Source organism: Sphingobium sp. RSMS, from assembly GCF_005406185.4.
GTDB lineage: Bacteria > Pseudomonadota > Alphaproteobacteria > Sphingomonadales > Sphingomonadaceae > Sphingobium > Sphingobium fuliginis.
On record NZ_CM191257.1, the window covers coordinates 2147558 to 2203135 of the forward strand.

Genomic DNA, 55578 nt, shown 5'->3' on the forward strand with positions numbered 1-55578 from the left:
CGGCGCGAAGCGTTGGTGACGCGCGACCATGACGCGCTGACCCGGCTTCTGTCGCCCACCTTGTCCCACACGCATACGCCAGGACATAGCGAGACACTGGAAGAGTATCTGCGCTTCGTCAGGGAAGATGTCTTCTTCCTCGACATAAGGCGGGACAAGCTGGCCGTTCGGCTCTTCGGCACGGTCGCGGTCATGACGGGTTCGATGGACAGTGTGATTCAGATACGGGCGAACGACCAGACCGTCTCGTTGCGCGCCCAGGTCCTGCAGGTCTGGGTCCAGCAGGACGGACAGTGGCGGCTAGAGGCGTTTCAAGCGACCGCGATCTCCTGACGCGGCAGCGCCTGGCGTTTCCCGCTGCCTCGCTTCTCGCCTGCTGCGGATGTCCGCGCTGATTTCCTGGAGCAGCCCCCGCAACCAGACATGGCCCGGATCGCTGTTGTTGCGAGCATGCCAGAATGCCGCCTCCGTGATCGGATCGACGGCGAATGGCGGCTCCATGATGCGCAGATGGAGCATCGGCGCGAGCATCGCCGCCAATTCATAGGGCGCGATGGCGATCATGTCGGTTCCGGGGAGCTGGAAAAGCTGGCTGGTGAAGCTGCCGATCATGACGCGGTCATGGGTGGCGACCCCCGCGAGCCGATGAGCGACATCGGGCACGGTGGGAATGTCATGGTTGGAGCTTGCATGGGGAAAGCGCGTATATTCGGCCAGCGTCAACGGCGACGACACCGGATGATCGGCGGAGACGACGCAGACGAAACGGTCCTCGATCAGCGGCATCCGGTTCATCGCCTGAAACTGGTCATCATCGGCGAAGACCCTCTGATCGTCGAGGGTGATCTGCATGTCGAGGTCGCCAAGTTGAAGCGGATCGAAATCCTTGGTGAACCGCTCAGCCACCGCAATCCTGACATTGGGCGCCTCGATGCTGATCCGCTGCATCAGGCCCGGCAGGATCGTATGGGTGCAATAATCCGACATGGCGAAGCGGAACGTGCGCTGCGACGTCCGTGGATGGAAGCTGGGGCCGACCTGCAGCAGCCGCTCAATGACCAGGATCGCCTCATGGACCGGATCGACCAACGCCTGCCCCTGCGGCGTCAGTTCCATCCCACGGCCGACGCGAATAAGCAGCGGATCCTGGAAAATCTCCCGCAGCCGCTGCAGGGACCCGCTCGCCGCCGGCTGGGTCACGAAGAGCCTGCGGGCCGCCCGCGTCACGCTTTTCTCCTGCAACAGCACATCCAGGGCGCGTAGCAGGTTGATGTCGAACTGGGTCAGCTCCATCCTATCCCCTCCAGCCGGAATCCTGTTGCTGGCGGTTCAGGTCCCGATCGAAATCCCTTCAGCGCACCCCGCCGCGATTCCCATGCTGGAAGGCCTGGGCGCGAACGGTGGGCCGCCGAATAGGCATTCGATCATGGCGCGCGCGCCGAAAGGGTGCAAGCGTGGTTTTGGCCGTGAGCCGACGCCCCAACCCAGAGGTCGGAAGCCCGGAAGGATGCCAACTGAGAAGCCGTTTGCGCGGATGCGTGACGACTACTTCCGCGCTTCCAGGATGCTGACATAGTTGACGACCGCCGAGCCGCCCATGTTGAACAGCCCGACGAGGTCGGCGCCGGGAAGCTGGAAATCGCCCGCCTCGCCCTGCAACTGCATGGCCGCCAGGACATGCATGGATACGCCCGTCGCGCCGATCGGGTGGCCCTTGGCCTTCAGGCCGCCTGAGGGATTGACGGGCAGCTTGCCGTCCTTTTCGGTCCAGCCTTCCAGGATCGCCCGCTCGCCCTGTCCCTGGGGAGTGAGCCCCATGGCCTCATAGGCGAGCAGTTCGGCCGTGGTGAAGCAATCATGCGTCTCGACCAGGCTGAGATCGTCAAGGCCGACGCCCGCATCGGCCAGCGCCTGCCGCCAGGCACGGCTCGGTCCGGGCATGGCGATGATGTCCCGTCTGGACACGGGCAGGAAATCGCTGACGTGCACGGCGCTCCGAAACGCGATCGCCTTCGCCGCGGCGGCGGCCGTATCGGCGTCGGCCAGCACCAGCGCGGCGGCTCCGTCGGAGATCATGGAGCAATCGGTCCGCCGCAGACGGCCCGCAACGAGCGGGTTCTTGTCGTTGCCGCGACAGAATTCATAGCCAAGATCCTTCCGCACATGGGCGTAGGGATTGGCGACGCCGTTGCGGTGGTTCTTGGCGGCGATGCGGGCAAGCACGTCCGACTTGTCGCCGTAGCGCTGGAAATAGGCGTCCGTGATGCCCGCGAACACACCGGCGAAGCCGCCCTGCGTTTCGCCTTCCTCCGGCAGATAGGATGCCTTGATCAGGCAATCGCCGACCGCCGCGCTGCCGAGCTCTGTCATCTTTTCCGCCCCGATCACCAGCACGCGCCGCGCCGCGCCTGCCGCGATCGCATTCCGGGCCTGATAGACCGCGGCGCTGCCGGTCGCGCAGGCATTCTCGACCCGCGTCGCAGGCTTGAAGCGGAGATCGTCGCTGATGGCCAGTGGCAGCGAGGATACGAACTCCTGCCGCGTCATGCCGGCATTCATGGTCCCGACGAAAATCGCGTCGATGTCGCCGGGCTCCAGACCTGCATCGGCGATCGCGCTGGCCCCAGCCTCGACAATCAGACTCTCGATCGTCTCATTGGCAAGATTTCCGAATTTCGAGTGCGACCAGCCGATGATATATGCGGTCATGCTTAGTCCTTTATAGCTGTTGAGCGAACATAGCGGCTTGGCCATATCCCGTGAAATCACTGAGGCTGATACCGTCCATAAGCCTGGATGACCTTCGCGGGGCCATGTCAGAAGTTCCATTCCAGCGATCCGCCGAATATACGCGGCGGATTGGTATAGTCGCCGATGTAGGAAATCCCGGCGACGGTCGAAAACTGGCTGACGACGGCTTTGTTCAATATGTTGTTGATGTAGAGACGCGCCGTGAACGCCTTGCTGGGCGACGTCCAGGCGATGGAGGCGTTCAGGAAATGGTAGCTGTCCTGCCGCAACCGGTTGTCCGCTTCCGCCATGAAACCGCTATTGTAGCTGTCCGTCGCATTGAGCGCGAATTCGCCGACCGAACTGGGGATCGTGTAGGTTGCGCCGAAGGTATAGGTGAGCTTGGGCGAATAGGGAATGGTGTTCCCGCTCGCGTCGCCGGGGAAGCCGGAGTTCGGCTGGCCGTTCGGCAGAGGCGTCGTGAACGTCGCCCCCGGAAAGGACTTGAACCTGGCATGCAGCAGGTTGGCGCCGGCGTTCAACGTCAGATTGTCGCCCACCTTCGCCGTGAGTTCGGCATCGAGGCCGTAAAGCTCCGCCGATGCGCCATTGACGATGATCAGGACGGTCGAGAACGCCGGAACCTGGATATTCTTGTAATTATAGTAGAAGCCGGAAACATTCAGCCGAACCCGGCGCTGGAACAATTCGCTTTTCAGGCCCCCTTCGTAGGAGTCGAGCTGTTCCGGCAGGTACACGGGATTGATCGGCGTACTGATATTGTACCCGCCGCTCTTCACGCCGCGATTATAGGACACGAAGCCCGTGACGTTCGGCGCGAAATCATGATCGAGCGCCAGACGCCAGGTCGGCTTCCTGAAGCTGCTCTTCTCGCCGGCAATATCCGCCACCGTCACCGCGCCTCCGCCCGGCAGCGTAAAGACATCGGTGCCATGGAATTTCGTCCACTGCCAGGTGTAGCGGAAGCCGGCCGTGAACCGCGTCGAATCCGTGATCCTGTAGGTCGCCTGCGCATAGGCCGCAGCCGAATCCACCCGCTGCGTTCCATCGACATTCTCTCCGTCGAAGGGAAAGATCATCGGTCCGACAGCTGGATCGCCCGCGACCTGCAGACCGAGGTTGGCGGCGAATCCCGGCCGGAAGAAAAGCGCCTGCTTCCGATTGGCCTTGTTGTAGAAATAATAGAAGCCCGTCTGCCACGTCAGACGCCCGGAGTCGGACGAAGCGAGCTGGATCTCTTGCGTCACCTGCTCGGAATGATCGGTGGAATTAATGTCCAGAACGGGGGTCGTCGTCACCGATGGCGACAGGCGGAAGAAGTTCCTCGACTTGCGATATGCGCTGATCATCGTCAGTTTCAGATCGCCAAGGTCCTGGCCGAGCGTGACCGAGACTCCACCGCCGCTATAGTCATTCTGGGCGTCGACATAGCTTTTGGTGTCCCATGGCCGCGTCGGCTGGGGAGTGGGAAATGCGATGCCCGTTCCCGGCAGCGCGCGGAAGTTCATGGCCATGGGCCCGTGGCGATCCGAATAGTCGGCCGACAGGCGGATGACGGTCGTGTCGCTGAGATCGGCCTCCACCTTTCCGCGCACGCCGGCGATATGATCCGCCTTGTAGGTGTCGTGCCCGGTGAAGACATTGCGTCCCCAGCCCTGCCCTTGATGGCTGAACGTTCCGGCAAGGCTTGCCCGAACCGTTTCCGACAGGGGGCCCGCCACGAAACCGTCGGCTCTCAGCGTTTCATACTCGTCGAAACCGATCCGGGCGCGGCCGCCGAATGTCACGCTCGGTTCCCGGGTGGTGATCTGAAGGACGCCGCCTGTCGCATTGCGCCCGAAAAGCGTGCCTTGCGGTCCCTTGATCACGGATACCTGCTCGATGTCGAACAGATCCATATTCACGTCGGCCGGATTGGCGTAATAGACGCCATCGACATAGGTAGCGACCGGGCTTTCCAGACCGGCGGCAGCGAAACCGCTGCCCACGCCGCGTACATAGGGGGTCACGTTCCCGCCGATATTCAGCAGTTGCAGCCCGGGCAGCGCGGCGGCAAGACCCTGGGTGCTCTGTATGCCGGAATTGGTAAGTTGCTGAGGAGTGACGGCGGCAATGGCGATCGGGACTTTCTGCAGGCTTTCCGACCGCTTCTGTGCCGTCACGATGATCTCCTCCAGTCCTCCGGACTGCGCGCTCGCGTCAGCGGTCGCGGAGCCGGGCGCCTGCTGCGCCCAAAGCGGTTGCGCGACTACAAGTGCGGCGAGACAAACGCCTGCGGTCAAATATCGGTGCGCCATATTCTCCTCCCCATTTTTGTTCGTTGGTTATCGATCGGGACCCAGGCCGCCCAAGCTGGAACGCTGTCCCGGCGCCGACAGGCTAGCGCTTTACCGGACATCGAAGAGACGAGAAAAACCTCGTCGCGATGCATTCCGGTCATCATATCCGGGCGGGCCAGGGCGCTGCGCGGATCGCTTCACCGGCGAATGGGCGGCCTAGACCTTGGCATGCTTGCGCAGAAAACCTTCGAGCGCGAGCGATGTCGCCTCCGGTTGGTCGACATTCACATGATGCCCGGCATTCTTGATGATCACCAATTCGCTGTCGGGAATCACGGACGCGAGCTGCGCGCCGAGCGTCGGGCGATTTTCGAATTCGGCCCAGACGATCAATGTCGGACATCGGATGGCGGCCAGCTCCTCGTCGTTCAGCAACTTGTAGGTGAGCGGGACATTCGGAAGATATTTCACATAGCCGCGCTTATGCGACAGGATAAGGTCGACTTCTTCTTTGAATCGGTCCGGCGCGCGGGTCGGGAATTGAGGATCGTGGAACATCCGCCTCACGAAATCTTCGACTGCCGTCCGTCGGGTCGTTTCGTCCGGCTCGTCGGCCAGCAGCGCCGCGAAGTCGGCCACCACCTTCGCGGCGGGCGGCGGCGGCCCGCCCGGGCCCGCGCACATGTTGACCAGGCCGCGGACCTTGTCCGGATAGGCCAGCGCTGCCCGCATGGACACCGCGCCGCCCTGCGAAACCCCGCACAGAAATGCGCGGTCCTCGCCCAGCGCCTCGATCATGGCCGGCAGGAGGGGGACGAGGTCCTCAACCGTCCATCCCCCGGCGATCGCTCCGGATTCCCCATGGCCCGGCCAGTCGAACGCGACGCATCGGAAGTGCCGGCTGAGGTGCAGCAATTGCGGCATCATGAGCTGCTTGCCGGCGAAGGTGCCGTGCATCAGCAGGACCAGCGGCCCCTCGCCCGCCTCGATGCAGGCGAGCGAAACCCCGTTGATGGTGAGATTGAACTTCTTCATCGTGATGGGTCTTCCTGAAGGGTGCGCGATCCGGCTAAGCGAAGCTGAGGGCGCCGCGGACCGTGTTGATCAGCCAGTCGCAATCGTCGGGCAGCGCGTCGCCTCTCCACGCGACATGCTGGTCGGGACGGATGAGGATAAGCCTGCGCTCGTAGAGATCGCGCGCATCCTGGCGATCCAGTTCGAAGACCTTGAAGGGAACGCCATAGCGCGCTGCGGCCTCTTCCAGCGCCCGGGTCGATACGGACGGACCAAGCTTCAGAAGGCAGAAACCATCGCCGAAATGGTCGAAGAGCGAGCTGCCGTCGTCCAGCCAGATGTGCGGCGCCCGGCATCCCGGCACGGCCATCGGCGTATATTCCGCATAATCCATGCGCGGCGCCTCGCGAACGTCCCGCACGATAATGGGCGATGAATAATAATGATAGCCAAGCTGGGCGCCGAGGCTTCGGAATTCCTGCATCTTCTCGGCGACCAGCAGCTCGCAGACTTCCTTTCGGGCCGCCTCGCCACGCTCGGAATCCTCCTCCATATGAGGCCGGATCAACTCGCTTCCGAGAAGCTTTTGATTATAGGCCGACCCGTCGATGATGAAGCGCTCCACCTCCCTGCGCTCAAGAGAATAGGTGCCCAGCAGCATCGGACCGCCCCATCCCTGAAGCATGGCCGCCAGCTTCCAGCCCAGGTCCGCCGCGTCGCCGATGCCCATGTTCATGCCGAACCCGCCGAAAGGCGAGGTCAGGTGGGCGGCATCGCCGGCCACCAGCACGCGGCCGAAATTATAGGTCGGCAACATGCGCGAGTGGCTGGACCATGCGCGGCCGGTCGCCTCGGTGATTTCAAATTCGGTTCCGATGCTCGCGAAGAGCATCTTCGAAAAGTCGTCGAAGCTCAGCGGATCGATGCCCGGGGGAATCGGAGAGGAAAGATAGACCCAATGGTCATTCTCGCTTTGCGGCAGCACGACGTCGGCATAGCCGTCCTCGTTGAGGAAAAAGGTGAAGGAGGACAGTCGCGTCTTTTCGAACAGATGGGTCAGTTCCGGCGCCCGGAAGTGCCAGGACATGCTTTGGGCCAGCGTCTCGCCGCACAGGGCCGCGTTGAGCTTGGTCCGCAGCCTCGACCGGGCGCCGTCGCACAGCACAAGATATTCGGCCGTCGCGGTCCTTGGCCCGTTCGGACCGTTGTAGCGCACGGAGACTCCGCCTTCGTCCTGCGAGAAGTCGATGACCTCCGTCTCGAACAGCGCGGTGACCGTCGGCTTTTCGAGCAGGCATTCGTGCAGCGTCTTCTCGATCGCCTGGTTCGGGGCCCATTCCGGCACTTCCGCGGAGATGGGCAAGCGCTCCTTCCACTCACAGGCCCCTTCGATGTTGAGCAGGACCTGGCCGTTCGCCCGGGTGACGAATGTTACGTCGCGATGATATTTGGCGGGTACCGGATCGTTGGCGCGCAGCCGCTCGGCCACGCCGAGCCGCCGGAAATGCTCCATGGTCCGCGCGTTCGACAGATTCGTCTTCGCCGTGTGATAATGCCCTTCGGGACTTGCTTCGCACATCAGCACCCGCAGGCCCCGATGGGCCAGTTCGAGCGCCATGGTCATTCCGACTGAACCGCCGCCGGCGATGATCACCTGATATTGCTCGCCGTCGCGGGATTCACTGACAGTCATGTAAGATCTCTCCTGAGTGTTGCCGGCTAACCGTGCTTCTGATGGCCGGACACTATCGCGATGCCGCCCCTTTCCGAGATGAGATGTGTATCATTGCGATGCACGCTGCTTATCGGGCCCGACGCCGAAGATCGTCCGGTTAGGCGCATAGGGTGGGCGCTGCATGGCAGTTATCATCGCGCGAAATTTGAAATCTTGCCCACCCGGGGGGCGCATGGGAACCTTGTTCCAATTTCTGGAGGTGAACCATGCCAATGCCCGCCATCGCTGCCGCGATCGAAGATATAAAACATCAGCCGGTGGTATCGCCCACGCACTTCGCGCACGTTGTTTTCCGTACATCGCAGATCAAGGCGATGTCCGACTGGTACAAGACCGCCCTGAACGCGCACGCCGCTTTCGAAACGGAAATGCTGGTCTTCCTCACCTATGACGAAGAACATCATCGCGTCGCGATCCTCAACGTGGAGGGATTGGCCGAACAGCCGGACGGTGTCGTCGGCCTTCAGCATATCGCTTATTCCTACAAGTCGCTGCACGAACTGCTGGGCAATTATGTCCGCCTCCGCGAAAAGGGGATTGTGCCGAAATGGTCGGTCAATCATGGCCCGACCACATCGCTCTACTATTCGGACCCCGACGGAAACCAGGTCGAATTCCAGGTCGACAATTACGACAGCCTGGAAGAGGCGACGGCGTTCTTCTACAGCGAAGCCTTTGCCGTCAACCCCATCGGCGTACCCTTCGATCCCGATGCGCTGTACGAGCGCCTGCTGGCTGGAGAAGACGAACGGCAGCTCAAGCTTCGGCCGCCGAGCGGCCCGGCAGGCCCCGAAATCATCGGCATCCGCTGAGCCGGCGGCCTGGCCGCGAAAGCAAGGCAAAGCGGCGGCGGTCCTCAGGAACGACCGCCGCCGCCGCCGTCATTCCGCGAGGATCGGATCGGGTACCGACAACGCCATCGGCGCCATCGGCACTTTCCTGTCCATGGAATAGTTCATGGCCGCATTGCGCGCGAGATCGTAGAGATGCTGAGCCACCGGCGTCAGCGGCAGGTCGCTGCGCCGCACGATGCAGAGCGGAGGGCAGGCCAATGCGACGTCCGCGACCGGAATCGGCTGAACGAAGGATTTGATCAGCGGCGATTCCAGCCATTGCATGGGCAGGAAGCTCAAGAGATCGCTGTCGGCGATCGCCAGCATCGTCATCACCGTGGACGTGGTATGCAGGACGATTTCGGGCCGCGGCAGACCTGCGCGCTCAAAAATCTCCTCGAACGCCGTTTCATCCGGCCGGTTCGCGAGTGATGGCCTGATCCACTGAGCCGAACGCAGTTCCCTGATGCTCCTTGCATTGCCGAGCGGATGACCGGCGCGGGCGATAATCACCCGTTGATTGTCTGCGATCCGTTCCACCGAGAGCGAGGTGGACGACAGTTCATGGTCGTAGGCCCCCAGGTAAAAATCGATCTCGCCGGATTTGATGCTGCGTTCCACCGGCTGGAAGAAATCCTGGCGCATGCGCAGCAGAGCTTTCGGATATTTCCGGCGGAAGCTCCGCAATATCCGCGAGGTAAGCGCGATGGCCGCTCCCGGAGACATGGCCATCGACGCCTGTCCGACGAAATTGCCCTTGAGCTGATCGACCTCGTCGCGTGCGCGCCGCATCTCTGACTGGATGACTTCGGCGCGTTTCAGAAATGCGTGGCCGATCGGCGTCAGGCGGACGCCGTTCACATGCCGCTCGAAAAGCGGCGCGCCCAGATCGTTTTCAATGTCTCTGATACTTCTCGATATGGCGGGCTGCGTGATGCCGAGCAGCCGGCCCGCCGCCCTCAGGCTTCCTGTCTCCGCCACGGCGGAAACATCCCTGATATGATGCAACTTCATCCTGTTCCCTCTCGCTTATGTTGGGGTCTTGCCGCCCCCTTCAGTTCCGATCATGCTGCCTTGGCCTGGCCGGCATGCATTCGACATTCGCGGTGAAATCCCAATCGATGCCTGAAATGCATAGCTCCCTCGAACTTACAATCACCTCAAGCTGGCCGCCGCCCGCTAAACAAGCCTCCTGATCGATGCCCCTGCACCGCTCCCTATGACTTACGACGTCATACGGTGAAGCAGGCATCGAGAATGGTGATGGAAAACATAAACGAGGCTGATCAAATCAAGGCGCGCGACCGACCCTGGACCGCGCGTCACGCAGGATGGATCGCCGTTCGAAGACAGATTGTACCACCTATCGTCCCCTGGAGATGTCGGATGCCACAGAAGGTTATCATTACCTGCGCGATTACCGGTTCGATTCACACCCCTTCCATGTCGCCGCACCTGCCGGTGACGCCGGATGAAATCGCCACCCAGGCGATCGAGGCCGCGGCGGCCGGCGCGTCCGTGGTCCATCTCCACGCGCGCAACCCGGAAACCGGCGAACCAAGCCAGGACGTCGACATCTATCGCCAGTTCCTGCCCCGGATCGTCGATGCATGCGACGTGGTGATCAACATCACGACGGGCGGCTCTCCCATCCTGTCGCTTGAGGATCGGCTGCGGCCCTGCCTGGAGTTCCAGCCGGAGATCGCATCCCTCAACATGGGATCGATGAACTTCGGCCTGTTCGACATGCTGAAGCGGTTCAAGGACTTCAAGCATGACTGGGAGGAACCGTATCTCCGCAATTCCGACAATTATGTCTTCAAGAACAGCTTCCGCGATATCGCCGGCATCCTGCGCGCCTGCAGCGAGACCGGCACGCGCTTCGAGATCGAATGCTATGATGTCTCGCATCTCTATAATGCGCTCTTCTTCCTTGAGCAGGGCCTGCTGAAGCCGCCGATCTTCATCCAGACCGTCTTCGGCGCGCGGGGCGGCATCGGCACGCATTACGAAGATGTCATCACCATGCGCCGGACGGCGGATCGCCTGTTCGGCAATGCCTATACATGGTCCGTTCTCGGCGTGGGCCGGAACCAGATTCCGATCGCCACGCACGCCGCCTCCATTGGCGGCAATGTCCGGGTCGGTCTCGAAGACTCGCTTTGGGACGGTCCCGGCAAATTCGCCACCAGCAACGCCGTTCAGGTCCAGCGCATCCGCACCATATTGGAAGCCATGTCGCTTGAGGTGGCGACGCCGGACGAAGCCCGGGCGATGCTGCAGCTCAAGGGCCGCGATGCCATGAAGATCGCCGCTTGACAGAGGAGACGGGACGGGCCGGGAAAGGCTTTGCGGAGCCGCGCCCGGCCCGGTCCTCCAGGGAGAGGATCTTGTGGTGTCGGCTTTGACCCTTGAGAACAAGCGCATTCTGGTAACCGGAGGCGCCAGCGGGATCGGCCTTGCGGGCGCGAAAATCTTCCGTGCGCTTGGCGCGGAGGTGGTGCTGGCCGACCGGGACGCCGGAATGCTCGATGCGGTGGCCGACGGGATCGGCGCGGCGGCCAGCGTGGCCGGCGACGTGACCTCGGAAGCGGATTGCGATGCCATGATCGCGACGGTGCAGCGCGTTTGCGGCGGTCTTGACGCGCTATTCCACAGCGCCGGCGTCAGTGACAATGTGCGGTCGGTGGTGGAGACCGATATCGACGGATGGCAGCGCATTCTCGACATCAACGTGCGCGGCACCTTCCTCATATGCCGCGCGGCGGGCCGGGTCATGATCCCTCAAGGGCATGGCGCAATCGTCAATATCTCGTCGGTGGTCGGCCTTGGCGGAATTCCGCGGCGCCCCGCCTACAGCCCGGCCAAGGCCGCCGTCGCCCACATGACCCGCAACCTGGCGTCCGAATGGGGCCATCATGGCATTCGGGTCAACGCGATCGCGCCCGGCTACATCCTGACGCCGATGGTCGATCGCCTTGTGAAGGACGGCGCGTTCGATACGGACCGGATCGCGCGCCGGACGCCCATGGCGCGGCTTGGCGAGCCCGAAGAAATCGCCAATGTCGCCGCGTTCCTGTTGTCCGACATGGCGAGTTACATGACGGGCGCCGTGGTGCCGGTGGATGGCGGCTGGACAGCCTATGGCGGCGCCGGCGACGTTCAAAGCTGCTGAAGCGATCAGTCGTGGATCGGCGCCCCGATGCTGTTACGAGGCCGATCCGCCGTCACCTTGGTCCGCTTCGTTTCTTCCTTCAGGCAAGTTCGGCATGCATTTGAATTCGGATCCGGCGGACCTGCCCGGAAAGCTCGTCCGGATCGTCGGCAGGCGACACCTCCTGACCGGCGAAGCGCATATGCGCCCCTACACCCAGGGCTATCGATATCCCGGTGGCGGGGCGTCGGCCGTGGCGCTGCCGGGCACCCTCGTCGAGCTGTGGCGTTGTTTGCAGGCCGTGGTCGAGGCCAAGGGCATCGTGATCATGCAGGCTGCAAACACGGGACTGACAGGCGGGTCCACGCCGCATGTCGCCGGCTATGACGGGCGCCCGGTCGTGATCATCGGAACGCGCAGGCTGTCCGGCATTCACCTGCTGGAAGGAGGACGGCAGATCGTCGCCCTGCCGGGCGCCACGCTCTACGACCTGGAGGCGCTGCTGAAACCGCTGGGGCGCGAGCCGCATTCGGTCATCGGATCGTCCTGCATCGGCGCTTCCGTGATCGGCGGCATCTGCAACAGTTCGGGCGGCGCGCTCTTGCGACGCGGACCGGCCTACACGGAATATGCGCTTTATGCCCGTTTGCGGGAAGACGGGCAGCTATGCCTCGTGAACGATCTGGGGTTGGAACTTGGCGACGATGCCGAAGAGATTCTGGGCCGGCTGGAGAGCGGTCGCTTCGACGATGGGCCGCCGGCCGGCAATATCCGGGCCGCCTCGGACACCGACTATGATCGGCGGGTAAGAAAGATCGATGATCCTTCTCCCGCCCGCTACAATGCCGATCCGGGGCGACTCCATGGCGCATCCGGCTCCGCCGGTCGCGTCGCGGTGTTCGCCGTGCGGCTCGACACCTTCCGGAGGGACGATCGAAACCGGACATTCTACGTCGCGACCAACGACGCAGCCGTCTTCACCCGATTGCGACGCGCCGTGCTGGGGACCTTTTCACACCTTCCCGTCTCCGCCGAATATCTGAGCCGTGAGACGATCCTGATGTCGGAACGCTATGGTCGCGACAGCTTTTTCGCGATCAAATATCTCGGCACCCGGCGGCTGCCCCGCCTGTTCGCCCTTAAAAGGGGGCTGGACCGCGCGGCGAGATGGCTCGGGACCGGTTCGGAGGCCACCGGCGACCGGATGCTGCAGCGCCTGGGCAATCTCCTGCCCAGCCCGCTTCCGCCGACCTTGCGGCACTATCGCGACCGATATGAACATCATCTTGTCATCCGGGTTGCCGACGACGGCATCGAGGAAATGCGCGCCTATCTGGAGGGAGTGGAGCGAGAGGGCGAGACGACCGGTTGGCGCGAATGCACCGATGCGGAGGCGGAACGCGCCTTTCTCCTGCGGTTCGTGGCGGCAGGCGCGGCGATCCGATACGCTTCGCTGAAGGACGGCGCCGTCGGCGGGCTCGTGGCGCTTGACGTGGCGCTCCCGCGCAACTGCACGGACTGGGTCGAGCAATTGCCCGACGACATAGGCTCGCAACTGGTGGCGCGAGCCACCTATGCGCATTTTTTCTGCCACGTCTTCCACCGCGACTATCTGGTGCGGCCCGGGTGCGACGTCGAAGCCGTGAAACAGCGCCTGCTGGATCGGCTCGCAGAGCAGGGAGCGGAATATCCCGCCGAGCATAATGTCGGCCATCATTATGCGGCCAAGCCCGAACTCGCCAGCTTTTACATGACGCTGGACCCGTGCAACAGCTTCAACCCGGGCATCGGAAAGACCTCGCGCAAAGCGGGTTGGGCATAGCATCGGCCTGAACATCGGCGGGCGGACACCAGTCGCATCCCGCGGCGGGGCGATCGTTTACAGCTCATCCACAAGGATGTGGCGGCCGATGGCGCCGATGTCCGGGCTGCCCGTCAGCGCCATGGCGACCCTCATTTCCGCCTCGATAAGCTGCAGCACATGCGCGACCCCCGCCTGCCCGCCTGCCGCGAGCGCATAGGCCCAGGCGCGGCCGAGAAGCACCCCCTTTGCGCCGAGCGCCAACATGCGGACGACGTCCAGTCCCGATCGTACGCCGCCGTCGACCAGGACAGTCATGCGATCTCCGACAGCTTCGGCAATAGGAGGGAGCGCCCGCGCCGTAGAGGGCACGCCGTCCAGCTGACGGCCGCCATGATTGGACACGACAATGCCGTCCGCGCCGACGCGCGCCGCCATTTTCGCATCCTCCCTGTCCAGGATGCCCTTGATGATGAAGGGGCCGTCCCAAATCTCCCGGATGAAATCGAGGTCGCGCCAGCTGACGCTCGGATCAAAATTGGCGCGCATCCAGGCGAGGAAATCCTCGAGCCCCGTTTTCTTCCCCAGCACCGGCGCGATATTGCCAAGCTGATGCGGACGCCCGAGCAGGCCGACGTCCCACGCCCAGCGCGGATGCCGCGCCGCCTGGCCAAGCCGCCGGATGGCGCCAGCCTTGCCCGCCGCCCCGGCCAGGCCGGAATGATAGTCCCGATACCGGGAGCCGGGCACCGGCATGTCGACGGTAAATATGAGGGCGGAGCAGCCGAGTGCTTTCGCTTTCTGCAACAAGGCGCGCATGAAGCCGCGATCGCGGATCATATAGAGTTGAAACCAAAAAGGCGCATTCACACCCCCGGCAACCTCCTCCAGCGGGCATGCCGAAACGGTCGACAGACAGAAGGGGATTCCCGCCGCCTCCGCGGCGCGCGCGGCCTGCACCTCCCCACGGCGCGCATTCATGCCGGCCAGGCCGATGGGCGCGAGCGCCACCGGCAGCGCGAGATGCTGCCCGAACAATGTCGTGGTGAGATCGAGCCGCGACACATCGGTGAGCACGCGTTGCCGCAGCGCTGTCGCCGCGAGATCGGCCAGGTTGCGCTCAAGCGTCACCTCGGCATAGGAGCCGCCGTCGATATATTCGAACAGGAATGGTGGCAGACGGCGACGGGCAAGTTCCCGATAGTCGAGGGCGGAGGCGGCCTGGCGTATTTTGCGGGTCATAATGGGATATTCCGTTACCGCCTGTTCGTCGGCGACGCCACTGTCTCCAACCAGGCACACGCCATTCCGCCACCACCCCGCCTTTCCCGCGAGCCTGAGAAGCCTGGGAAGCGCGGCCCGAAGGGTTCACGCTTAACCCGCCTCTTCGAATGCCGGAACTGGACAATGGCGCACGCCCGCCTTGCCGCGGTCAGAAATTCTTGGTCAGTCTGGCGCCAAATGTGCGCGGATTGCCTACAAAGCAGCGCAGGCCTGTTCCCGTGGTGGGATTGCGCAAGCCCAGCGGCGCATCGAACACCTGCACGGCGATGTTGGTGCAATAGCGCTTGTCCGCGAGATTGTCGCCGAACAGAGCGATCGACCAATTGTCGTCGCGGCCGAACAGCGTGGCGCGGGCGCTGAGCAAGGAATAACCCGGCTGGATCGTGTACGGGTTTCCGTCGATCGTCGTGCCCGCATAATATTTGGTCGTATAGGATATGTCGCCTCGCAGGCTGATCCGCATGTCTCCGCCGACCGGCACGGAATATTCGACGCCGCTCGTGCCCGCGAGCTTGGGCGAGAAGGTCAATGGAAAGCCGCTCAGATCGTGCGTGGCTGGCGTGAAGCCGGGAATGTTGGGCGCGTTGGGATAGGATTTGAACTTTGAGTCGAGATAGGCGATCCCGGTGTTCAACTGAAGACCTTCGACCGGCCTGACGGTCAGTTCGGCCTCGATGCCTTGCTGGCGCAAGGAACCGACATTCTGCACGACCGGCGTGATTCCGAAGAGCGCGCGCTCCTGGAAGTCGTCCACGTCCATCCTGAACGCGGTGGCGTTGAATGTCAGGACGCGATCACGGGTCTGGAACTTGAAACCCAATTCATAATCCTTGACGATCTCCGGATTGAAGACCCGAAGCTGGCCCAGGGCGGCATTTGAGTTGCCGGAGTTGAATCCGCCGGACTTGAACCCGGTCGAATAGGTTGCGAAGAGCATCAATTCCCTGCTTGGACGCCAGGCGAGATTCGCCCTGTAAGTCCAACGGCCTTCGGCGTAAGACAATTTCGTCGTTTCGTTGGTCTGAATCGAAGCCGCCGCGGGATTGAAATTCCTGCCTATGAAGCTTCCGTCCTTGTCATCATGGGTGTAGCGCGCGCCCAGCGTCAGATCGAGCGACGGCACGATCTTGAAGCTTCCCTGAAGATAGCCGGCGAAACTCGACGTCCTCTGGTTGAAGACGAACAATGCCGCCGGATTCCGAGGGTTCGCAAGGCAGGCCGCCGTCGCGGTCGAAGGCGCGACAATCCTGCAGAAGTCCGGCGACAGGTTGAAATTATAATTGATCCGCAAGTCTTCATGATAATAATAAACGCCGCTGACGAAGCTGAAACGGCCGCCCAGAAGATCTGTGGGGGAACTCAGCTGCAACTCGTGCGCGTTGCTCTTGCTTCGCCAGAAATTGTCGCGGGCGAGCAACAGGATGGGAAGGAAGGATCCGTCGCCATCCTGTTCGAGATTGTTCCAGTCTCGATAGCTGTCGGTCAACTTCACGGCGAAATCGCCCAGCTCCAGATCGAATTGGCTGGAAACGCCCCAATGCTTCGAATCCACATGATTGCCGGCTGTGTACTGGTTGGTGGTGCCATCGTCCCGGTCGAGATCGGAAGGCGCGCCGATCCGCGCCGTCAGTGCCGCCAGCGTCGCCGGCGTCAGACTCTTGGCGATCAGGGGCGTATATTGCCATCCCCCGCCCCGCGTGAGCGTATAGTCGCCACGACCCGTCCAGGTCAGCTTATCCGACAATCTCGCGCGCAGCGTCGCGCGCCCCGCAAAATTGTCGACACCGCTTCTGCCGCCAGTGCCCGTGGTTTTCCAATAGCCGTCGAAAAGCTGCGCGAGACCGGCAACGCGAAGCGCGACGTCCTGGCCGAGCGGCACGTTGATCGCGCCGTCCAGCCGGTACCGGTCGCCGGTGCCGGCCTCTACGCCGATATTCCCTTCGAACCGGTCGCTCGGCGCCTTGGTGCGGATGTTCAGCGCGCCCACGGATGCGTTACGGCCAAAGAGCGTCCCCTGCGGGCCGGACAATATCTCAATGGCGTCGAGGTCGAGGAGCGCCCCGTACATCGCGCCCGGGCGTGCGATATAGACCCCGTCGACGAAGGTGGCCACGCTGGGTTCGATGGCGCTGTTCCCGAGCGAACCGAGTCCGCGGATCGACAGGCGCACCCCTGATGTCCCCGGTCCATTGCCTCCCTTCAATGTTGGCGCGATGCGCGGCAGATCCTGCAGCGTCTGAATATTGGCTTTCGCCAGGCGTCCGCTGTCGAGGTTCGTAATGGCGATGGGTACGTCCTGCAGCCGTTCCGATCGGCGTTGCGCCGTGACGATGATCTCGCCTGCGTCGGCGACCGCATTCCCTGTAGCCGAATCGACTTGCTGGGCCAAAACAGCGCCTGGCGTAAGGCAGGCCAAAGCGGCACTCGTAAGATAGAAACTGCTGCGCATCTCATCCTCCCCTCGCGCGCGGCATCCTGTCCGGGCGCGGTGTTTGGACGGTTCAATAGGCAGTGTTGCTCGCGACGGGACGATTGCTTTTTGCGGGTTTAGATAGGCGGCAGGCATCGGGTGCCGCAGAGCGACATCTTTCACCCATTGCGGCTGATGGCAAAAGGTCTTCCAAAGGAGAGACTTGATGACGCAACTGGATCGACGCACCGTGATAGCGGGAGCCCTGGCGGGACCGATCATCAGCGCCGAGGGCGCGCGGGCGCAACCGTCCGGAACGCCTCTGATTGCCACGGAAGAAGCCTATGCGACGCCGGAGCTTATGGCCGCGTTGGACGCCGGACCTCCTGGAATGACTGAAGCTGAGAAGACCTATACCGCTCTCTTGCGCAGCGGAACCGGCGCCGGAGCGTCGGAGCTCAATCGCAAGCTTTGCAGCGTGGAGGCGCGCCTTGCGGAAATGGACGCGAACGGCGTCGATATGCACCTGTTGAGCATCACGATTCCGGGTCCGCAAGCCTTCCCGCCAAAGGAAGGCGCGCGCGTCGCCCGTTCCCTGAACGATGGCCTTGCCGCGATCATTCGCGCCCATCCCACGCGCTTTGCCGGGCTGGCGGCGATAGCGCCTCAGGACCCCCAGGCATCGGTCGCGGAGATCGAACGCGCTCGGAAGGATCTGGCGCTCAACGGCGTGATCATCAACTCGCACAGCTTTGGCGAATATTTGGACGAGCCGAAATTTAGATCCATTCTCGCCGCGCTCGAAGCGCAGGACATGCCACTCTACCTGCATCCGCGTTCTCCGTCGCAGGCGATGATCGGACCCTATGAGAATTACGGGTTGAGCGGCGCCCTGTGGGGATATGGCGCCGATGGCAGCCTGCACCTGCTTCGCATGATATTCGCGGGCGTGTTCGATGAGTTCCCCCGGCTGAAAGTGGTGCTGGGGCATATGGGAGAAGGAATCCCCTATTATTTCACGCGCATCGACAATCGTTATCGCAATCTCATGGCGCGAGGAGGGGAGAAGCTGGGCCTCAAGCCGCTGAGGCAACTTCCCAGCCAATATTTCAAATCGAATGTCTACATCACGACAAGCGGAACCTTCTCCCACAAGGTGTTGGCCTACTGTCTGGACATTTTGGGTGCGGAGCGAATCCTTTTCGCAATCGACTATCCTTATGAGCGCAGCGATGAAGCCGTGCGGTTCATCCGCTCGGCCCCGCTGTCGCCAGTCGATGCAGAGCATATCTGCTTCCGCAATGCGCAGACATTGTTCCGTATAAGGAACCCGGCGCTGCCCAAGATTTGAGCCTGCGCGGGTTCCCTGCGTGCACCCTGGGCCGCGTGTACAAATTAGGAATGCCGGGAAATGGCCAATTCAGGACCTTCCCCTCCCGTAAACGGGAGGGGTTAGGGGTGGGCGCGAGCGTAGCGAGCTTCTGACTTAGCCGTTGCAAAACAGCGCAGGTGCCGCGCCAGCCCACCCCCTAGCCCCCTCCCGCCTGCGGGAGGGGGAATGTCCTGGTTCCACCCGGATCACTCAGTCCAGCGGGTCTTGAATTTATCCACGTCGCCTAGAGCCCCAAATTGCGCCGGTGGTAATTATGCCCTGCCTTGCGGGTCAGGTCGCAGAGCCTTTCGGCAAGCGGAGTCAGCGGCACGTCCGCGCGGCGGACGATACAGATCGGCGCCGCATAGAGGCTGTCAACGAGGCCGATCGTCTGCAAACCTTCCCTGCTGGGCGCAAAATCGAGCCACTGCATCGGGAGCACCGTCAAGAGATCCGAATTGGCGACCGCAAGCAACGTCATCAGCGCGGACTGGCAGTGGACGACAACCTCCGGCTCCGTCAGGCCCGCATTTTCGAACATCGTCTCAAACTCGACTTCGCCATATTGGGTCGAGAAGGAAGGGCGGACCCACTGGGCATCGCGCAGTTCCGCGAGCCTTGTCGCGTGAGCCAATGGATGACCCTTTCGCGCGACGACCATTCGCTTGTTATCGAAAATCTTTTCCACCAGCAAGGTGGCGGCGGACAGATGCTCGTCCAGCGGCCCTACGTAAAAGTCGATTTCACCGGTGAGGATGTCATGTTCGATCGGCTGGAAGAGGCTTTCGGTGAGTTTCAGCAGGGCACGGGGATAGCTTGCCCGAAACGGTCCCAGAATGGACGGCATCAGCGCCAGGCCGGACGCGGAGGACAATGCGACCGAAACCTCTCCGACGAAATTGCCCTTGGCCTGCTCCAACTCCTCATGCGCGCGCCGAAGTTCGGACTGGATCGCCAGCGCGCGGCGCACGAAGAGCTTGCCGAGGGGGGTCGGCGACACGCCATTGGCATGGCGCGTGAAAAGCGAGACGCCAAGCTCATTCTCCGTATCGCGTATGCTGCGCGTGATGGTGGGCTGGGTGATGCCCAGCCGGCGGCTGGCCGCGCGCAGGCTTCCGGCTTCGGCGACGGCGACGACGTCGCGGAGATGACTAAGCTTCATGCATATCCTCCAGCAATGCCTGATTCGATCATAATGTCAGGCTGCAATAGGTGGGAGGCATCGTATGCGCGTGGGTGGCGGCGTTCAAGCGTTCATGTCAGGCGTAGTCGCGCTGCCTGATGCGCAGAAGCAGGGCAGCCGCGAGCAGGGCCGGCATCGCCATGACCAGGGAGACCATTGCGCGCTCATGTCCGAGCGAGAACAGCAATCCGCCCAGCGCGGGTCCAAGTGCGCTCCCGAACCGTCCAACCCCGATGACGAAGCCGATGCCCGAGGCACGCGCCGAGGGAGGAAAGTTTCGCGAGAGAATGGCGTACAGGTTGACCATGCCGCCTATGGTGCTGGCGCCGACGAGGACCGACATGGCGACGAGGACCGGCAAATCCATGGGGACCACGCCGAAGAGCGCGATGGCCAGGCCGCTCAACGTGACCGCGGCGATCACGACCCGCTTGAGCCCAAGCCTTGGCACGAGAAACGCAAAGGCGGAACCGCCCAGCACGCCGCTGACGCTCATCGCCGTGGCGGCCAGCGCCGCCTGAGAGACGGTGTGCCCGGCGCCGGTGATCAGCGACGGCACCCAGCTCTGGATATAATAAAGGGAAAGCGTAAACAGGAAAAAGATGGCCGCGGCGGCGACCGTTGCAGGGAGTTCGGCTGGGGTCAGCAGCAGGCGGATCGACCGACGCCGCGCCCGGGGGCGAATGGCGTCGGGTGCGACGCTAGCCGGCTGGCCGCACCGATTGAGCAAATGGTTCAGCCGCGTCTGCGTCGCCGGCCCGCCCCTCGACAGAATGCCGACGATCGACTCGGGCAGCCAGAGCAGGACGATCGCCAGCATGACCATGCCAAGACCGCTCGCTACAAGGAAAAGCGCCCGCCAGCCCAATAGCGGGATCATCCACGCCGCCAGAATGCCGCTCACGATCGCGCCGGCGGGCAGGCCGAGATTGACGATGGCCACCGAAATGTCCCGCCGCTTCGCATTGGCATATTCGGCCGCAAGCGGGTTGATGACTGCCGCCATCGTGCCGACGCCCAGGCCGGTAATCAGACGCGACCCGATAAGGTCGAAGAGATTGCCCGCGAGCGCTGTCCAAAGCGTGCCGCCGATCATCATCAGCAAGCTGAACAGCAGCGGGCGCCGCCGCCCATAGATGTCGGCGAGCGGCGAGAGAAAGAGCGATCCCAGCGCCATGCCGGCCAGAGCCGCCGCCAGAACCAGCCCGATGGCGGCCTTGCCGATCGCCATCTCTCGACCGATGACCGGCGCTGCGAAAGTGATCGCGAACAGATCCAGTCCGTCGAGCGCGCACATCGCGGTCAGCGCGAGGATGGAGAGCTTTTGCACCCGATGCATAGGAGCATCGAGAAACGCCTGCCAGAAGCCGGGCAACGCGTCGGGAGAATCCGATAGGTCGTTCACTCCGCACTTGCCCCGTCGTCGGACGCCGGGGATAGGCCGGCGGCATGGGCGAGCACGTCGCCCGCCGGCCATATGTCACCCCGCCAGGCGACATGCTGGTCGGGCCGTATCAAGGCCAGCCGCCGTTCATAGAGCGCGGCCACCCTGGGCTCGTCGATTGTCACGATCTTGAGAGGAATGCCGGATTTCGCGGCGTCATGCTCCGCCTCGCGCGTATCCGCGCCTCCGAAGGCGATAAGGGTGAAGCCGGCGCCAAAATGATCATAAAGCGACGAGCCGTCAGCGAGCCATGCATGCGGAGCCAGGCTGCCGGGTGCGGCGCTTGGCGTATAATCGAGCGACAGTCGCCAATCGGCTCCCGTGCCGTCGTCCCGGATGACCGGTGATCGCCAATAACGAAGGCCAAGCACGACACCGAGCGTATAAAATTCCCTTGGCTTGGTCTGCGCGATCAGGTCGGACACCTCACGCCGGACGGCATCGCCCTCCGGGCCATCATCCTCTATCCCGCTGCGGAATAGATTGCCCGGTTGGGTGCCGTGATTGCCTTCGGCTTCGTCCAACACGATTTCGTGGATCAGTCGCCGTTCGGCCTCATAGCTGTCCAGCAGGGCTGGACCGCCCCATCCTTGCAGCGCGGCCGCAAGCTTCCACCCCAGGTCGACGCCGTCCGCGACCCCCATGTTCATCCCGAAGCCGCCATAAGGCGGATGAAGATGACAGGCATCCCCCGCCAGGAAGACGCGCCCGTCGCGATATTTGTCCGCGAGAAGGCGGCTGGCGACCCACAGGTCGGAACTCAGAATTCGGTAAGGCAGGTCGATCCCGGTCGAACGCTTGATGAGGTCGAGCGCCTCCTCATCGGTGAACATTTTTTCCGGCGGCAGACTCAAAGGCATGAAAAACCACAGATCGCCTTCATCCATGGGACCGATCACGCTCGGCACATCCGGATTGACCTGCCAATACATGATTCCTGGCCCCTGCCGATGCGCGTCGGCGAGGCCCGGGGCGCTGAAGATGATATTATAATTGCGCGAGAGGCCGTACCGCCCTTCCATCTTCGCCCCGATCGCCTCACGCACGGTACTGCGCGCGCCGTCGGCTCCGACCAGATAGTCCGCTTCGATCACATGCTCCTCGCCCGTATCGACGGCTTTGACGGTCACCCGGACCGCCATGTCGTCCTGCTCGAAGGAGATGAATTCGCAACCATGCGCCATGGTGACGCAATCGATGGCGAGAAGGCGTTCCCTGAGGACGGACTCGAGCTTGTATTGCGGGATCCACTGCCCATGCTCGGAATAGCGTTCGTCACGCCGCGGCGAACCCTGCATCGCATTTTCGAAGCGGGCCAGCGGATAGCCGTTCAGCCGGGTAACGAAATGCACATCCGTGGGGTAGTCGATGCCGAACGGCGAAGCCTGGGCGAGGACATCGGCAAGTCCCCAGCGACGCAACAGCTCACGCGTCCGGACATGCGTGGTCTTGGCCCGGGGGGCATGTCCGCCCCTCGACTCCCGCTCGATGAGCAGACAGTCGATGGAGCGCATGCCAAGTTCGAGTGCGGTGGCGAGGCCCGTTGGACCGCCACCGACAATGACGATACGAGGGCGCTGGGCGGAGAGATCAGGGGAAGGGTTTTTCGTTTTCATGAACCGACGCTACCGCGTCCGATCACGCATCGAGATATGGCAGAAGATAAAGAGTGATGCCTGGGAACTATCGAGCGGAATGCCCTTATGCCGGACGGGGAACATTTCGGCCGACAACGCTTGGTCTGCACCGTCAGAAGCTCATCAATCGCTCGGGCAAAGCGTTGCAGCGGTTGCCATGGCAAACCGCTGCGCTGGCCTGAATAGTTGACCTGCCGCATGTTGGAGGATTGAGCCGGTCCCGCGTGCAATCCTTGCCGGTTGTGCCGTCTGCCGACGGCACTGTCCCATGCTATGGGGCGGACACGACATTCTCGATAGCGCCGATTTTGTCGACCTCGCATCGTACGACATCGCCCGGCTTGAGGAAGCGGGGCGGGTCCATCGCGACACCAACCCCCTCTGGCGTGCCGGTCGCGAGAATATCGCCGGGCTCCAGCATAAAGGCCGTCGAGAGATAGGCGATCTGTTCCCAGATATTGTAAATGAGTTCGTTGCTATTGCTGTCCTGCCGAACCTCGCCGTTGACCAGGCATCGGATGCGCAAGTCGTGCGGGTCGGCTATTTCATCGGCCGTGACGATCCAGGGGCCTATCGGTCCGTGGGTATCGAAGGACTTCCCGACCGTGAACGTCGGCGAATGAAACTGCCAGTCTCGCGCAGAGACATCGTTTACGACGACATAGCCGAACACGTGCGACCGGGCCGCACTTGCGGTGACACCTTTTGCGGCCGTCCCGACGATCACTCCCAATTCGACTTCATAATCCAGCTTTTCCGTAACACCCGGATCGATCGGATCGAATGGCCCGGAAAGGCAAGTCGTCTGCTTGTTGAACCACAATTGCTGCTTGGGGGCCGGAATGCCGTGGCGCTCGCCCTCTTCCGCATGCTTGCGATAGTTCATGCCGATCGCAAGAAATTTGCCGGGCCGTTCGATGGGGCAGACAAGTTGCGCATCGGACAGGGGGATGGAGGGCGTTCTGGACGCGACAAATGCAGCAATATGGCCCAGCGCCGTCTCGCCGCCGGCGACGATTGAAAGCATGGTGGGGTAGTCGTGCAGTTCCGCCAGCGGGACGATGCCATCATCCTTCAGCACGCCCAGGCCGATGCCGTTTGCCGATCTGTACCGTAATAATTTCATGTCGAACCTCTCTCATATCTGGGGCCGCACAAGGGCCTGCCATTGTCCCCTTCGTGAAGGCGCCGCGCCATCCGTGCTTCTTCCCTTTCGACATCGACTAAGGCACCGCTTCACGGTCTCATGTCAGCCCGGCATCGGCGTTGCGGAGCGGAGCGGCTAGATAGAGGAATAGACCAGGTGATAGCCGCCATGCATCAGAGCAGGCGGTGAACAGCGCCGGCTTTGCCCCATGCTTCGACTCTTGAGCAGATGGGGCCGATATGAACCTTCTTCTCGACGGGCCGGAGGGCCAGCAGGGTTTCCAAAGGCTGGATACCTGCCTATGCCGCCAAGTCCGGACTTGAAACCGTCGAATGGTCTCTGGGGCTGTTTTACCGAGCCAGCGAACGGTGGAGTGTCATTGGTTTCCTCAACTATCAGCGACTGCTCGATAGCACCGCCAAAAGCCCGATCGTTCGCCAGGTAGGAACGGCAAGCCAACTGGGGTTCGGCTTGGCTATCGTTCGGAAGTTCTAGACGAAACGTCTGACACCTTATGGACGTGGCGCCAGTGATCGGGCGCGGCGTCGCACCGCTTCAACACCTATGATGTGAAGAAGAAGCGCCGCAAGCCGCCGGAAGAGCATGCCGTCATGGAGGTGCCGCCGATCATCAGCGTGGCTGAGTTCGAGGCGGTTCAGCGATCCTTGAAGGCGCGCAGCCCCAAAATGATGCCACCGCGCGCGGTCGGGGGATCGACGCTACTGACCGGCATCTGCTTCTGCGCGAGCTGCAACGGCGCCATGACGCTCCGCACGGGCACGAGCCGAAGCGGGCAAGAATACCGTTACTACACCTGCGCGACCAAGGCGACGAAGGGGAAAACTGGCTGCAAGGGCGTCTCAGTTCCGATGCATCAGCTCAACCAGGCGGTCGTCGACCATCTGGAGAAGCGACTGCTCGATACTGCGCGCCTGGAAGGTCTGATGGATCAACTGCTCAACCGACGCGACGAATGGGCGGCAGAACGCCGTCTACACGTCGCTGAGATGGAGCGTCGCGCGACCGAGGCAGAGGCCAAGCTGACGCGGCTCTACGAAGCGATTGAGAACGGCCTAGTGGATATTGGCGACGCATCGCTCAAAACGCGGATCGCAGAACTGACGGCCATCCGCAATCAGGCTCGCGGTGACGCCGAGCGAGCGGTCACGCACATCGAGCGGATCGGTCCAGAAATCACGCCACACACGCTCGGCACTTTCGCCCGAGCCGTTCGCCGCAAGCTACGGCACGAGGATGGCACCTATGCCCGAAACCAAATTCGCGCGGTCGCGCAGCGGGTGGAAGTGATCAGCAAAACCGATGTCCGCATCCGTGGCAATCGCACGGAATTGTTGCGAACCCTCACCGCCGCCTCTGGCGTAGAGGCGGCGGTGCTAGGGACTCGTGGTTTTGGACCGAAATGGTGGCTTACGGGACTCATAAAGCGACTCTATCATCCTGATTAAGCTAGATAATTTGTACTAGAGGATGACAAAGGCCCCCGGATAAGCCCCCAAAAAATTTCGAGCCAATTCGGCACGAATTCGAGTCCTTGGCACGCCTTGGAGAAGGCGATTCTTCCTTTTTCCGCTGCGACCTCCATCAGAATTCGAAGCCGCTGACGACCCTTTGCGGCCATTCAGCGATCGATTTTCGTTCCCCGGCAGCAGACCGTCCGCTATTCTTGCTTCGGCCTTCGTAAGATTAGCCAGTTGCTGACTGGCAGATCCGAGATAGAGATCGGGCTAAGTAGCCACTCGGTTATGAGATAGCCGGTTAGCTGTATCAATAAGCCGCAACGTCTGGTTAGCGGACCGAATATTGAGTGGCGATGAGACTGTAGCTGACCCTGGCTGATCGAAGTTACCAAACCGAGCGTTGGCTATTCCGCCTTGCGCAAGCATGACGTGCTACTCACCTTTCACAGCGAGCCTCGGACTAGCCCGATGCAAAATGCGTTGCGCCCGTAAAATATTGACCGACATTGCCGATATCACCCATGTCGAACCCTAGGATCTGATACTCAAGCCGCTGTTGCATAAGTACTGAAGGGCCCCCTTCGAGAAATGGATTGACCATTTCTGACATAATGGGTCGAAGCCCGGGACGCAGCTCCACTCCACTGGGCGTGGCGACCGCGAACTGTTGGAAACCGGCGACGCTAGGTACGTCGGGGTCGTCCATTACTTCGCGGAGTATCTTAAGCGGGTCGAGGATCGTAGGCATCACATCGGTTTCCGTCTCACGAGCCTTTTCGACAATCTCCGCAACCTTCGCATTTCCCGACCCCAAGCAAACCAGCGCACCGCTTCCAACTTGAGCGACTTCACTCGCCTTGCTGATAGCGACGGCGTCCTCGTTTATTTCGATGCTGATGTGAAACGCTTGGGCGGGCGATGCCGGCGTACTGCGACCAAAGACCAGCCCATCGAATATATGGATGTCTGTTTTTTCCCAGCGGCGTCGCTCATTGACCACGAGCGCGGCGCAGCGTGCATAGAGGTCAGCTACCTCCGATACCGTTGGTCCATTATCGAAATCATTGACCACAAGAAGATTCTGAAGACACGTGCTTGCTAAGCCGTTGGCGGTCTGCCCGGCAAATACATTGCCAGCAAATGCAAATCCCATACTGGGTAGTCGGCATTTTTCAGTCTCAACGAATTTACCATGCTTGTTGAGTACAATTGGTACAGAAAAGATCTTGGGACCTGCTTCGCCGACCGTTCTCGACGCCGAGCCAAAACGCGTGTCCGCAACGACAGCGAGTCCCTCTATCATCTGCCAGGCCAGAACCAGCGTCATCAAACCTCCTTTCGCTTATTGGCTTGCGATATCCAATATCTGATCGCATACATTGCATTACCGCTTTTAGGATATCAATTGAGGTCGTGGAGCGCTGCTAGGGCACACTTCCCCCCGAAATCGACCCATCCGAGACCTTCAGGTTCTAAACCCCTCTCCCCAACAGCGAACCGTCGGCTAACCAATCGGCTCAGCGAAGCGCTGGCCGCTCCCCGAATGTTGCAAGGATTTCGGCAAGCTCCTGCTGCAAAGCCACCGAAAGTCCAAGGCTATCGAGCGGACGGAACTGCAGCCAGTTGCGAGTTGCTGCCACGTCGAGGTTTCTGGACGGTGCCTTTGGCGCGAGTTTCATGGCAACGACGCGGGACACCCCCAATGCCATCAAGCTAATCATGGTGCGGTCAGACGCACCTATCTCCAGATATAGCGGAACCGATGGAACAGCGTTCCTGACGTCCTCGAAACCCAAGTCTTCAAGGACTTGGAGCAATATGGCGGTGTAGCAGCTGAAAAGGCGCACGCATTGGTATCGGACCTCGCGTTCGACCAATTCTAAGGTCTTGCGTACGACCTCGCGCTGATCATCGTCCGGATACTTGTCGAGTTGGTTCTGGACGATGCGAGGTAAAGGCCGACCTTCCATCCACCACAGCGCGATTAGAGCGAGAAACCGATGGAACTTGCTCTCGCGCTTCAACCCCAAGATGACGCGGTGGCATAGTTGCAGGATCATGGCGTAGGAATCGTAGGCGCCATCGTCCCTCGGATGTTTTGGCAGCAATTCCTTAGCGGCGCCCGGTGACTGCCTGGCCCGTTTCATGATGATGCTGTAGAGCCGTTGCTGTCGGTGCGCCGACACATTCGGACTCTTGCGAAGGACGTCAGCCGGGATTGTGATCTGGTCGGAAACGGCTACTATGGCACTGCGAACAGACGCTAAAATCTCATCGGATATCCGCTGGCCAGCCTGCATGCGCTCCAACGCTGATTCCAGCGTCCCGCATTTTTGGTCATGTAATAAGCGTACGAACGCAGCTTCCAGATCGTCGTCCGATTTCTTGACAGGCTGTCCGATGATCCGCAGGAGCGCAGTACTCCGGTTCAGGACGCTGTCTTCAATCGCAGGAATGATGTTGGTAGCGCGCTGGTCGTTCAGTGGCTGCTTCTTCCAGTTTTCGTATTCAATCAGAAAAATATTGCCCTGATACTCCTTCAAAAGGCGCCCAGCTCGACCAGCCAGGTTCCAGAAATCGACCGATGCGATGGCCGAGTGCTTTCCTTTTTTCGGGTAGCACATGAAAATGTTCTTTGCGGGGAGGTTAACGCCCTGCAGCAAGGTGCTGGTGCATACTAGATAGTCGATGTCGCCACCTGCTACCGCTTTCTCGATCGCTTCACGAACCTGTGTCGGAATGTTCGAATAGTGGAAGCCGATGCCTTTGCGTACGCAATCGACAAGCGCGTAGGAGCCATGCACCGCCTCTGCGATCATGTCGGCCAGCGCTTCCCGAGCTGGAGTTGGTCTGCGACCCTCGAAGCGCTTCGAGAGCCGCAAGGCGATGTCTTCGGCATCTCCAGGGCCATTGGCATAAACGATGTTGATCGAACCGGCGCCAAATAAGCATGCGGAATTGACCAGCTTTTCGGCCCGCGTGACCGTTCGCAATCCGAGTTCTCGTCTAGCGATTAAAGTGGGCTGCATCCCCCGCTCGCGCAGGTAAACTGCTATCGCTCCGGTTTGAGGATTCTCGACGCGAACGGCAAGGAAATTTTGTCCGACGGTTGCTTCGCGCGATGGCATGGGCTCGACATCGGAGAGGCCGAGGAGACGGCCGAAGATGTCGAGGTTGCGAACCCCTGGGCTTGCGAAAAGCAGCTGCGACTGAGGCGCTCTGCCGAGAAGCTCCTCAAGCACCCAATGCAACAAGATGCCACGTGAGCCTTCCGCAATTGTGTGAGCCTCGTCGACGATGATGATGTCGGCGCAGAACGCTGCGTGTTGGGCCAACATCAGCTGCAGTCGCTCTTGGGTCATCACGTAGACGGCCCGGCTCGGCAGTGCCATCTCGCTTTCAACCGGGACGGTCACGACATCGATGGTATAGCCATCGTTGGATCTTGCAGCTAGCAATCGGCGCAGGTCCCGCGATACCTGTGATATCAGGGCTCGCGTCGGGACGATGTAGGCTACCGTGCGGAGGTCGCCTTCGTCCAGTTTCTTCGCGAGGAAATTCTGAAGCACGAAAGATTTGCCCGCTGAAGTTGGGGCGGCTACGGCCAATCGCTGACGGGCGACGAGTTTCGTCCACAGGCGATGCTGAAAGTCCGTGAGAATGACCGATTGTTCATTCAACGTTACGGTGCGGCTTTCTGTGCGGGTTAGCTCCTCGATCATTAGGCGCATGGGAAGATCATCCCGTGCAAACGCGGTTGCCATGATGACCCACGGACCTTCGACGCGATAACTCTTCAGCTTCATCACTGCACCGCTGACGGCGGCCCACATCGTCCTGTCGACAGCGTCCTTGGAGATCGTTTTTCCATCGGTCGCGTGTAGATCGGTGATGCTCCACCCCTGATCGATATAGCCTTTGCGGTGTGAGATCGCCCAGGAGATCGCGGAACGAGGATTCTGCGGCTCTCGCGGATGGGCGCGGTGCATGATGTAGCCTTCCAGGCTCGGCGTATCGTGGACTTGGCCGAACTGACCGCCGGGCGAGACCGGAACACTAGCATCGACACGCGCAAATTCTATGTCTTGGTTCGGCCGCAACACAGAGAGCGGGGCGACGGTGACGATGAGGCGCGGATCATTCTTTGGCGGCGTGAAGGGCAGGCGGATGCGCTCGCATCGCGACAGCATCTCGTCGTGCAGCGCCTTGAGGCGCTCGGGGATCGCGGCGGCAGCGCCGAACGCCTCGCGCAACTCCGTCGTATCCATCTCGAAATTCCCCCGGCTGTTTCTGCCCATGAAGCGACTCGTGCCGTTCATCGTGCTCCTGTGTGGGGCCAGGAGGCTCGGAGGAACCCTGATGACCAGCGCCTCGCCGGGAGCTTTATCCTCGGCTTCGCCTGGCTTCGGCGCCAGCGGGACCGCATGCACCTGGAACGCGGGCAGTCGAACGTCGATGTTGTCCTGAGCCCAGCTATAGATTCGTTGGATCACCTTATCGAGGCTGATGGTGCGCGTGACCGGCCTGATCCGGGCAGCAACGCCGTCCTCCTCCTCGATCCCATAGATAATGTCGCCGCCCTCGCTGTTTGCGAAGGCGACGATGTCTGCGATCATGCCGTTACATTCCTTCTTTTCCTTGGGGTCAGGCAGGTCCGCTTTGAAGTCCAGGCGCCTGTTTTCAGGGCGGCCGAGAAGCCGCTGCAGATGCTCCTCGGTTATGCTGTCTATCGGTGCCTCAATCAACGTCCGGTCCCTCTCCTTGATAGCCTTCTCGCAGGCCTGCCACTCAAAATCGTAAGCCCACAAAAGCGTAAATCAGGCTAACCCGCCGTGGCGTTCGAGCACGCGCATGAGGACGGCGTTCGCCTGAGTGAAATTATCGCGCTGACCCTTGATCTGATAGGCCCATTTCGCGCCGTGGAACAGATTGTTGCGAAGGCGCCAGACGATCATCAGCAGGGTTAGAATGCGGTCGCGCGGATCGTTGTTCGCACCCCGAATGACGGCTTCGACAAGGTCGGGGTGGTCGTACTTGCGCAGGTCCAGGAATGGATAGTGGTAGGTCAGCTCGCCGTTGGCAAAATAGCGGTCGCGAAAGTATGCCAGCTCCGCGTCATAGAGGTCGGCACCCAGCATGTCGGAGCCCGCCCAGGCATCGACTTTCTCGGTGATGCGATCGACGCGGGCGTTCGCTTCCATGATCTCGGCCTCGAACAGGCTCCAGAGGAAGGCGAAGTCGAAGATCGCTCGGCGATCGTCGTTGGGTAGATCCTGAAACCCCGGGGCTCTCGCCTCCAGCCACGCTTCGCTTGCGCTCTTTGGCTTCTCCACCATCGATCAGTCCTCCGGTTCGTCGTTGCGCCGGCTCAGCTCCGAAAAGTCGGTGAGCGCGTCGCAGTTGATGCAATGATACATCTGCGAGGCATCCTGAAAGGCCATGCCGCAAAAACATCCGCAGAAGGGGCAACACTCGTCGATTTCGAGATCGCCCCATTCCCAGACGCCGAGATATTCAGGGACGGCATCGCGATCGTACCCGACGATCTGAAAGGCGTCGGCATTCTTCGCGACAAAGCCGTCGCTGGTGGCGCGCATGAGGATTGGCAGGATGTCTGCCGGCTCGAGCGCGAACCACTCGCCGCGAACCCGTGTCGCTGCGAAGTGACGATGCAGGCGACGTTCCAGCTCGAACGTCTCCTCGGTATTGATCCATCCGAGGAGACGGATAGCGGAGGGATTGCCAGTCTGGAGGTTGCCGCGACGCTTTTCGATGTCCTTGGCGACGCCGATCTTGATGCGGCAATAGCCGCTGTCCTCTTCGCCTATGAAATAGACCGGCATCGCTCGCGTCCACCTCAGCCGATCAGGTCGAGAAGGCCTTCGACCACTGCCTTGTCCGATGTCGCGACGAGGTCCAGCGGTCGGCTCTCTTGGCGCATGATCGCGATGAGCAGGCAGGCGGTGAAGGTCCAGAAGGGAGATCCTTCTGACAGGCCATGGCCGTCGATCATGGCTCGGATGCGCTCTCCGATTGGCGGGTAGTCGGCATTTCCCCGTTGCGCATGGACGGGTGTCATTGCGTGGACGATGATCGCCGCGAGGGCGATGCCCATGGCCCGCTTCTGAGCGACCTGCGCGAAGGTGTGGCCGTTGTCGCGGGCATATTCGGCCAAGTTGCTCGTCATCGTTTCGCGCGCCCACGTGTCGCAGGCCAACTCTTCCTCATAGCCTTCCTCGGGTGCGTTACCGGCCGCGCGGAAGATGACGTGCTTCAGCTCGTGAAGGAGTGCGAAGGCGAAGGCCAGGCCGACAAGGTCGGAGGCCGCCATCGCTCGCGCGTCGCCCAGGCTGGCGCGGTCAGCGGTCGGCATGGGAATGTCTTCGGGCCATTGGATGGCGGCGGTGCTACCCGCCGCCCGGAGACTGTGGGCGGCAGCGATGCGTTGCTTGAAGTCGAACTCGAACTGGCCCCGGCCGTGATCAGCCTTGAGCGCCGCGTCGATCGATACGCCGGTACTGGTGACAAGGATCAGCGCGGGGGCGTAGACCTCGATTGCGTGCCAGGCGGCGAAACCCAATAGCCAGAAGAAATCCACCGTCTTGGTGTCAAATTTGATCCGCTTGCTGGTCGCGTTCAATGTCAGGCCAGCGCCGCTCGGGGCGACTTCAACGGAATGTTGATGGTCGGCCCACAGTCGGCAAAGCTCATCGGCCTTTTCTGGAACGGCGCCCCGCAATAGGCTCAGCACAATCGTTTGATCGGACGGTTCAGTCGGCATAAAATCTCACTGCTGGAGGGGCACAGGAAGCGGATTCATTAATAATCTCGGGCTTTCAACATGATCCTATCGAGGTGAAAGCCGGGTATAAAGATGTCGCGGGTGTTCAATCCACAAGGCAGCAGGTCGAGCGTGGGCTCGCTGGGCCACAAATTGTGACCTCGGTCATGGCGAACAGAGAGAGCGCCATCGCTATCGTTGATGGTTCCACCTGAGCCACACGCCGCGTTCGACCTTTTCAGCTCGAAGTTATCTGATTGCTCGAGCTCCGCGATCTTCCGCTAAACAGCGGCCCGTCTCATGGGACCAGAGCAATCAACTCGACGCATTCACGCCTGACAGCGGTGACGATATTTTGATAGCGCTTTGAGTTCATGTAGCCCCGCACCGAATGCACTTGATCATTCACCAAGGTTACCCATAATTTCGGTCGGCGGAGGAAAACGCTATCGTCGCTTTCAACGACAACGCCCATTTTTGTATTATCCGTTGACAAAACGCGGCCCGGCGCTGTGAAGCTTCCTAGCTCCCGAGGGATTTCTACAATTTGATCTCTATCAGTAGCAGCCAAACGCTTGATGGTACCGTTTTGGAACTCCACCCAGATGGTGCTCTTGAACAGAAATACCCGTTTAGCGGATGACCCGGCATGTTCGATTAACTCTTTAAAGAGTGCCGACTGATCTGTGTAATCCAACCCGCTGACCGTCATCAGCTCGACATTATCCTGTTTGCTTTCTTCAGCTTCAAACCTGTTTTCCACGGCCAAAGCAGCACGTCCAGATTTTGCGCGGTAGAATTCTACTTGAGTGGGCGTCCGCAGATTCGAAATGGCATCCGTGTTCAATTCGATGCCATACGACTGCGAAGCAAACTCTTGGAACGCTATTTCCCAACCGCTTTCGTCTGTGCTCGTCCCAAACGCGATCAGTCCACCGTTTTTTCCGCACGCGGCGCTGACTGCACCATAACGGCATCGAAACTGCCGACAGGCCAAATCCGACACACGTCGTTGATTAAGTGAAACTCTGGCAGTGCGCCCGATACCGCCAAATTCCAGATTGTCACGGTCAAGCGCTGTAAACTGATGAATACTCTTCTCGGTGCTTAAGTATGCTCGGCCATAATAAAAACGAATATCTAGGACTGACTTAAAATCAATTTTTCTGTCGAAAGTGTAAGAAAACCGCTCGACGTCATCTTCGCTGACATCAATTGTTGAATCTACTTCTAGTAGGCGATCAATCTCCTGATCCGGCCTGCCGAGAACAATTCTGCGGTTGTCGGCGAACAGTTTGCCGGCAGCGTTGCCACTTCCATTCAGTCGCTTGTTACAGAATTCTTCAATATCGAAAGCGCGAATCAGGCCATCTTTCGAGATGAGCCATGCAAAATCGAAATATAGGTAGCACTCAACGTATGATCCGTGCAGACTGAGCGTCTTCCGTCTCATATTTTGCCCTTCCGGATGCGTCCAGCGATCAGCTCGTCAATTTGCGGTTCATCGCCTGCTTCCCACATTGAGATAATCTCTTCTGGGATCTCATAATGCTCGTCATTAGAAGGCGACACTGGGTAGCCGTGCCAAGGCCCGGGATGATTGCCACAATAAGGAAAAAAGGCGACCCGCTCGCCGGATTCTCCTACGATGAGAGAGGCGTTATGGGAAATCCACCAGTGATTATCTTGGTCGCATTGCCAGATTTTATCATCGCTCGTATCGAAGAAATCCGCCTCTTCAGAAACTGCCACTGTCTTAGCCCATAGCGTTTTTCCGGACTTAATTCTTTGACGATGATAGTTCATGGACTTGTAAGTCCGCGCGTTCCGAGACGTGTAGCCAAATACGATTCCGTCACTTTCTGCAGTCAGCCGTTGCAACGTCGCCCCTCTTTGTTGACCCAACCCTAATACGTTGGTCTGTCGTCATTTCGCTCTTAGACTGGATCGCGGCATAGCGCGAGCAGGATCGAGATAGTCATGGCAAGTTCCTCTTCGCTGAAGGAACTTCCAACCTCAAAGGGCAACCTCGCCCCGCCAAAGGCCCATATTTACCGCATTACAGTGCCCCACGCGACCCTCCCGCGGAGCGGGTTCGTGCATTGGTCGGCAGCCGACGCGCGCGAACGGCAGCTATCCCCACATCCCAGCTCCGAACCAGACATTCGCCTATCGGCCAAAACTGGAAATTGGGAAACGGATTGTCGGTGCTGAAACTCCCACAGAATCCAAAGCCAAATATAGCCATATGCCGGACCTTGTCTCCCAGCCGACATCAGACTGTGATTTGCTACCTTCGCTCCTTTACGGCCCGCCACAGCGTCGCCAGACTGGTCAGCACCGCAGCCACCCCAAGAAGAAACGATCCGTCTATAATCAGCATTGCCGACTCCTCTCCTGCTCGATATGTTCGCTATTTGTTCTAATGTAGGGAAGAGGGATTCGGCGATGTGCGTTCTGATCACCCCCGATTTCGGATAGTGTCCGCCTGCGGGTTACCGGCGACGTGGAAACGGTGTTGGCAGTGCCCTATGAAAATGACGATCGATTTCTGGTTGGCCTGAGCGACGGCACATTGCTGATGGGCTCCTACGACAAGCATATGCGCTGCCGTTGGGAAGTCGCTCGCGATGGTGCCGGCTTCGTTCATTTCGAGGGCAATGCTACCCGTGTCGAGTGGCGCATCGAATGGCTGACTGTCGCGGCATTCGATGCTCGTGTCGCGGAGCCCGGCAATCCGCCGGCGTTGCCGCTTTTTCCGGACCTTGATCGCTGGGCGGCATGAAGCCGGCGAGCGCTCGGCGTAAGAATGCGACCTACGGTTTATCGATGCCGCTCGCAGGCCGTGACGGGTATGAACGCTGGTTCGCCATATCCACCATAAACCTCACTGAGCAGCCAGCCGCGCTCGGCATCTGCCTCCCCTTGGCCGATACTCTTCCACCAGAAGCGCAAGGCAGCATCCCAGCGATACCCTCGCGCTTTCAGACGATCCTTGGCATCGAAAGGCGCATCGATGGCGTTGACGCGCCAGGTTGGCTGCTCCGAGCAAGCAATGAGCTTTGCAAGGATCGTGTCGCCGTCCGGCATTCCGTGCGAAAGCAGATACAGAAGGGCGAGTATGTCGTTTTCGGCCCGATGTCCCTCGTAGAACCATCCACATTGCGAAATGAGATGCGCAAGTGCCCGCCCCTCGAAACCAAGCTCGAGCCAGTCCAGTTCGGCCATTGAACAGGCCCATGGCTTGCCGGCAATGGCCGGCAGGCGACGATCGACAAACGGTCGATCAAAAGCGGCATTATGGGCAACGACGATGTCGGCAGAGGCAAGTATGTCCACGGCCGCAGCATCGTCGATAGCCTGACCTGCAAGGTCTTCCGCCGTCAGGCCGGTAAGCATCGTGATCCTGGGGTCCAGCGGCATGGCCGGATCCTCACGCCAGACGCGGGGCGTGCCTACCTGGATGATGCGCCCCCGTGCGTCGAACCGGAAGCGCTGGACAGCCAGTTCGATGATGCGATCCGCATCGTGGTTCAGCCCGGTTGTCTCAACGTCGATCACGACGCCAATCCGGCTCGGGACGAATGGGACCGCCTCATGGAACGCCGGTACCGGCATGAGGCGTCGCTGCACACGGAAGTCAGGATGTGCGCCCAACAATTCGGCCGCATGTGCATGGCGATCATGGACGGCGTTCATGCTGCCTCGACGACCCTGAAGACGGCGCCGCTTCCTGCATCACGCACGAGATCGACCCGCTTTCCATCCCAGTGATAATCCAGATGCCGCCCCTGAACAGGGCCGGACGCGCAATCCGGGTAGAAGAGAGCGACGCATTCCCCACCAGTCTGCCGAACGCTCGGATAGGCAATGCCGTTCGACCCACCGGCGCGCAGGCGCGCCGCGAGTTGCTGCGCCGCTCGATAACTATCCGCGTCAAGGCAGGCCCGGAATTCCTTCCTGTCGTCACGAAGATCATGAAGCTCGGCATCGACCTTCATCAGGATCTCGCGGAACTGAGATGTCCATCCCGCAGGCTCGCTGGTCCTGCCCATGAAGGCCGCATGGTGATGGATCGTCTCGAACAGCGCGGTTTCATAGCAGCGTGCCACGTAGAGGACGCCAAATTCTCCGCCCGAGAAGCGGCTCGGCCGATCGATGCTGACATGCGTGAACGATGCCATCAGATATGAGGCACCGGCACCTCCAACGCGCCGTCCCGACGGCACAAGATCGATATTGCCGACGGATGCCATGATGCGCGGATTCGTCTTCTGCTCGGCTGAAAGCAGAAGGGGCCAGTCGGCGGGGTCGGCAATATCCTCGAACAGGTCGATGGGAGGATAGATGCTGCGGATGATCCTGACCGCCCCCTCCCATTCGACCTTGCTGACCGGCGGTTCGTCTGCCGTCGTCACCAGCCGCCGCGCTCCGCGTCGAGATAGCGCCGGACCCGCATGATATCGGTCAGTTCACCCCCAATCATCACCTGCAAAGCGCTGGCGTCGCCAAAAGCGGCATTGGGGGCCTTGATCCAGTCATATCCGCGCTGCGGCTCCTGAAAGATGATCCGCAAAGCCTTGTGGATGCCCATCAAGTTGGAAAGCCGGGCCAGCCCGTCGCGCGAGATACGTCCCGGCCCCTCCGCCTTCCACCTGCGGTAGGTCCGCACCGGCATGTCAGTCAGCACGGCAGCCTGCTCATCCGTGATACCCCAGCGCGCAAAGAGGTTGAGCGCCGAACGAAACAGCGCGCCACCCTCTTCCTGCGAAATCGGCTCCGGCCGGAAAGGGGCCGGAACAGTGTCGATCGGCTGCAACATCGCCATAAGCGCCTCCATTTGGCATGATATAATTCATAAGACGCCATTTGGCAATAAACACAAAAGTGGTAGCCGAGAAGGTTCAGGTGCCGAACATGGGATGGATCACCTCCGCGCCATCCCGCAACCGACAGAGATAATTCGACCACCATTGCGCCATGCGAACCCGCTCGTCCCAATGAGCCCCACGATGATAAGCAGCCCGGACGCTGTCACGCTCCCGATGCGCCAGGGACCTTTCGATAGCATCAGGATGCCAGAGCCCACTTTCATTCAGAAGCGTACTCGCAGTGGATCGGAAACCATGCGAGGTCATCTCGTTGCTCGTGAAGCCCATGCGCCGGATGGCGATGTTCAGCGTATTTTCGCAGATCGGCTTGAGCCATGTACTGTTGGCAGGAAACAGATAGTCACCCCGGTTTCCCAAAGCCCGGAGAGCCTGCAGCAGATCGAGCGATTGCTTCGACAAGGGAAAGACATGAGGCTTGCGCATCTTCGTGCGCTCGGCAGGGACGCGCCAAATCGCCGCCTCGAAATCAATCTCGTCCCACTTTGCCTTCCGCAATTCGCCAGGACGGAGATAGACATGCGGGGCCAGCTGCAAAGCAAACCGCGTTTCAATCCTGCCGCCATAGCCATCGATCGCACGCAGCAGTTCGCCAACCTTCTCCGGCTTCAGGATGGCGGCATGATGCTTTACCTTTGGGCTGACCAGCGCACCACGCAGAATGTCAGCCGGGTTGTGCTGCGCCCGTAAGGTTGCCACCGCATAACGAAATACGCGGCCGGAAAATGCACGGGCGCGAGTGGCAGATTCATAATGTTCTTTCTGCTCGAACCGCTTGAACGCCCTGAGCAACTCATGGGCCGTGATATCCTTGATGGGCCGATTGCCTATCTTGGGGTCCAGCACGTCGCGAAACCAGCGCATCTTCTTGAGCGTGGCGGGGGCCTTGCCCTCAATCTCCATCTTCGCGATGAATTCGTCCGCCACGACCCGGAAGGTCGTGCGGGCCGCAGCCTCGGCCTTCAGCCTTTCCTGCTTCCTGTGCGCAACAGGGTCGACGCCCTGCTCAAGATATTCCCGGGCTTCGTCGCGCTTCTCGCGCGCCTCTCGCAGGCTTATGTCGGGATAGCGCCCCAGCGCCATCTTCTTCTCGATGCCGTGAAAGCGGAACTTCACCCGCCAGAGCAGCGAGCCATTGGGGTTGACCAGGAGATAGAGCCCGGCGCCGTCGGCGACCTTATAGGCTTTTTCCCTGGGCTTTAGGGACTTGATCTGAACTGCAGTCAGCATCTGGGGGCCTCGACTCAAGCATGTCATTTAGGCCCCCGGATTTGGGGCCCCCAAATCACCTGGATGCAGGTGGACGCGTGGGGGCTTCACCGGAAAGCCGATGCTCAAGCATACCAAATTTTTGGCTGATTTTCGAGGGTTTAGGCCCCTTTGGAGGGGCGTTCCTGGTGCCGCTTACGTGACTCGAACACGTGACCCTCGCATTACGAATAAGAGGTTCGGTATAGTCAAGCGCAATCATACGCCATCGCGTATCACTTCTGTTTCTTAGGTGTTCCCGTAGTGTTTCGTCATTCGTCCTCAGACGTATTCACATGCAACCGCCAGCGTGATATTCCTGTGCTTATCCAGATGGAGATAAGCCCATGGCAACAGGGAAGATCACGAAAAGGGCTGTCGATGCGGTGCCGGTGCCGGCGACCGGCAAGCGCAGCCACCTATGGGACGACAGCCTAAAGGGCTTCGGCCTGATGGTGACGGACAAGGGCGCACGGTCCTATATCCTGCAATATCGGATCGGCGGACGCGGCAATCCTACCCGCCGCGTGACCATCGGGAAGCATGGATCGCCATGGACGCCGGAGACGGCACGCAACCGGGCATCCGAATTGCTGGAACAGGTACGACGCAAGGTCGATCCCTTCGACACTGAGCGGGAGAAGGTCGAAACAGCGAAGGCAGAGAAGGAGAGTAGGGCGGCGCAGAAAGTCGTGTTGAGCCGCCTCGCCTTCGATACCATCGCGGACAATTTCATCAGCGGCTATGCGAAGAAGAACATCAAGCGCTGGAAAGAGTATGAGGGCGTGATCGCCCGCGACCTGAAACCGGCTTTTGGTTCTACCCCCCTCCCCTCCATCGCATCGGCGGACATTTCCGATCTGCTGGACCAGATCGGAGAGCGCGGATCGTCCACCGCCCTGCGCGCATACAATGTCCTGCGGGCTATCGACGTCTATGCGCTGGAAAAGGAGAAGAGGCATTATAAGGCCGCGCAATCGCCGCTGTCCGATGTGCAGCGCCCCGGCACGGTCGCGAAGCGCGAGCGCCATCTTGCGGACGATGAACTTGCAGGGGTGTGGCAGGCTGCGGGCGGTATGGGCTGGCCGTTCCTCCCCATCATTCGCCTCCTGATCCTGACAGGCCAGCGCCTCCGCGAAGTGGCACATATGGAATGGAAGGAACTGGACCTGAAAGCCGCGACGTGGCTCATCCCTGGCGAGCGGACAAAGAACGGCCAGACAACTCTTGTCCCACTAAGCCCCGAAGCCTTGGCAATCATAACCGATCTGCCGAAGATCAAGAATGACCATGACCTTGTGTTCCCGTCATCGAGTGGAACGGCCCTAACCGCCTTCTCGAAACCAAAGGCCAAGTTGGACGCAACCATATTAGCGCAGATGCAGGAAGTCGCCCAGGCGGCCGGGAGCGATGTCGAGAAGGTGCAGTTAAAGGATTGGCGCTTCCACGACTTGCGCCGAACGCTGGCCGTAGGCTGTCAGAAGCTCGGCGTTCCGGTCGAAGTCACAGAGGAAATTCTGAATCACCGATCCGGCACCCGCGACGGGATCGTCGGCGTCTATCAGGTCTACCGCTTCCAAGACGAAAAGGCGGAGGCGCTTACCGCGTGGGGCAAGCGGGTGAAAACACTGGCAGCACGGCAGGCCAGCCCGGCGAATGTCATTGATCTGGCGAGGCGGCAAGCATGAGGGGGGTTAGCATCACGCCTCCGCAAGACCCTACTCGGTCCTGCTATGGCGGGCGCCTGCTAAATATCCCAATATCGTCGGACGCCTCGTCATGGCCGGTAGCATCTGACGAATATCTCTATTGCTGGCAGGCTCTAATAGAGGTGGGTAAAGCGCTCCATGGTGATGAATGGTCGTTTTATGATCTTCTCGCGTTGGTGCCACAAAGGCCGCCCGAGATGGTGCGGGCCGAAGCCCGCAGTCCGGTGAAAGAAGATGACGCCTTTTGGGACCGTGAGGCTAAAAAATGGCAAGGAAATTGGAATGCTCATAAGCGCGTGAGTGCCGCAATCGAATGGTTCGGAGATGAGTTACGTAATAGTCGGGTTGCTGCGTTCACACTTAAGTCCGGGCGAATGCTGAAGGTGGAGCAGGGCCATTGGTTCGGAAAGGCCGCGCACGACGCTGCATTCTCGGCGGGCCAGATTGGCGGCTACTTCCTTTTCATAGGCCGCGATGAACTGATGGCGAGGCTGGCGCTGATCCGCGAACCAGAAATTGCCGTTCCATCGACGGCCGAACGGCTGCACCTATCGCCCTACATGAAACTCATGCTGGCGGTGATCGAGCAGTTTGGCGACAGACTCAGACAGCGCCCCCAGCCGAAGAAAATCGAAGTTGAACGCGCCATAGAGGAGATTGCCCCGCGCTTCGGCCTGCAATGCAACCCCTATGCCGGTGATCCTAATAGGAAGGCGGAGAAAGCAGCGTGGCGACCCGACAAAGGGCTGACCGCTTTAGGTGAAACCGCCCATGGGGTGATGGCGACCTTCATCCGGGAAATTTCCGACCAAAGCATGAAGGGAGGGTAACCCCTCAATCAACGGTTTTCTGCGGGTTTGACATAGGGGTACCCCCCAATTTGGCATAACCCAGTGGCCTGGGGTTACCCCGTTACCCTCTCCGCAGCCCGAAATTCTGGCAGCAGATCGTCATCCGACCTCAGACGTAACCACGCAATTTCGCTGGTCATGATCTGGGCGAAGGATCGATTATGACGCAGGCATATCTTCGCACGCCTGATGCCGCGAAGTATCTTGGCATCGGCAAAAGCACCCTGGAACGGAAGCGCATTGAGGGCACCGGGCCAGCATTCCGTCGCCTCGGTTCCAAGATCGTCACCTATGCGGTCAAGGACCTGGACGCGTGGGCCAGCCAGCATGTTCTGGAATCCACTTCGCAGGCCGCTGCCTGAATGCCGCTGGTGACGGCACGGCGCGCCGATAGCGCCGGAAAGAAAAGGGGCCGGGAACGCCACATTCCCAGCCCCGCGAATTTCGTCAACCACGACAGCAGCAAGGATAAGGGTTCAGACTGGCGGGCGCAACTGCTGATGCAGCGCCACCGCGTTTCGCCCAGCGTTGGCGACCTGATCCTGTCCCTCCATTTCGGGGAGGGTCGTCATGCCTAATCCCATGTTGGTCACGCCCGAAGCGGCGGAAATGCTGTCGATCATGCTGCATGAAATTGTCCTTCCGGATGGTTGGGATGTGTCGGGCTTCTGGCTCGATTCCGCCCAGCAACTTGCGCAGTTCCTTGCCGATCATCGCGGCAAGATCGGCCTTGAGGATGCTGCCATGCTGGCCGGGATCGGCGGTATGCTCGTCGTCATGGCAAAGCGCGAGCGGGAAGCATCTGCCGCCGCTGGCGCATTCCTTCGCGGCGAAGGAGGCGCTGGCCATGCCTGATCAGATCGTCATCAGCAAGGCCGCGATCGGTGGCCGCTTCCTCGTCAGCTTTGAGCCGCGCTCGGTCTCATGGCCCAGCCTTGAATTTCGCCACCACGGCGAGGCCAAGCGCTGCGCCGACGCCCGGCACGCTGCTCATGGCTGGCCCGTCATCGACCAGACAGCGGAAGGGGGTGAGGCATGATGGCCCCCTTCATCGACCATAGCGCAGCCGCCGTGGCGCTGCTGAACAGCGGCGAGCGCCTGACCCGGAAGGCTGGTTCCTTCCTTGGTCAACTCGCCGTCGATCCAACGCCCATGACCCCGGCGCAGGCTGAATGGCTTGCCAAGCTGCTGGACCGGGCCGGGCTTCCTCCTGTCGCGGGAGATGAAAATGTCTGATCTGTTCGACCGTGAATTCCATGCAAGCCGTGCAGGCGGCTATTCCTCTCCCGGCCATGTCTATCCCAATACTCCCGGCTTCAAGGGGTCGGCGGAGACGGGCCGGGAAGCCGCAGAAGCGATCAGCGATAAGCTGGGCAGGCTCCAGCGCCAGGTGTTCAATGCGGTGAAGGGCCGTGGCACCAACGGGCTGACTCCGGAAGAGGCGGCGGATTTGCTCGCCATCGATCGCGTGTCCGTCCAGCCCCGCTTTTCGGAACTGAAGGCCAAGGGCCTGATCGCCGATAGCGGTAAGCGCCGGGTGAACCCATCCAGCCACAAGCGTGCGGTGGTGTGGGTTCTGGCCTGCTTCACATCGGATGATCGCGAGAGCGGTGCATGACGCGCACCTATTGTAGGGTTTCGAGCGAATATTTGAGATCGCGAACAAAGCATGACTCTGGTAGCTTGGCGATGCTGTTGATCCGGAGGTTAGGGTCCAAACCCAATCAGCCTATTGAAAATCTGCGTTCACTTTGATTCAGGGGGTCTCCGCTGAAGCTGGAGGCTGTTTGGAATGTCGCGTTCGTTGTTCTGGTTGTCGGATGAAGCGTGGACAGCGATTGAGCCGCACTTGCCGAAGAACCAGCCCGGAGCGCGAAGGGTCGATGATCGCAGGGTGATCTCGGGCATCATTCACATGCTCAAGTGCGGTGGCCGCTGGGCGGATTGCCCTTCTGAATACGGCCCTTCGACGACGGTCTACAATCGCTGGAACCGGTGGAGCCGCCGGGGCATCTGGACCCGTATCCTGGCGGCGCTGACCGAGGAAGGCTGGATCGCGGAGACTGGCCAGATCGACAGCAGCTACATCAAGGCCCACCGCTCTGCCGGTGGTGCAAAAGGGGGGCGCGGGCCAATGCCATTGGCATTTCGCGTGGCGGCAGGACAACGAAGATCCACGCGCTCGTCGATGTCCTCGGGCGACCACTCCGCCTCGTCCTGACGCCCGGCAACACGTCGGATGTGAAGGGCGCAGACCTACTGATTGGCGAGACCATCGGCATGAAGCGGGTGATCGCCGACCGGGGCTACGACGCCAACCGCATCCGGGCCGCCTTGCGCGAACAGGGCACAATCCCCGTGATCCCCGGTCGACGCAACCGCAAGCGCCCGATCCAGTATGACGAACGCCGTTACAAGGACCGTTGGAGGGTCGAGGCCATGTTCTGCCGCCTCAAGGATTTTCGCCGTATCGCAACCCGCTACGACAAGCTCGCCAGAAACTTCCTGTCAGCCGTAAGCCTCGCAGCCGCCGTGGCCTTCTGGCTGTGATTGAGTCTCAACCCTAGTGAATGGCAAACGAAGACGCAGACACAGTTGAACAGGCAGGCGAAGTTACGCCCGCCAAGAAGCGCGGGAACTTCTTCGCCGTCGATCTTGATACATATCATGCCGTCTGTTCTCTCGGGGATCCGGATATAGCTGCGAGCTATCTAATTCTGGCTGCCGGGACGGGTGTGGACAATCGTACTTCGACTTGGTCCCGAGAGGCAATTAACGGGCGCACGTCGCTGAACTGGCGGAAAGCGCGCGATTGCATCGATAAGTTGGTTGAGGCCGGTTTCGTGTCGTGGATCAGGAAGGGCGCTCGCCCGCGACTTGACCTTATTCCGGTCGAGAAGAAATTGCCGCCGATCAGCGGGATGGCGTCTCAGACGGTCGATCTGGTACAGGATGGGAAGCAACCGATTGGATCTTCGCAGAAAGCTGCGGCAGCTCGAGCGCGCCAGCTTGGTTATCTTATCCAGCACCCTGATGGTTCTTACGCATTGCCGCCCCCGCGCAAGCTCCAGATGGTTTGGATGCCGAAGACATTGGTCGATGGTGCTGACGGCGAGCGCCCCCCTGTAGAACGAGTGAGGCGTGCACGCGATCCAATGGCCTTTAGGCTTTTGGTTGATCTGTATGGCATTCAGGACCTTGCCGAGCTGGGTGGAGTTGATCGTAGGTGGTTGCGCCGTAAATTTAACCGAGAGACTGTTCGGGCAACTGGCGCCTATCAGCTTTGGGTCTTCACCTATGATAACGAATATGTGAGCTGGGGCGGTCCTTTTGATGTCCACAGACGCGATCCTACCCCAGAGGAGAAAGCTGCAGGCAAGAACCATGCTGTCGAGTTTTTCGATCGCCTGCGCATCCTTAAGGATGCCGGGCTGATTGAATGGGTCGGCCGCGTCCCATCGCATGGTGTAACAGCGTCATTGCTGGGGCTTGAGGTGCAGGGAGCGTAGCGACCGGAGCCTTAAGTCCCAGCAATGACATGGCCCCTGTCTTGGCGGCCATCGCCGATCTTCGGTAGAGTTCGGGTTGCGAAACCAATGAACCTATCGGAGACGACGATGACCACAGACAGAATGGCGCTTATCGAGCTGGTTGAAAAGGGCGCAGACGCAGATCTCGTACGCGAGATGCTGGCCTTCGCTGCTGAACGGATGATGGAAACCGAGGTGCAGGCGCTAACCGGCGCTCCCCATGGGGCTCGAGATCCCTCAGGGCGGCAAGTTCAGCGCAACGGCTATCGTGAGCGCTCTTGGGAGACCAGGGCCGGCCATATTGATCTGGAGATCCCCCGCCTTCGCAAGGGGTCCTATTTTCCGTCCTTCCTTGAACCCCGGCGTACCGCTGAGAAGGCGCTGACCGCGGTCATTCAGGAGGCCTATGTACAAGGCATCTCGACCCGCTCGGTCGATAATCTGGTGAAGGCCATGGGCCTCACAGGCATCTCCAAGAGTTCCGTGAGCAGGCTGGTCGAGCAGATCGACGAGCGGGTCAACGCTTTTCTGAACAGGCCGATAGAAGGCGAATTTCCGTACGTCTGGCTCGATGCCACCTACATCAAATCCCGCCAGGCGGGTCGGATCCTGTCGACGGCGACAATAATCGCTGTCGGGGTGAGCACCGACGGCCGCCGTGAGGTGTTGGGTGTCGCCACCGGCCCCACCGAGGCGGAGACCTTCTGGAAGGGCTTCTTGCGGTCTCTCGCCGATCGCGGGCTGCGGGGCGTCAAACTTGTCATCGCCGATGATCACAAAGGATTGCGTGCCGCCGCCAGCAAGGTCTTCCATGCTACTCTGCAACGCTGCCGAATCCATTGGATGCGCAATGCCCTCGCGCATGTGTCGACCAAGCAGCGGCCGGCGGTCACGGCCATGATCAAGACGATCTTTGCCCAGGAGACCTCTCAGGAGGCCCATAAGCAGTGGCGGACAATCGCCGATGCCCTACGCGACCGCGCTCCCAGGCTCGCCGAAATGATGGACGCCGCACGAGAGGATGTCCTCGCCTATACCGCCTTCCCGAAGGACCATTGGCCCCAGATCTCCAGCACGAATCCTCTCGAGCGCCTCAACGGTGAGATCAAAAGAAGGTCCGACGTCGTCGGCATCTTTCCCAATGATGCGGCCGTGATCCGGCTCGTCGGCGCCCTGATGCTCGAACAGCAGGACGAATGGGCCGTATCCCGCCGATACATGAGCCTTGAAAGTCTCGCGCCAGTCAGCGACAATCCTCTCATCAAGCTGCCCGGCGTGGCGGCCTGATCCAGTCCGATCCTCTACCAAGGATCCGCGCTGTTACACCATCCCGCGGGGCACGATCAATGGGTCTATTACTTGGCTGAGGATGAGTCCGACACATCACTGTTGATTCATCCTATTGCAGTTGAACGGCAGGGTGGCGTCGATTGGCAGGAATTTGAGACGATCTTAGGCAGCTACGCAATCCGTGCTGCAGTCGCTCTCTATGATGACACGACTTCCGAGCAGGAATATTTTGCCGCGTTCTATGAGGACAGGTGCACATCGAAGGTTTTGCTGCCTGCGGAACGCTTACTGCGGAAGGTGCAACTTTTCGGGGTACCTCGGCTACGATACCGTGCGAAAACCAGCAATTCAGCGCGCTGGCTTCAACAGCTTCATGTTGAGGGACGAGAATACATTGAGCGCTATCGGGAGATCATTCAGGATGGCCGCCCAGAGCTGCTGAGCACGGCAGACCGCAGGTTAGCAGACTTCAATGTGACTTCAACGCTGGTTCAACGTGGAGTTCAACGTGACATCAACGATTCCTCCCAGTCACCTAGCCACGCGGCCGTGCCCAAGGGCACGGGCTTGGCCGAGGATGTTTCATGGAACGGTTGGCTCGATCGAGCAGCAAACGAAGGCTGAGGAGCTTATAATGGTGCCAGCAAATTTTCACTTCCCTGAGCGAACCCGCAGCGCCCCGCAGCGCCGCAGTGACGCGGGCCAACGCGAAGATCCGGATTGTGCAGTCATTCGTTTTCCCCTCGAACGTGTCCGCCGGTCTGTCGCACTGGTTAGGTGATGGCGAAGAAACCTGAAAATACAGGACGGAAACAGGGCGGACGATTCAAGCCTGGCGTGAGCGGCAATCCTGCCGGAAAGCCTGCCGGTGCACGCCACAAGATCACGCGGGCAATCGAAGCTTTGCTGGACAAAGATCATGAGGCGCTGACCCGCAAGGCCATCGAAAAGGCGCTGGAGGGTGACATGGTTGCGCTTCGCCTGTGCCTGGACAGGCTGGCCCCTCCCCGGAAAGATGCGCCCGTCTCGATCGCTCTGCCTGCCGTTCGCTCTGCGGCTGATGCGGTCGAAGCGTCGGCGGCCATTCTCGCGTCGGTTGCGGCGGGGGAGATCACCCCGGATGAAGCGGGGCGCGTCATGGCGCTGCTGACGGCGCACAAATCCATTGTGGAGGCTGGCGATCATGAAGCCCGGATCGCGGCGTTGGAAGCCAGGGCGAAATAGGAGGTGAGTATGGCGAACTTCGATAAGCGGCTCTCTGCGCTGGAGGCTGGCTATAGCGATCCGCAGCGGGTGGATGCCGTGTTTGCGGGAGAGGCTGACATTTCCGCTTGGCTGCTGTCCGACAGCGGCAACCCAGCGGACCGGGGCGCGGTATGGGATTATATTCTTGGTGCGGTCGATGGGCGCTCAAGGGGTCTGCCGTCTGAAATAGGCGGGTGTCATGTCGAATATTAAAAGCCGGTTGGCTGCGCTGGAAAAGGCAAGCCCGATTGGCCCAGCGATATGGCGGCGGATCATCCAACAGCCCGACCAGACGGAAGACGAGGCGCTAGATGCCTATGGCCATGATCGGATCGCACCAACCGATAGGCTGATCATTCGCAAGATTGTGGATTACGCGGTGCAGATAGGAGGGTGAAGTGGGGAATATCGAAAAGCGGATCAGCGCCTTGGAGGCTGTGTCGGGAGCGGATGCCGGGCCGTACATCATCGAGATTGTGGGCGGGCCGACGCTGACGAAAAGCGAGGCGGCTGCACGCGAGCAGCAAAAGCCAGACGGCCTGGTGACACGCATCGAATTGGTGGGCGTGCTGCCGGAAGCGGAGATATTGCCGATGGTGCGCGCTGAATAAAATAACGGGTGAAAAACAATCATCCGTTATCAAAGAGCGGTCGCCGCTTTGCTAAAGTAGCAAAAATTAGCCGTGCCCGTCTAAAATAGAGGTGGAAATACGATTAGCCCCGCATCATGAAGGGGGTCGATGCGGGGCTACGGGACCCTCCAAGGGGGAGGGAGGAGCATCATGTCCCACCCCGCCCGATTCTACCATTCAGCGAAGGACATAATCCGGAATTGCAGGCGGCCCGACCGGCATACATCGTGCGCCATATCGATGTGGCCCCCGCCCGCTGCTATAGTCATTCTGCTCCTGCTGCCCCGTCTCCTACCCCGGAGGCGGGGTTTTGCTTTTGCCCACGAAAAAAGCCCGGCAGTTTCCCGCCGGGCCAAGGAGAAGGCTGTAAGCCTCCGGGTCGCATCTTTCACTTACCCCCGCCGCATCGATTCGGATTGGATGGAATAGACGGGGCTGTGTCAGGGGTGTCTGCTATCACGGCTGCGCCGCCGCGCTCTGCATGATGCTGGTGGCGGCGCTGAACATGGCATCGACGGTGACGACGCCAAGGATGCCCAGCGCGAGGGCGAAAATGATAAGGCTGTACCGCATGGGGAGATTATCCTGTCGGCGTGACCTGAGCGGAAATTGACAATTCGAATCAGTGCGTTCGGATTGAATCGCTCAGTCGATGAACGGGAAACGCCCCGATCCTTCCGAACCGGGGCGGAGGTGTTGCCATGATGGCAATCGCTAGAGGTCGTTGATCGCCTCGACGCTCGATCCCCAATAGGTGCGACCATCGATCACGACCGCCCCGCATCCGTCATCTCCTGCAAGGCAATAATCCACGTCTCCATCTTCAAGATCGGGATCGCTGTCCATGTCGTCCATGTGGTCGATCATCCGTTGAACCAGTCGCCCAAGCTCTGGGCGGGACAGGCTCGGAATGACCGTCAGGAGGGCCGCCAGCGTCGGAACGGGTTGAGGCTGGCGCTTGTCCCTGCGTCGACGTGTGGCGGGGTTCCTGCGCGGCTGGTAGGCTCTGGCGCGTGGTGCTTTGCTCGCCATGGTCAGGGCCTCCATTCCAGCTTGGCGAGATAGGCGACGATCTTCTCCCGCGTCTCTTGCCGAATGCCTGCCCCTGACTTGATCCTGTCGATAAGGTCTGGTGCATTGGCGACATTCCGCCCGAAGCGGCTTGGCAGCATCTCCCGCTCCGCTATGGCCTTTTCGATGCGGGGGATGAGGTCGAGCGCACAGACCGCCTTACCCTTCGGTCTTGGCTTGTGCTGTTGCGCCTCGTCCTCCTTCTTCATGTAGGCCCGGACGCGAGCGACGACGCGGGAGGATGGATCGCGGCCCCTGCGAAGGTCGCGCAAAAGGTGGCTATCCCCCACGGCTTCGCGCCCGAACTTGCTTGCGGGCATTCCTGCTTTCTTCAACCAGCGCTCAATTTCCATCAGGATCGGCGCGGCATAGTTTCGCTGCGATCTGGCTGGGCGCGGCTTGGGCTTCTGTAGCGTGACGGGCGGCTGTTCGGGCTGCGCAGGCGCGACGGGAACCAGCTTGGGGGCATCCGTTTTCCGGTCGCGCTTCTCCCTCAAGCGCTGGTCAATCCATGCGATGTCAGGGTCCGGCGCAACGGGACCGCGATCATGGGCCAGGGCGGAATAGTTCTGCCGATAGATCAGCATGGCATTGCCTCCTTTGGGCTGGAGGCAAGCAGGAGGGATTTGACGGCCTCCCGCTTCGTGAGGTCGCGCCGCAACGGTCGCTCATGCTGGGCAAGGGCGTCCCGTTCCTGTGCGGTGATCCGCAGCGACCAGTGCAGGCAGACGGATGCGGGGCTGACCGTGTAGCCGCCGCCAAGCTCGACATAGCGGGCCAGCCATTCGGCGGGGTCAAAGGGGCGTGCGCCATCGGTGGGGGCCGAAGCCCCCTGATGAATGTTCGCGATGTGCATGGCTCAGGCCTCCCCGACGATGGAGGTCAGCAGGGGCGTAAGGTCGCCTTCGTCATCCCCGTACTCGCCAATCAGCAGCCGCAGCTTGTGGGCGATGATGTCAGGATCGCGGGAAGGATAGGCAACAATCGCCCGGATAGCTGCTCCTTGGCGCTGCCCTGCCGCCCGACACTCTTCTTTAGCAGCGGGAAGGCCGCTCTCCCGGTCGCAAGATTCCTCCAAGGTATCGCGCTCGGCGCGCATCCGGGCGCAAAATGCATTGTGGTCAGCAATGCCATTGGTCACGCGCAGATCGCCGGTTTCGTGGGCTGGCCGGGCGTCGATGAATTCATGCGGCTTCCCGGCTTTCTCGTCCCATGCGGCCTGCCATTTCGCCTCCGCAGCTTTCGACGCCGCGAAATAGCGATCGTAAGCCTGATCCTCCGCCTCCAGCGCCATGTTGTAGGCAGAGGAGGCTTCGCGCTCATCGTCCAGCAGCCCCAGCCACGCCGGGTCTTGTGTGGTGGTCGGGGTGCAGACCAGCCCGGTAGCGGCGCTGGCAACAGGTGTCGCAATTAGAGACGGTGCGATAATCAGAGCGCGCATGACAGTGCGCCGCGAACTGTGTAGTTCGTGCATAGCTTCAATCCCTTCTAAGCAGGGTTGGAGTTAGACCGGGTGGCGCGGTTGCAGCCTTGCCGCTCGGTCGCTAGCGGACTTCGTTAGCTAAAATGGTTATCTTCCCATAACGGCACACAGTCAACCCGGTTAGTTGATGTTATCCAAAAAAGATGCCATGCTCCTCTGATGATCACACCAGCAACATGTCGCGCCGGTCGCGGCCTTTTGGGAATGACGCAGGCTGAGTTGGCGGCGTCGGCCAGCGTTGGCCTATCCACCGTGAAGAATTACGAGGCCGGGAAATATGTGCCGGTGCCGAACAACCTTGCCGCGATCCAACGCGCACTGGAGGCGGCTGGCGTGGTGTTCATCGCTGATGGCGAAGCGTCATTGTCCGGTGGCGCTGGTGTTAGGTTCGCGGGTGTGGAGAGATGAGTGGTGCAGTTGACATCTATGGGGCGCACGGTCGCCGGACAGATAACGCGTGCGCGTGCGTGCGCGCGCGTAACTGCCGCATCAGCCTTGGACCGTCAGCACTTGGCAACCCGCACTTATGATCCTTGCCTTCTTCATCAGCATCTACCAGCCTCCAACGATCTGCACCGCGATCGATGGCGACACGCTGCGCTGTTCCGAGATCGGGCGGGTAAGGCTGTTGGGAATCGACGCTCCGGAAATGGCTGGCCACTGCCGCAAGGGACGGGTCTGCGCGCCGGGTGATCCGGAGAAGAGCAAAGCCCAACTCGCCAGACTGATCGCGCCGGGCGTGGTGATCTCGCCTGTCACCCGCGACCGCTACGGCAGGACCGTGGCGCAGGTCTATGTCGGTGGGAAGAACGTCGCATGCGAGATGCTGAGGAACGGGCTGGCAGTTTACAAGCCAGCCTGGGACAATGGTGGGCGGCTGGTGGCGGACTGCCGGTGATGCGTTCGAAGCAAGTCCGGCTAATAGCTGCGCTTGGTTTATCCTGCCTCCTCTCCGGTTGCGAAAGCAGGCCAGATCAGTGGGATGCCTTCATATATCCCGATGCGAACGACTTGACCAAGCATGAAGAGATCGCCGGATTCAAGACGTTCGAGCTTTGCCAGAGCGCCGCGATCGGTCGCCTGAGATCGCTGCCCGATCCTGATGGGGGCGACTACGAGTGCGGGTATAAGTGCGAAGCTCGCCCTGGGCTGGGCGGGATCAAGGTTTGCGAGGAGACACGGAAATAATGAGCCGCTATCGCTACCGCTGGAAAGACCGGCATGATGATCTTGTGACCCGACGCCGGGAAAGCCCGTGGCCACTGATTGAGTTTGCCATACTGCTCGGCCTGTCTCTTGCGGCGATTGCCATCGGCATTTTTTCGGCGGGCCACTGGATCGCGGGCCTGATCACCTAATCGGTCTGGATTCGCCTAACTGCTCATTTTGAAGCCAGCCGCGACCCAACGGACAATCATAATGATTGTGATCAGCGGCACGAATATCAGCAGCAGTTCGAGCCAGTGCGCCAACAAGAATATGGCTCCGCCAAGCAACTGACCCATCGTCAGGATGACGAATAACAGAGCGATAGGGGCGAAGAGTACAAGCCCGATGCGCCTAAAGCCTTTCCGCCAATTCATGCGCCGTCCTGCTCGTCCCGGTCCTTTGATGATCGCGACAAAGCCCAGGTGGCTAGGCCGACGATGATCCAGAACGCGAGGGTGTAGAGCCAATGTTCTCCGGACCAAGCATTGGCAACGCTCGATAGAAGACCCCCGATTGTCCAATTCATGTTCTAGCCCCCTGTCGTCCAGCGCCCAATTTCCCATGACTCCCGCAAGCTGACAAGTCCGGCCTCGGCGCTGTCCCGATCTGGCGCAAGGATGACATTTGCGCTGCGCCCGTGCCTGCCTTGTCGCAGCGGTGGGCAAGGCAGAAAACCGCGATTTTCTTTGCTCCTGTATAACATGAGTGGTATTCTGATACCCGTCAAAGGAGCCAGTTATGCGGGAACAGGTACACACATCGCTTACCGCCTTTCGGATCAACCCGGCGCTGCTCGCCGCCGCCTCTGCAAAGGCGAAGAGGGAAGGCGTCACGCTATCGGAACTGCTGCGCCATGCGGTGCGCAAGGAAGTGAGGGATGCGGCATGAATATCAGCTTCGATCCCAATGCGGCCATTGGTGATGTATCTCCGCTTATCCGGAGCGCGGCCTGTGGCGATCTGGGGGCCCAGCGGCAAGGCTGCATGCTTTCGTGGCAAGGGATGAAGGATGCTGTCTCGCGAGGCGCATTTGCAGCCGCCCACGGCCACGCAATTGAAATGATGATTTGGGCGCGGCTGGCGGCCAGCCATGGGGAAGCTCAAGACATCCTGATCCTCATCGCCGCGCTGTCCTATCTGGCAGAGTATTGGGGCTATGACAGCGAGGGCGCGGTCTACGGCAATGACCTATTGGCCGAAGCAACCGCCCTGCTGGACCGGTTGGCATCGGATGGAAATGAAGTCGCTGCGGATGGGCTGAACCTCATGGCGCAAACGGTAGGCCCGCACATCTTTCAAAAAGCTAAGGAGATCGCATAATGGCGATGGCATTCAACGGTGTTGGTCGCGTGCCCGGCCTGTTCGGCTTGCCTCCTGGCTATTCGACGCCGGGGATTGGTGACGGGTTGCCTGTGGGCGGCAATACCCCGGCATCCGATAGCATGCCCCAAGGCCTCGGCTTCTTTGGCGTCCCGCGTTTTGGTGCGCAGGCCGGGGCGGCTTCCCCTGCTGGCCCGCCTGCCGGTGGCCTCCCCAGCAATCAGGGTTCCCCCATCTCATTGATGCCGCTCGATATGCCGCTGCAAAAACCCATTATGCCTGAGAGCCGACCGGGGCCGGAATTTGTTCCCATGGCGCCGCTGCCCGGCGTGGAGCCGAAAAAGCCGGGGTTCTTTGGCAACGGTGGCGTAGGCTGGGATATAGTTGGCGCGATTGGCGATGCGATGGCCGGATTCAATGGACAGCCGGGTCTCTATGCGCAGATGAAAATGCAGCGCCAGAAAATGGCCTATCAGGAGCGCTTGCGGCAGCTACAGCGGCAGCAAGACTGGGAAGATTGGCAGCGCCAATGGGACTATCAGGTGGGGCACCCCAAGCCCTCTACCGCCGCGCCTTACCGCTGGGAGCGCAATGACGGAAGCCTGATGGAAATGGGCGCAGACGGACAGCCGCACGTCGCTTATGACGACCCATCGCCTAAGATGAACTTCATCCCTGACGGCATGGGCGGCGGGCGTTGGGTTGAGGTCCCGCGCTCCTCTAGCCCCATGGCAACGACAGAGCGTCCAGCTATCGGCGCGATCATGCCTGACCCTCGCAAGGGAGGCGGTAGCGGCAACGCTACCGGCGGCTTTCGTTGATCCGGCCAACTTCTCGGCTGGGCGCATGACGAGCGGGCGCAGGACCGTGGCTGGCAACCAAGCGGTGGGCGGCGTTACCAATTCGCTGCACCTCTCAGGGGACGCGGCCGACTTCGTACCCGCGCAGGGTCAGAGCATGATCGACCTGTACCAGCAGGCTCGATCCTACTTCCCGAATGCAACCGAAATTCTGAACGAAGGCAATCACATCCATGTGGGTCAGCGCGGTTATGGGCGCGTCCCCTATTATGGTCGAAAGGGCACAATGTAATGGGACGCTTTACGCAGAACGGCGTGGTCTATGAGGAATTGCCGGACGGCAATGTGCGGGTGGTCGGCTACGCGGACGGCGGCAGGCAGTCGGCGCCCTCTGTCGTGGCGCCCAACCCGTCTAAGGTCGCCAATTCACAGGTGCAGCAGCGCGGGCAGGATTTGGACAACCAGCGCAATGCCGGAACCCTTCCTTTTGCCGCGCCTCAAGCCGTGGCGACCCTGACCCGTACCACGCAGGAAGTGGAGGGCTATAAGCCCAAGCGTGAGCAGGACCTTCGCGCACAGTTCGATAAGGTGGACGCGGTTTCACAATATCGCAGCGTCGTGCCGATCTTCATGTCTGGGCTGAAGGCTGTCCCTGATCCCAAGGGCGATGACGCGCTGCTCTATCACTATGCCAAGGTCATGGACCCGCCTTCGGTCGTGCGCGATTCGGAGCGTCAGGGGGCGGCGGATAGCGCCTCCTTCTGGGATGCGCGGGTGGCGGCGATCAAGAAGCAGATGGGTTATGACGGCGGCGGCCTTGCACAGTCGGTTCGTGACGGCCTGATTCGTGAAATGAACACCAAGATGGCGGAGCTTGCCAAGAGCTACGGCGTGGCGCGGCGCGATTATCAGCGGATTGCGGGGGACGAGGGCTTGAGGCCCCTGAATGTCGTCGGTTCCTTCCCTTTCAACGATCAGCAGATGCGCGATTATCAGGAGATAATCGGTCGGCGCGGCATGAGCCTGCGGGACCAGCCTTACGCATTGCCGCAGTCCACTCTGCCCCCAGCAGAACGCCGTCAGGAAGTCGACCCGACAGGGGGTGATGAGTTTTCCACCGATCAGGACCGACAGTATGCCGCCGTGGCGCAGGCCGCTTTCAATAACGGCGCGAACCGTCAGCAGATGGACGCCATTGCAGCGGCCTTTGGCGCTCCGGCATTTGGTGACGACCTTGACCGCGCAATCGAGGGACGGGCACGCGGCCTGCGGACCCAGCTTAGTATTCCTGCTTCGGGTCGGCGGGAGCCGACGCTAACCGGGCAACTCGCGGCTGGGCCAGTGGGCGGAGCGGCGACGGGCATAATGAACGGCGTCACCTTGGGCGGGTTGGATGAAGCCATCGCCGCTGGTCGCTCTGCGTTCACCGATATTCCCTATGGCACGGCCCTCTATGAAGCCAATCGCAACAAGCATGCGATCGGCAGGGAGAACCCTTGGTCCTACAATATCGGGCAGATTGCGGGCGGTCTGGCGACGGCGGGCGCGGGCGGCGCGCTTGGCGTCGGTTCCAAGCTCCCCCTCCTTTCCGATGTTGGCATAGGTGCCATTGGCGGAGCGCTGGAGGAGAACGATCATCGCCTTGGCGGTGCCGTTTTGGGCGGCGTTCTCGGCGGTGGTATTGGCGCTGGGCTGCGGGGCGTCTCCCGCCTGCCGGGCAGGCCTGCCCCGGTGGACGATACCTTGTCGCGAGTGATCGATCGTGCGGGCTATGGCGGCATCCGCAATCGCCTGGTCGAAGCCCGCGACCTGAATATCCCCATGACGCTGGCGGATGCTGATCCTGCGCTGACGGCCCTTGCCGGATCGGCTACGCGCTTTTCCCCGCAGGCCGTCAAGCAGGCGAGCGATGTTCTCTTTCCGCGTTCACTGGGCCAAATCGACCGTTTCGCACAGGCCGTTGAGCGTGATCTGGGGCCGCTGTCCAATCCCATGCAGC

The 55578-nt window shown here is 60.8% G+C and carries 59 protein-coding genes and 1 pseudogene (2 of these 60 only partly in view); 32 read left to right on the forward strand and 28 right to left on the reverse strand.

Annotated features, from left to right (window positions below; translation table 11 throughout):
* Positions 1-333, forward strand: partial view of a nuclear transport factor 2 family protein gene (locus EGM87_RS10295; protein WP_165363305.1) — the 3' portion only. Its footprint begins 54 nt before the window's first position; 333 of the gene's 387 nt are visible here — the last part of the coding sequence; its start codon lies beyond the left edge, outside the window; its stop codon occupies positions 331-333.
* Here the strand turns inward: EGM87_RS10295 and EGM87_RS10300 are convergent.
* From EGM87_RS10300 to EGM87_RS10320, 5 genes are all read right to left on the reverse strand, one after another.
* Positions 301-1293: a LysR family transcriptional regulator gene (locus EGM87_RS10300; protein ID WP_052628055.1), complete on the reverse strand. Its 993-nt coding sequence runs from the start codon at positions 1291-1293 to the stop codon at positions 301-303. The genes EGM87_RS10295 and EGM87_RS10300 overlap by 33 nt on opposite strands.
* Positions 1294-1545: 252 nt before the next feature.
* On the reverse strand, positions 1546-2709 hold the full coding sequence (locus EGM87_RS10305; RefSeq protein WP_044660068.1) for an acetyl-CoA acetyltransferase: 1164 nt from the start codon (positions 2707-2709) through the stop codon (positions 1546-1548).
* 107 nt (positions 2710-2816) lie between these two features.
* A complete protein-coding gene (locus tag EGM87_RS10310) occupies positions 2817-5048 on the reverse strand; it encodes a TonB-dependent receptor (protein ID WP_052628056.1) in 2232 nt (743 codons plus the stop codon).
* A gap of 198 nt (positions 5049-5246) precedes the next feature.
* On the reverse strand, positions 5247-6065 hold the full coding sequence (locus EGM87_RS10315; RefSeq protein WP_044660069.1) for an alpha/beta fold hydrolase: 819 nt from the start codon (positions 6063-6065) through the stop codon (positions 5247-5249).
* A gap of 34 nt (positions 6066-6099) precedes the next feature.
* A complete protein-coding gene (locus EGM87_RS10320) occupies positions 6100-7737 on the reverse strand; it encodes an FAD-dependent monooxygenase (RefSeq protein ID WP_137710339.1) in 1638 nt (545 codons plus the stop codon).
* A gap of 248 nt (positions 7738-7985) precedes the next feature.
* Between EGM87_RS10320 and EGM87_RS10325 the strand changes: the two genes are divergently transcribed.
* Entirely contained in the window at positions 7986-8591 is a 606-nt protein-coding gene (locus EGM87_RS10325; RefSeq protein WP_083198884.1) for a VOC family protein, read from the forward strand.
* Between the two features lie 69 nt (positions 8592-8660).
* Here EGM87_RS10325 and EGM87_RS10330 read toward each other — a convergent pair whose 3' ends face one another.
* A complete protein-coding gene (locus tag EGM87_RS10330; protein WP_052628058.1) occupies positions 8661-9626 on the reverse strand; it encodes a LysR substrate-binding domain-containing protein in 966 nt (321 codons plus the stop codon).
* A 372-nt stretch (positions 9627-9998) separates the two neighbouring features.
* Here EGM87_RS10330 and kce point away from each other — a divergent pair, with 372 nt between their 5' ends.
* The 3 genes from kce (at position 9999) to dld (ending at position 13588) form a co-directional block, all read left to right on the forward strand.
* Positions 9999-10931, forward strand: a complete 933-nt coding sequence (kce, locus tag EGM87_RS10335; RefSeq protein ID WP_044660070.1) for a 3,5-dioxohexanoate:acetyl-CoA acetone transferase — start codon at positions 9999-10001, stop codon at positions 10929-10931.
* Positions 10932-11007: 76 nt separating this feature from the next.
* The gene (locus EGM87_RS10340) at positions 11008-11787 is read left to right on the forward strand and encodes an SDR family NAD(P)-dependent oxidoreductase (protein WP_229742397.1); all 780 of its coding nucleotides are present in this window, start codon (positions 11008-11010) and stop codon (positions 11785-11787) included.
* 94 nt (positions 11788-11881) lie between these two features.
* Positions 11882-13588 (forward strand): D-lactate dehydrogenase, encoded by a 1707-nt coding sequence (gene dld, locus EGM87_RS10345; protein WP_044660072.1) that lies wholly within the window; start codon positions 11882-11884, stop codon positions 13586-13588.
* 57 nt (positions 13589-13645) lie between these two features.
* On the opposite strand, the gene lldD is transcribed toward dld, so the two are convergent.
* Both lldD and EGM87_RS10355 read right to left on the reverse strand, forming a co-directional pair.
* Positions 13646-14809: an FMN-dependent L-lactate dehydrogenase LldD gene (gene lldD, locus EGM87_RS10350; RefSeq protein ID WP_044660073.1), complete on the reverse strand. Its 1164-nt coding sequence runs from the start codon at positions 14807-14809 to the stop codon at positions 13646-13648.
* A 190-nt stretch (positions 14810-14999) separates the two neighbouring features.
* On the reverse strand, positions 15000-17240 hold the full coding sequence (locus EGM87_RS10355) for a TonB-dependent receptor (protein ID WP_044660074.1): 2241 nt from the start codon (positions 17238-17240) through the stop codon (positions 15000-15002).
* A 247-nt stretch (positions 17241-17487) separates the two neighbouring features.
* Between EGM87_RS10355 and EGM87_RS10360 the strand changes: the two genes are divergently transcribed.
* On the forward strand, positions 17488-18612 hold the full coding sequence (locus EGM87_RS10360; protein WP_083198881.1) for an amidohydrolase family protein: 1125 nt from the start codon (positions 17488-17490) through the stop codon (positions 18610-18612).
* Positions 18613-18877: 265 nt separating this feature from the next.
* Here EGM87_RS10360 and EGM87_RS10365 read toward each other — a convergent pair whose 3' ends face one another.
* The 4 genes from EGM87_RS10365 to EGM87_RS10380 form a co-directional block, all read right to left on the reverse strand.
* Positions 18878-19795, reverse strand: coding sequence for a LysR substrate-binding domain-containing protein (locus EGM87_RS10365; RefSeq protein ID WP_044660075.1), 918 nt, complete (start codon positions 19793-19795; stop codon positions 18878-18880).
* A 97-nt stretch (positions 19796-19892) separates the two neighbouring features.
* Complete coding sequence (locus tag EGM87_RS10370) at positions 19893-21221, reverse strand: MFS transporter (protein WP_165363306.1); 1329 nt, start codon at positions 21219-21221, stop codon at positions 19893-19895.
* Complete coding sequence (locus EGM87_RS10375) at positions 21218-22876, reverse strand: FAD-dependent oxidoreductase (protein ID WP_137710338.1); 1659 nt, start codon at positions 22874-22876, stop codon at positions 21218-21220. The genes EGM87_RS10370 and EGM87_RS10375 overlap by 4 nt, the downstream gene beginning before the upstream one ends.
* A gap of 292 nt (positions 22877-23168) precedes the next feature.
* Complete coding sequence (locus EGM87_RS10380) at positions 23169-23978, reverse strand: fumarylacetoacetate hydrolase family protein (RefSeq protein WP_238320086.1); 810 nt, start codon at positions 23976-23978, stop codon at positions 23169-23171.
* A 342-nt stretch (positions 23979-24320) separates the two neighbouring features.
* Between EGM87_RS10380 and EGM87_RS10385 the strand changes: the two are divergent.
* Positions 24321-24539, forward strand: a pseudogene (locus EGM87_RS10385) (MipA/OmpV family protein); the annotation flags it as partial.
* A gap of 74 nt (positions 24540-24613) precedes the next feature.
* Positions 24614-25510 carry a recombinase zinc beta ribbon domain-containing protein gene (locus tag EGM87_RS10390; protein WP_238320087.1) on the forward strand — a complete coding sequence of 299 codons (897 nt, stop codon included), beginning with the start codon at positions 24614-24616 and terminating at the stop codon, positions 25508-25510.
* A gap of 472 nt (positions 25511-25982) precedes the next feature.
* Here the strand turns inward: EGM87_RS10390 and EGM87_RS10395 are convergent, their stop codons facing one another.
* The 7 genes from EGM87_RS10395 to EGM87_RS10425 all read right to left on the reverse strand — a co-directional run bounded on the left by EGM87_RS10395 (position 25983) and on the right by EGM87_RS10425 (position 34109).
* A complete protein-coding gene (locus EGM87_RS10395) occupies positions 25983-26849 on the reverse strand; it encodes a hypothetical protein (RefSeq protein ID WP_044660079.1) in 867 nt (288 codons plus the stop codon).
* 190 nt (positions 26850-27039) lie between these two features.
* A complete protein-coding gene (locus tag EGM87_RS10400) occupies positions 27040-30267 on the reverse strand; it encodes a DEAD/DEAH box helicase (RefSeq protein WP_171010077.1) in 3228 nt (1075 codons plus the stop codon).
* Between the two features lie 72 nt (positions 30268-30339).
* The gene (locus tag EGM87_RS10405) at positions 30340-30858 is read right to left on the reverse strand and encodes a hypothetical protein (protein ID WP_044660080.1); all 519 of its coding nucleotides are present in this window, start codon (positions 30856-30858) and stop codon (positions 30340-30342) included.
* Between the two features lie 3 nt (positions 30859-30861).
* Positions 30862-31365, reverse strand: a complete 504-nt coding sequence (locus EGM87_RS10410) for a GIY-YIG nuclease family protein (protein WP_044660081.1) — start codon at positions 31363-31365, stop codon at positions 30862-30864.
* Positions 31366-31379: 14 nt separating this feature from the next.
* A complete protein-coding gene (locus EGM87_RS10415; protein ID WP_044660082.1) occupies positions 31380-32303 on the reverse strand; it encodes a phage exclusion protein Lit family protein in 924 nt (307 codons plus the stop codon).
* Positions 32304-32601: 298 nt separating this feature from the next.
* A complete protein-coding gene (locus tag EGM87_RS10420; RefSeq protein WP_044660083.1) occupies positions 32602-33756 on the reverse strand; it encodes a hypothetical protein in 1155 nt (384 codons plus the stop codon).
* Positions 33753-34109: a hypothetical protein gene (locus EGM87_RS10425; protein WP_137710337.1), complete on the reverse strand. Its 357-nt coding sequence runs from the start codon at positions 34107-34109 to the stop codon at positions 33753-33755. The genes EGM87_RS10420 and EGM87_RS10425 overlap by 4 nt, the downstream gene beginning before the upstream one ends.
* Positions 34110-34809: 700 nt before the next feature.
* Here EGM87_RS10425 and EGM87_RS10430 point away from each other — a divergent pair.
* Positions 34810-35088 (forward strand): hypothetical protein, encoded by a 279-nt coding sequence (locus EGM87_RS10430; RefSeq protein ID WP_238320088.1) that lies wholly within the window; start codon positions 34810-34812, stop codon positions 35086-35088.
* Between the two features lie 38 nt (positions 35089-35126).
* Here the strand turns inward: EGM87_RS10430 and EGM87_RS10435 are convergent, their stop codons facing one another.
* The 4 genes from EGM87_RS10435 to EGM87_RS10450 form a co-directional block, all read right to left on the reverse strand.
* Entirely contained in the window at positions 35127-36002 is an 876-nt protein-coding gene (locus EGM87_RS10435; protein WP_044660085.1) for a 3'-5' exonuclease, read from the reverse strand.
* The gene (locus EGM87_RS10440) at positions 35999-36724 is read right to left on the reverse strand and encodes an RES family NAD+ phosphorylase (RefSeq protein WP_171010091.1); all 726 of its coding nucleotides are present in this window, start codon (positions 36722-36724) and stop codon (positions 35999-36001) included. The genes EGM87_RS10435 and EGM87_RS10440 overlap by 4 nt, the downstream gene beginning before the upstream one ends.
* Entirely contained in the window at positions 36718-37131 is a 414-nt protein-coding gene (locus tag EGM87_RS10445; protein ID WP_044662753.1) for an MbcA/ParS/Xre antitoxin family protein, read from the reverse strand. The genes EGM87_RS10440 and EGM87_RS10445 overlap by 7 nt, the downstream gene beginning before the upstream one ends.
* A gap of 76 nt (positions 37132-37207) precedes the next feature.
* Positions 37208-38422 carry a tyrosine-type recombinase/integrase gene (locus EGM87_RS10450; RefSeq protein WP_137710336.1) on the reverse strand — a complete coding sequence of 405 codons (1215 nt, stop codon included), beginning with the start codon at positions 38420-38422 and terminating at the stop codon, positions 37208-37210.
* A gap of 365 nt (positions 38423-38787) precedes the next feature.
* Between EGM87_RS10450 and EGM87_RS10455 the strand changes: the two genes are divergently transcribed.
* From EGM87_RS10455 to EGM87_RS10525, 15 genes are all read left to right on the forward strand, one after another.
* Positions 38788-40128, forward strand: coding sequence for a tyrosine-type recombinase/integrase (locus EGM87_RS10455; protein ID WP_044660087.1), 1341 nt, complete (start codon positions 38788-38790; stop codon positions 40126-40128).
* 143 nt (positions 40129-40271) lie between these two features.
* Positions 40272-40979 (forward strand): hypothetical protein, encoded by a 708-nt coding sequence (locus EGM87_RS10460; protein WP_137710335.1) that lies wholly within the window; start codon positions 40272-40274, stop codon positions 40977-40979.
* A 182-nt stretch (positions 40980-41161) separates the two neighbouring features.
* Positions 41162-41362, forward strand: a complete 201-nt coding sequence (locus tag EGM87_RS10465) for a helix-turn-helix transcriptional regulator (RefSeq protein WP_044660089.1) — start codon at positions 41162-41164, stop codon at positions 41360-41362.
* Between the two features lie 208 nt (positions 41363-41570).
* A complete protein-coding gene (locus tag EGM87_RS10470) occupies positions 41571-41855 on the forward strand; it encodes a hypothetical protein (protein WP_137710334.1) in 285 nt (94 codons plus the stop codon).
* Complete coding sequence (locus EGM87_RS10475; RefSeq protein ID WP_044660092.1) at positions 41848-42039, forward strand: hypothetical protein; 192 nt, start codon at positions 41848-41850, stop codon at positions 42037-42039. Before EGM87_RS10470 ends, EGM87_RS10475 begins: the two co-directional genes overlap by 8 nt.
* The gene (locus EGM87_RS10480) at positions 42036-42236 is read left to right on the forward strand and encodes an arginine repressor (RefSeq protein WP_197565230.1); all 201 of its coding nucleotides are present in this window, start codon (positions 42036-42038) and stop codon (positions 42234-42236) included. The genes EGM87_RS10475 and EGM87_RS10480 overlap by 4 nt, the downstream gene beginning before the upstream one ends.
* Positions 42229-42618 carry a hypothetical protein gene (locus EGM87_RS10485; RefSeq protein WP_238320090.1) on the forward strand — a complete coding sequence of 130 codons (390 nt, stop codon included), beginning with the start codon at positions 42229-42231 and terminating at the stop codon, positions 42616-42618. The genes EGM87_RS10480 and EGM87_RS10485 overlap by 8 nt, the downstream gene beginning before the upstream one ends.
* A gap of 174 nt (positions 42619-42792) precedes the next feature.
* A protein-coding gene (locus EGM87_RS10490) for an IS5 family transposase (RefSeq protein WP_137708757.1) occupies positions 42793-43550 on the forward strand; the annotation gives its coding sequence in 2 pieces (ribosomal slippage) (positions 42793-43126 and positions 43126-43550; 759 coding nt in all).
* Positions 43551-43570: 20 nt separating this feature from the next.
* Entirely contained in the window at positions 43571-44509 is a 939-nt protein-coding gene (locus EGM87_RS10495; RefSeq protein ID WP_044660093.1) for a hypothetical protein, read from the forward strand.
* A 108-nt stretch (positions 44510-44617) separates the two neighbouring features.
* Positions 44618-45817, forward strand: a complete 1200-nt coding sequence (locus EGM87_RS10500; protein WP_083199228.1) for an IS256 family transposase — start codon at positions 44618-44620, stop codon at positions 45815-45817.
* 72 nt (positions 45818-45889) lie between these two features.
* The gene (locus tag EGM87_RS10505; protein WP_044660095.1) at positions 45890-46444 is read left to right on the forward strand and encodes a hypothetical protein; all 555 of its coding nucleotides are present in this window, start codon (positions 45890-45892) and stop codon (positions 46442-46444) included.
* 156 nt (positions 46445-46600) lie between these two features.
* Positions 46601-47044 (forward strand): DUF5681 domain-containing protein, encoded by a 444-nt coding sequence (locus EGM87_RS10510; RefSeq protein ID WP_044660096.1) that lies wholly within the window; start codon positions 46601-46603, stop codon positions 47042-47044.
* A gap of 9 nt (positions 47045-47053) precedes the next feature.
* Positions 47054-47278 carry a hypothetical protein gene (locus EGM87_RS10515; RefSeq protein ID WP_044660097.1) on the forward strand — a complete coding sequence of 75 codons (225 nt, stop codon included), beginning with the start codon at positions 47054-47056 and terminating at the stop codon, positions 47276-47278.
* Positions 47265-47462 (forward strand): hypothetical protein, encoded by a 198-nt coding sequence (locus tag EGM87_RS10520; RefSeq protein WP_137710332.1) that lies wholly within the window; start codon positions 47265-47267, stop codon positions 47460-47462. The genes EGM87_RS10515 and EGM87_RS10520 overlap by 14 nt, the downstream gene beginning before the upstream one ends.
* A 1-nt stretch (position 47463) precedes the next feature.
* On the forward strand, positions 47464-47676 hold the full coding sequence (locus tag EGM87_RS10525; RefSeq protein ID WP_044660098.1) for a hypothetical protein: 213 nt from the start codon (positions 47464-47466) through the stop codon (positions 47674-47676).
* Positions 47677-48411: 735 nt separating this feature from the next.
* Here EGM87_RS10525 and EGM87_RS10530 read toward each other — a convergent pair.
* From EGM87_RS10530 to EGM87_RS10545, 4 genes are read right to left on the reverse strand one after another with little or no spacing between them, the layout of a single operon-like run.
* Positions 48412-48729 (reverse strand): hypothetical protein, encoded by a 318-nt coding sequence (locus EGM87_RS10530; protein ID WP_137710331.1) that lies wholly within the window; start codon positions 48727-48729, stop codon positions 48412-48414.
* 2 nt (positions 48730-48731) lie between these two features.
* The gene (locus EGM87_RS10535; RefSeq protein WP_044660099.1) at positions 48732-49355 is read right to left on the reverse strand and encodes a hypothetical protein; all 624 of its coding nucleotides are present in this window, start codon (positions 49353-49355) and stop codon (positions 48732-48734) included.
* Positions 49349-49624 carry a hypothetical protein gene (locus EGM87_RS10540; protein ID WP_044660100.1) on the reverse strand — a complete coding sequence of 92 codons (276 nt, stop codon included), beginning with the start codon at positions 49622-49624 and terminating at the stop codon, positions 49349-49351. Before EGM87_RS10540 ends, EGM87_RS10535 begins: the two co-directional genes overlap by 7 nt.
* A 3-nt stretch (positions 49625-49627) precedes the next feature.
* A complete protein-coding gene (locus EGM87_RS10545) occupies positions 49628-50209 on the reverse strand; it encodes a hypothetical protein (protein WP_137710330.1) in 582 nt (193 codons plus the stop codon).
* Positions 50210-50410: 201 nt separating this feature from the next.
* Between EGM87_RS10545 and EGM87_RS10550 the strand changes: the two genes are divergently transcribed.
* The 3 genes from EGM87_RS10550 (at position 50411) to EGM87_RS10560 (ending at position 51609) form a co-directional block, all read left to right on the forward strand.
* Complete coding sequence (locus EGM87_RS10550) at positions 50411-50659, forward strand: helix-turn-helix domain-containing protein (protein ID WP_044660102.1); 249 nt, start codon at positions 50411-50413, stop codon at positions 50657-50659.
* Between the two features lie 118 nt (positions 50660-50777).
* Positions 50778-51149 carry a thermonuclease family protein gene (locus EGM87_RS10555; protein WP_044660103.1) on the forward strand — a complete coding sequence of 124 codons (372 nt, stop codon included), beginning with the start codon at positions 50778-50780 and terminating at the stop codon, positions 51147-51149.
* Between the two features lie 289 nt (positions 51150-51438).
* Positions 51439-51609: a hypothetical protein gene (locus EGM87_RS10560; protein WP_157009761.1), complete on the forward strand. Its 171-nt coding sequence runs from the start codon at positions 51439-51441 to the stop codon at positions 51607-51609.
* A 15-nt stretch (positions 51610-51624) separates the two neighbouring features.
* Here the strand turns inward: EGM87_RS10560 and EGM87_RS10565 are convergent, their stop codons facing one another.
* Positions 51625-51834, reverse strand: coding sequence for a hypothetical protein (locus EGM87_RS10565; RefSeq protein WP_044660105.1), 210 nt, complete (start codon positions 51832-51834; stop codon positions 51625-51627).
* Between the two features lie 364 nt (positions 51835-52198).
* On the opposite strand from EGM87_RS10565, the gene EGM87_RS10570 reads away from it, so the two are divergent.
* The 5 genes in view from EGM87_RS10570 to EGM87_RS10590 are tightly spaced (at most 25 nt apart) and all read left to right on the forward strand, a layout consistent with a single transcriptional unit that may run on beyond the window.
* On the forward strand, positions 52199-52348 hold the full coding sequence (locus tag EGM87_RS10570) for a hypothetical protein (RefSeq protein WP_157009762.1): 150 nt from the start codon (positions 52199-52201) through the stop codon (positions 52346-52348).
* On the forward strand, positions 52345-52779 hold the full coding sequence (locus EGM87_RS10575; protein ID WP_044660106.1) for a hypothetical protein: 435 nt from the start codon (positions 52345-52347) through the stop codon (positions 52777-52779). The genes EGM87_RS10570 and EGM87_RS10575 overlap by 4 nt, the downstream gene beginning before the upstream one ends.
* On the forward strand, positions 52779-53600 hold the full coding sequence (locus EGM87_RS10580) for a hypothetical protein (RefSeq protein ID WP_052628062.1): 822 nt from the start codon (positions 52779-52781) through the stop codon (positions 53598-53600). The genes EGM87_RS10575 and EGM87_RS10580 overlap by 1 nt, the downstream gene beginning before the upstream one ends.
* 25 nt (positions 53601-53625) lie before the next feature.
* Positions 53626-53871: a D-Ala-D-Ala carboxypeptidase family metallohydrolase gene (locus EGM87_RS10585; RefSeq protein ID WP_084694293.1), complete on the forward strand. Its 246-nt coding sequence runs from the start codon at positions 53626-53628 to the stop codon at positions 53869-53871.
* Positions 53871-55578 carry the 5' portion of a hypothetical protein gene (locus EGM87_RS10590; protein ID WP_044660107.1) on the forward strand. 1163 nt of this gene lie beyond the right edge of the window, so 1708 of the gene's 2871 nt are visible here — the first part of the coding sequence; the start codon lies at positions 53871-53873; its stop codon lies beyond the right edge, outside the window. The genes EGM87_RS10585 and EGM87_RS10590 overlap by 1 nt, the downstream gene beginning before the upstream one ends.

What these genes read in the sequence shown, in the direction of transcription:
- EGM87_RS10375 (WP_137710338.1), bottom strand. Translation starts at nt 22,876, where the DNA reads ATGAAAACGAAAAACCCTTCCCCTGATCTCTCCGCCCAGCGCCCTCGT.
- EGM87_RS10435 (WP_044660085.1), bottom strand. Translation starts at nt 36,002, where the DNA reads ATGAACGCCGTCCATGATCGCCATGCACATGCGGCCGAATTGTTGGGC.
- EGM87_RS10515 (WP_044660097.1), top strand. Translation starts at nt 47,054, where the DNA reads ATGGCGAACTTCGATAAGCGGCTCTCTGCGCTGGAGGCTGGCTATAGC.
- EGM87_RS10415 (WP_044660082.1), bottom strand. Translation starts at nt 32,303, where the DNA reads ATGCCGACTGAACCGTCCGATCAAACGATTGTGCTGAGCCTATTGCGG.
- EGM87_RS10470 (WP_137710334.1), top strand. Translation starts at nt 41,571, where the DNA reads ATGCCTAATCCCATGTTGGTCACGCCCGAAGCGGCGGAAATGCTGTCG.
- EGM87_RS10325 (WP_083198884.1), top strand. Translation starts at nt 7,986, where the DNA reads ATGCCAATGCCCGCCATCGCTGCCGCGATCGAAGATATAAAACATCAG.
- EGM87_RS10305 (WP_044660068.1), bottom strand. Translation starts at nt 2,709, where the DNA reads ATGACCGCATATATCATCGGCTGGTCGCACTCGAAATTCGGAAATCTT.
- EGM87_RS10365 (WP_044660075.1), bottom strand. Translation starts at nt 19,795, where the DNA reads ATGAAGCTTAGTCATCTCCGCGACGTCGTCGCCGTCGCCGAAGCCGGA.
- EGM87_RS10475 (WP_044660092.1), top strand. Translation starts at nt 41,848, where the DNA reads ATGCCTGATCAGATCGTCATCAGCAAGGCCGCGATCGGTGGCCGCTTC.
- EGM87_RS10585 (WP_084694293.1), top strand. Translation starts at nt 53,626, where the DNA reads ATGACGAGCGGGCGCAGGACCGTGGCTGGCAACCAAGCGGTGGGCGGC.
- dld (WP_044660072.1), top strand. Translation starts at nt 11,882, where the DNA reads ATGCATTTGAATTCGGATCCGGCGGACCTGCCCGGAAAGCTCGTCCGG.
- EGM87_RS10485 (WP_238320090.1), top strand. Translation starts at nt 42,229, where the DNA reads ATGTCTGATCTGTTCGACCGTGAATTCCATGCAAGCCGTGCAGGCGGC.
- EGM87_RS10530 (WP_137710331.1), bottom strand. Translation starts at nt 48,729, where the DNA reads ATGGCGAGCAAAGCACCACGCGCCAGAGCCTACCAGCCGCGCAGGAAC.
- EGM87_RS10465 (WP_044660089.1), top strand. Translation starts at nt 41,162, where the DNA reads ATGACGCAGGCATATCTTCGCACGCCTGATGCCGCGAAGTATCTTGGC.
- EGM87_RS10550 (WP_044660102.1), top strand. Translation starts at nt 50,411, where the DNA reads ATGATCACACCAGCAACATGTCGCGCCGGTCGCGGCCTTTTGGGAATG.
- EGM87_RS10480 (WP_197565230.1), top strand. Translation starts at nt 42,036, where the DNA reads ATGATGGCCCCCTTCATCGACCATAGCGCAGCCGCCGTGGCGCTGCTG.
- EGM87_RS10310 (WP_052628056.1), bottom strand. Translation starts at nt 5,048, where the DNA reads ATGGCGCACCGATATTTGACCGCAGGCGTTTGTCTCGCCGCACTTGTA.
- EGM87_RS10455 (WP_044660087.1), top strand. Translation starts at nt 38,788, where the DNA reads ATGGCAACAGGGAAGATCACGAAAAGGGCTGTCGATGCGGTGCCGGTG.
- lldD (WP_044660073.1), bottom strand. Translation starts at nt 14,809, where the DNA reads ATGACCCGCAAAATACGCCAGGCCGCCTCCGCCCTCGACTATCGGGAA.
- EGM87_RS10445 (WP_044662753.1), bottom strand. Translation starts at nt 37,131, where the DNA reads ATGGCGATGTTGCAGCCGATCGACACTGTTCCGGCCCCTTTCCGGCCG.
- EGM87_RS10580 (WP_052628062.1), top strand. Translation starts at nt 52,779, where the DNA reads ATGGCGATGGCATTCAACGGTGTTGGTCGCGTGCCCGGCCTGTTCGGC.
- EGM87_RS10575 (WP_044660106.1), top strand. Translation starts at nt 52,345, where the DNA reads ATGAATATCAGCTTCGATCCCAATGCGGCCATTGGTGATGTATCTCCG.
- EGM87_RS10300 (WP_052628055.1), bottom strand. Translation starts at nt 1,293, where the DNA reads ATGGAGCTGACCCAGTTCGACATCAACCTGCTACGCGCCCTGGATGTG.
- EGM87_RS10570 (WP_157009762.1), top strand. Translation starts at nt 52,199, where the DNA reads ATGCGGGAACAGGTACACACATCGCTTACCGCCTTTCGGATCAACCCG.
- EGM87_RS10405 (WP_044660080.1), bottom strand. Translation starts at nt 30,858, where the DNA reads ATGGTGGAGAAGCCAAAGAGCGCAAGCGAAGCGTGGCTGGAGGCGAGA.
- EGM87_RS10520 (WP_137710332.1), top strand. Translation starts at nt 47,265, where the DNA reads ATGTCGAATATTAAAAGCCGGTTGGCTGCGCTGGAAAAGGCAAGCCCG.
- EGM87_RS10450 (WP_137710336.1), bottom strand. Translation starts at nt 38,422, where the DNA reads ATGCTGACTGCAGTTCAGATCAAGTCCCTAAAGCCCAGGGAAAAAGCC.
- EGM87_RS10330 (WP_052628058.1), bottom strand. Translation starts at nt 9,626, where the DNA reads ATGAAGTTGCATCATATCAGGGATGTTTCCGCCGTGGCGGAGACAGGA.
- EGM87_RS10500 (WP_083199228.1), top strand. Translation starts at nt 44,618, where the DNA reads ATGACCACAGACAGAATGGCGCTTATCGAGCTGGTTGAAAAGGGCGCA.
- EGM87_RS10510 (WP_044660096.1), top strand. Translation starts at nt 46,601, where the DNA reads ATGGCGAAGAAACCTGAAAATACAGGACGGAAACAGGGCGGACGATTC.
- kce (WP_044660070.1), top strand. Translation starts at nt 9,999, where the DNA reads ATGCCACAGAAGGTTATCATTACCTGCGCGATTACCGGTTCGATTCAC.
- EGM87_RS10395 (WP_044660079.1), bottom strand. Translation starts at nt 26,849, where the DNA reads ATGACGCTGGTTCTGGCCTGGCAGATGATAGAGGGACTCGCTGTCGTT.
- EGM87_RS10315 (WP_044660069.1), bottom strand. Translation starts at nt 6,065, where the DNA reads ATGAAGAAGTTCAATCTCACCATCAACGGGGTTTCGCTCGCCTGCATC.
- EGM87_RS10320 (WP_137710339.1), bottom strand. Translation starts at nt 7,737, where the DNA reads ATGACTGTCAGTGAATCCCGCGACGGCGAGCAATATCAGGTGATCATC.
- EGM87_RS10495 (WP_044660093.1), top strand. Translation starts at nt 43,571, where the DNA reads ATGGCAAACGAAGACGCAGACACAGTTGAACAGGCAGGCGAAGTTACG.
- EGM87_RS10360 (WP_083198881.1), top strand. Translation starts at nt 17,488, where the DNA reads ATGACGCAACTGGATCGACGCACCGTGATAGCGGGAGCCCTGGCGGGA.
- EGM87_RS10420 (WP_044660083.1), bottom strand. Translation starts at nt 33,756, where the DNA reads ATGAGACGGAAGACGCTCAGTCTGCACGGATCATACGTTGAGTGCTAC.
- EGM87_RS10560 (WP_157009761.1), top strand. Translation starts at nt 51,439, where the DNA reads ATGAGCCGCTATCGCTACCGCTGGAAAGACCGGCATGATGATCTTGTG.
- EGM87_RS10565 (WP_044660105.1), bottom strand. Translation starts at nt 51,834, where the DNA reads ATGAATTGGCGGAAAGGCTTTAGGCGCATCGGGCTTGTACTCTTCGCC.
- EGM87_RS10425 (WP_137710337.1), bottom strand. Translation starts at nt 34,109, where the DNA reads ATGAACTATCATCGTCAAAGAATTAAGTCCGGAAAAACGCTATGGGCT.
- EGM87_RS10540 (WP_044660100.1), bottom strand. Translation starts at nt 49,624, where the DNA reads ATGCACATCGCGAACATTCATCAGGGGGCTTCGGCCCCCACCGATGGC.
- EGM87_RS10410 (WP_044660081.1), bottom strand. Translation starts at nt 31,365, where the DNA reads ATGCCGGTCTATTTCATAGGCGAAGAGGACAGCGGCTATTGCCGCATC.
- EGM87_RS10555 (WP_044660103.1), top strand. Translation starts at nt 50,778, where the DNA reads ATGATCCTTGCCTTCTTCATCAGCATCTACCAGCCTCCAACGATCTGC.
- EGM87_RS10535 (WP_044660099.1), bottom strand. Translation starts at nt 49,355, where the DNA reads ATGCTGATCTATCGGCAGAACTATTCCGCCCTGGCCCATGATCGCGGT.
- EGM87_RS10545 (WP_137710330.1), bottom strand. Translation starts at nt 50,209, where the DNA reads ATGCGCGCTCTGATTATCGCACCGTCTCTAATTGCGACACCTGTTGCC.